This is a genomic window from Isoptericola halotolerans (assembly GCF_013149785.1).
In the GTDB taxonomy this organism is placed as follows: Bacteria; Actinomycetota; Actinomycetes; order Actinomycetales; family Cellulomonadaceae; genus Isoptericola; species Isoptericola halotolerans.
Map to the genome: position 1 here is coordinate 565,175 of NZ_JABEZU010000002.1, position 56,315 is coordinate 621,489.

Sequence of the window (56,315 nt, forward strand, 5' to 3'; positions counted from 1 at the left end):
ATCCCGCTCTACGACGAGCTGCCCGTCGTGGTGGTCTCGCGCGACCACCTGCTCGCCGCGACGGAGGAGTCCGAGCGGGTCACGACCGACGACCTGGCCGACGACGTGCTGTGGGTGCCCCGGGACGACGTGCTGTTCGGGGCTGGTGCGGAGCGTCCGGGGCGTCCTCCCGAGCCCTATGACGACGGCTCCGGGACGCTGGTGGCCCCGGAGCCCTTGACCACCGAGGAGGCGATCGCCTGGGCTGCCGCCGGGTCCGGCGTCGTGGTGGTCCCGATGTCCCTCGCCCGGCTGCACCACCGCAAGGACACGGTCTTCCGGGTCGTCGAGGGGCTGCCGGAGGCCTCCGTCGGTCTCGTCTGGCTGCGCGACCGCAGCGAGGACGAGATGACCGAGCTCGTCGACGAGCTCGTGGGCATCGTCCGAGGTCGGACGGCGAACAGCTCGCGCGGCCGGGGTGCTCCGGCCGAGCCCGCGCCCCAGAAGGTCAAGGCAGCGGACAAGGCGGCCGCCAGGGCGGGGAAGGGCCGGTCGGCCGCGGGCAAGGACGCCGGTGCCGGTCGGGGCCGGGGCCGGGCCGCGGGCGGTCGAGGTGGCGGGACGAAGGGCAAGGGCCGCCCGAGCAACGGTCGCCGCGGGCGATGATTTGGGGGTGAAAAGCGACAGGCGCGCTCTTTCCCCCTTCCCCTGGTAAGTCCGATTCGCTAGCATCGCGTGCGCACCTTGCGGCGACCTCCTCGGACCACCGATAGTCACGACCGCGTGGGCATCCCGACCTGACTCACCTAGGAGCGCCATGCGCACGCCCCTTGCCCTCGGAGCTGCTGTGCTCCTCGCTCTCGGCCTCGGTGCCGGACCTGCTGCCGCGACCGGCGGCGACAAGGCCCCGTGGCAGGGGCCCTCGGACACTCGCACCGGTGCCTCCTGGTCGGGCGGCACCGCCACCGAGGCTGGCGTGACCTACGGCTGGCCCACGGACACGCGCTCGTGGAACAACAACGTCTGCCCGGACATGGACGAGCTGAAGAAGGACGTCAGCGGCGACCAGAAGGCGATCACGCTGACGGCGCCCGAGGGCAAGCTCATCTCCGCCTACTGCGTCAAGGCGGGTTCCGCGAAGAAGGGCGAGGGACCGAAGATCGTCGTCCTCGACGAGCCGCAGGCCGAGGTGACGATCTCGTACGTGACCGGGAACAAGTGCAAGGGCATCAGCCACTACTCCGTGGCCTACGTCGACGCCCCCGGGTCCGAGGAGCCCGGTGAGCCCGAGCCCACCGCGACCCCGACGCCGGGCCCGTCCGAGGAGCCCGGTGAGCCCGAGCCCACCGCGACCCCGACGCCGGACCCGTCCGGTGAGCCCGAGCCCACCGCGACCCCGACGCCGAGCGGCGAGCCGGTCGTCGAGCCCGAGACCGACCCGTCCCCCGAGGTCTCCGAGGAGCCTGCCGAGAACGAGACCCCCGGCGAGCGCCCCCAGACGGTCGTCCCCGTGGAGGTCGACGGTGAGGAGTCTGCCGAGCCCCGCCCCTCGGAGGTCGTCGTCGACGTGGAGTCCGGCGCCGACTCGGCCGAGACGGTGAACGCCCAGTCGCAGGCCGAGCTGCCGCAGACCGGCCCGGGCCGCGCCATCGGCATCGCGCTGGGAGCGATCGCCCTGCTCGGCACCGGCACCGGGGCCGTGCTCTACGCCCGGTCGCGCCGCGCCACCGCCTGAAGACCTCGCCGGCCCATCCGCCGGCACTGACGGCCCGGTGGCCGGGAGCGGCTGCTCCTGGCCACCGGGCCGCGGTGTCTCCGGGATGGTCCTTGTCATGCCGCCGACAGGAGTCCTGGGCAGCCGTGACATGATCGGCGCATGCTCAGGCGTGTCAGTGATCCGGGCCTCCGGGACTTCGACCGGGGATGCTTCGTGCTGCAGCGCGACGGCGAGGTGGCCGGCCACGCCGCGACGCTGGTGGGGGAGTTCTGGTCACCGGGCCGGCCGCTGACCATCCAGCAGAACGTGTGGATCGTGGTGGTGTGGGCCGACGGCGGGGGCAGGGAGCACAGCTTCGAGGACTACCCGCCGTGGACCGTCGTCTCGGAGATCCGGGGCGGCTCGTTCAGCTGGGACGACGGTCCCCGCAGTGGTACCTACACCGCGACACGGTTGCCTGACGCCGAGGCTGACGCCCGCTGGGCCGAGCTCGAGATCACGCCGGACGACTTCTGACGTCGAGCAGAGACCGGACCGTGTCGATGGTGTCCGCCTCGTCGGCCGTCTTGTCGTCGCGGTAGCGGAGCACCCGCGCGAAGCGCAGCGCCACGCCGCCGGGGTAGCGGGTGGAGCGCTGGACGCCGTCGAAGGCGATCTCGACCACCTGCTCCGGGCGCACCGTGACCACCCAGCCGTCGTCGTCGACCTGCAGCTCGCGGAACCGCTCGGTCTGCCAGGCGAGGATCTCGTCGGTCATGCCCTTGAACGTCTTGCCGAGCATGACGAAGCCACCGTCGGGGTCGCGGGCACCCAGGTGGATGTTGGACAGCCAGCCTTCGCGGCGTCCGGAGCCGCGCTCGACGCCGAGCACCACCAGGTCGAGCGTGTGGCGCGGCTTGACCTTGACCCAGGCCCCGCCCCGACGTCCCGCGTCGTAGGGGGCGTCGAGCGCCTTGACGACGAGCCCTTCGTGGCCCCCGGCCACCGTCTCCGCGAAGAACTCCTGGACGGTGGTGGCGTCGGCGCTGACGATGCGGGGGACGACGGCGGAGGGTGGCGCGACGCGGTCGAGCGCGGCGAAGCGCTCGTGGGCCGTGCTGTCCAGGAGGTCGTTGCCGTCCAGGTGCAGGAGGTCGAAGAACCGCACGCTCAGCGGGATCGACGGGTCGCCGGAGCCGATGTCGTGGGTCCCGGTGCGTGCGGCGGTCTCCTGGAACGGGCGCGGCCGTCCGTCCTCGTCCAGCGCCAGGGCCTCGCCGTCGAGGACCGCCGCCTGGACGTCGAGGGCCCGGGCGAGCGCCACGACCTCCGGCAGCCGGTCGGTGATGTCGTCGAGCGACCGCGTGAACACGACGACGTCGTCGCCGGCGACGTGGACCTGGACGCGGATGCCGTCGAGCTTGACGTCCGCGGCCACCTCGGTGCCGGCGAACTTCTCGAGCGCGGCGGTGACGTCGGGCGCCGAGGACGCCAGCATGGGCCGTACGGGGCGGCCCACCTGGAGCCGGAACGACGCCAGCGCCTCGCTCCCGCCGGTGAGCGCGGCCTGCGCGATCGGGCCGGACAGGGCGCTGAACATCGCGGCTCGGCGGACCGCCTTCACGGGGACGTCCGCGGCGGCGGCGATGGCGTCCAGCAGCAGCGAGTCGAGCGCGCCCTGCCGGAGCTCGCCGAGCACGAGACCACGCAGGAAGCCCTGCTCGTCGGCCGTGGCGCGGGAGAGCAGCTCCGTGAGCGTCCCGGTGCGCGCGGCGTGGGAGCCCGACCCGCTGAGCGCGGACATGGCCTCGAAGGATCGGTCGACCTCCACGGGCGTCAGGGAGGGGTCGGGCGCCGGTGGCGGCAGGTCGGTCAGGGACCGCCACCCGACGCCGGTGCGGCGCTGCCGCAGGCGGCCCGAGAGGTAGGAGGCGACGATCTCGATCCCGTCGGCCTCGGCGACTTGGTCGCCGTCGTCGGTCGAGGACGCCGACACCGGGGCCGCTGCGGCACGCAACGCGTCCGCTAGCAGCTCGCGCTTGCGCAGCCGGGAGCGCGTCGCGGCGACCGCGGCGTGCGTCCTGACGAGCTCGGTGAGCAGCACCGTCCCATCGTGGCAGCAGGCGCCGACGGCCGCGAGGTGCTACCTCGCGGAGGGTGTCGGGTGCTCGGCGTCGTAGACGGCGCGCGCCGTCAGCACCTCCCCGGCGTGGTCGAGCGTCCAGCGCTCGATCGCCCGGATCGGTTCGAGCGCGGCCTCTCCGGCAGCGGTGAGCGAGTACTCCACGCGAGGAGGCACCTCGGCGTGGACGGCGCGGTGGACGAGGCCGTCGCGCTCGAGGCCGCGCAGGGTCTGCGTCAGCATTTTCTGGGACACGCCGTCGACGCGGTGGGCGATCGCGGTGAAGCGCAGCGGGCCGGCCTCGAGCGCGCCGAGGACGAGCACCGTCCACCGGTCGGCGATGCGGTCCAGGACGCTCCGGCTGGGGCAGGCGCGCTGGTACGGGTCGAACGGGAGCTGGTTCACGGTTCCTCCTTGCGCACCGACAGTCTACGACCTATTGTCTCCGATGGAGAGTGACTCTCCACAAGTAACTATCAGAGGAGAAGCCAGATGGTTCGCATCACCGTCGTCGGGGGCACCGGCTATGCCGGCGCCCACATCGCCCGCGAGGCCGCCGCACGCGGTCACCAGGTCAGGTCGGTCAGCCGGTCGCTCCCGGCGGAGCAGATCCCCGGTGTCGAGCACGCCCAGGGCTCTGTGCTCGACGACGACACGATCACCGCAGCGCTCGACGGCGCCGAGGTCGTCGTGGCCGCCGTGTCTCCCCGCGAGGACATGGCAGGCCAGGTCCGCCCCGCCTACGCCCGGCTCGCCGCCGCGGCCCAGGAGCGGGGCGTCCGTCTCGCCGTCGTCGGCGGGGCGTCCTCGCTGCAGGTCACCGAGGGCGGACCGCGGCTGCTCGACACCCCGGAGTTCCCCGACGCCTTCCGGGACGAGGCGAGCGAGTTCGCCGACATCCTCGACGACCTGCGCGGGGCTCCCGCCGGGCTCGACTGGTTCTACCTCAGCCCGGCCGCCACCTTCGGGGCGTACGCGCCCGGTGAGGACACCGGCAGCTACCGGGTCGGCGGCGACGTGCTGCTGACCGACGGGGCGGGCGGGTCGGAGATCTCCGGTCCCGACCTCGCGCGCGCGATGCTCGACGAGATCGAGACGCCGGCCCACCGGCGCACCCGGTTCACCGTCGCCCACTGACGCCGAGCGGAGCGCCCGCTCAGGCTCGCATGCGCTGCAGGACCCGCACGCCGGCGGCGGTCCCGACGAGGGCGAGCGCCGTCGGGACCGCCGCTCCGAGCAGGATCTCGGCGCTGGCGAGCTCTCCGGCGAACAGTGCCCGCTGGGCGTCGACGGCGTGGGCGAGCGGGTTGAGCCGGGACAGGGCGTAGAGCCAGTCGGGGGCCACCTCCATGGGGAGCAGCGCGCCCGAGGTGACGATCAGCGGGGTGTACACCAGGGTCACGGCGCCCCAGAAGGCGTAGGCGTTCTGCACCGCGATGCCGACGGCCAACGAGCAGACTCCCAGGGCGGCCGCGAGCAGGCCGAGCTCCAGCACGGCGAGAGTCGCTGCCGGCGCCGAGGGGAGGCGCAGGCCGAACGGCACGGTGGCCGCCGTGATGACGGCGGCCTGGACCAGCGAGGTCACGACGACCCGCCCCACGCGTCCGGTGAGGATCGCCGAGCGAGGGGCCGGGGTGACCAGGATCCGCTCCAGGGCGCCGGAGGCCCGCTCCTCCTGCAGCCCCGACCCGATGAAGGCGCTGGTGCTGAAGGTCATCACGACCAGCATGCCGGGGACGAACCACTGCAGCGTGTCGCCGGGCGGGATGCCGGGCATCGCGCCCACGGCGCCGACGAGAGGGGCGAACAGGACGAGCAGGAGGACGGGGTCGGCGAGGGACTCGACGTAGGGCCACGGCGTACGGAGCTTGGCGCGGACGTCGCGTTCGAGGATGGCGGCGGTGGCAGACATGAGCACTCCAGAGGTCGGTACGGCGGTCAGGCGGCGCTCTCGCGCAGGGAACGGCCGGTCAGCGTGAGGAAGACGTCGTCGAGCGAGGGGCGGTTGACCTGCGTCCCGCGCAGGGACACCCCGGCCTCGTCGAGCAGGCGGACCACCTGGGGCGTGACGGTGTCCCCGCCGGGGACGCGGAACCGCAGGGTGCCGGCGTCGGTCTCGATCTCGTGGGCCCCGGGGAGCGCGGCCGCGACCCGGCGGGCCTGGTCGGCCTGGGCGGCGTCGGCGAGCTCGACCGTGACGAGGTCGCCCGACACCTTGCTCTTGAGCTGTTCCGGGGTGCCGTCCGCGATGATCTCGCCGTGGTCGATGACGACCACCCGGTCGGCGACGCCGTCCGCCTCGTCGAGGTAGTGAGTGGTCAGGACGACCGTGGTGCCGAGGTCGTCGCGCAGGCGCCGGATGTGACCCCACAGGTTCGCCCGGCTCTGGGGGTCGAGCCCGGTCGAGGGCTCGTCGAGGAACACCACCGGCGGGCGGTGCACGAGCCCCATGGCCACGTCGAGGCGACGGAGCTGGCCACCGGACAGCGTGCCGGTGTCCCGGTCGCCCAGGCCGTCCAGGTCGAGCATCCGCGCGGTCTCGGCGGCGCGGGACCGGGCGTCACGTCGCCCGAGCCCGTGCAGTCGTGCCTGAGCGGTGAGCTCCTCGTGGACACGTAGCCCGGGTGAGGAGCCGTGGCCCTGACCGACGAGACCGATCCGCCGTCGGACGGCGACGGCGTCGTGCCCGACGTCGTGCCCGGCGACCTGCGCCGAGCCGGAGGTGGGTGGCAGCAGGGTGGTGAGCATGCGCAGGGTGGTGCTCTTGCCGGCACCGTTGGGGCCCAGGACGGCGACGACCTCGCCGTCCGCGACGTCGAGGTCGATGCCGCGGACGGCCTCGACCGTGCCGGAGCGGGTGCGGAAGTGGCGCGTCAGTGCCCGGGTGCGGATCATGGCGTCTCCTTCGATTGCATTACGACACGTAACGAAACTAAAGGCTACGATGGCGCCATGTCAACGGCTCCCTCGGATCGAGCTCGTGCCCGGGTCGGACGGCCCCGGGACGACGCGATCGACGACGCCGTCCTCGCGGCGACGATCGTCGTGCTCGACGAGGTCGGGTACGCGCGGCTGTCTCTGGGCGACGTCGCCCGGCGGGCCGGGACCTCCAAGCCGGCCCTCTACCGGCGCTGGCCCAGCCGGCAGCACCTGGTGCTCGCCGCCCTGGAGCGGCGGATCGGCAGCGTCCGTCCGCCCGACACGTCCTGCACGATGTGCGACCTCGCCGAGTGCCTCGGCCTCTTCGTCGAGGCCTTCGAGCAGCTCCCTCCGGGCGTGCTCGCACCTCTCCTGGCGGACTCCGCGGACGACGCGGCGCTGCGCGCGGAGCTCATGGCGCGACTCTTCGACCCGCCGCGCGAGGCGGTCCGTCGCACCCTGTCACGGGCTCGGGAGCGCGGTGACCTCCGTGCCGAGCTCGGCCTCGACCTCGCCGTCGACCTCCTGGGCTCCTTCGTGCACTACCGGGCGCTGTTCGGCCACGCGCCCACCACGCCGGAGGAGATCGAGACGGCCGTCGAGACCCTGCTGCAGGGCCTCGCGACCGACTACGACTCCTTGCTGGCCCATGCCCAGGGGGTCGAGGTCGTCGCGCAGCCGCACGAGCTCCACGCCTACGGGGGGCCGTCTCAGGCGGCGTCGGGGTAAGGGACGCCCGTCGTGGCGTGGCAGCGGTACCCGTGCGGGTTCTTCGCGTCCGAGAGGTACTGCTGGTGGTAGTCCTCGGCGTAGAAGAACGGTCCTGCCTCGACGGCGGGCCGCATGTCGGTGGTGATCGGGTCGTAGCCCTTGGTGGTCAGCACCTGCCCGTACCGCTCGGCCGTGGCGCGCACGGCCTCGGCCTGCTCCGGCGTCGTCCAGTACACGGCCGAGCGGTACTGGGTGCCGACGTCGTTGCCCTGCCGGAAGCCCTGGGTCGGGTCGTGCCGCTCCCAGAAGATCTTGAGCAGCTCGGCCTCGCTCACCCGGGAGGGGTCGTACGCGACCATCGCGGTCTCGGTGTGCCCGGTGCGGGCCGAGCAGACCTCGTCGTAGGTGGGGTTCGGCGTCGTGCCGCCCATGTAGCCGACGGCGGTGCTCACCACGCCGGGTACCTGCCAGTAGATCTCCTCGGCGCCCCAGAAGCACCCCATCGCGAGGTAGAGGACCCGCGTGCCTGGCTCCCACGGCCCGGTCAGCGACGTGCCCAGCACGGTGTGCGTCCGCGGGGCGGGCAGGACGGGGGACTCGCGGCCGGGGAGGGCGTCCTCGGGGGCGACCATCGTCGTCTTCGCCGAGTGGCCGAACAGGTTCTCGAACATCGCGTGCCTCCTTGGTGGGTCACGGGGGCGGTCTGCCGACCCCGCACCTGCGCAACGACCCAGCGTCCCAGGGTGTTCCGCCGTCGTCCCCGCCTCCGCCTCAGTCGAGGTCGCGGACGGCGCGGGCCTCGACCTCGGCGAGCACCTCGTCGGCCACGTGCGGGCTGGCCAGCCCCTCGCTGCGCGCCCGGATCACGACCGTGCGCTCGACCTCGACGGCGTCGCGCAGCAGCGAGTCGACCAGGTCGCCGAGCCTCTCCTGCTCCTCGCCCTCGGCCCGGGCGCGCGCCAAGGCCACCTGGGCGTCGAGGTAGCCCTCGTACTGCAGGGCGACGGCGTCGCGCACCGGCGCCGGCACGTCGGCGCGGCCCCGGATCGCCTCCAACGCCGCCCGGGTCGCCTCCTGACGCAGGCGGGCGACCTCGGCGGCCTCGTCCACCGTGCTGCCGACCCCGAGCCGGCGCACCACCGGGGCGAGGGTGAGCCCCTGCAGCACGAGGGTCACGAGCACGACGACGAGCCCCACGAAGACCACCGTGTCGCGGTGGGGGAAAGCACCCCCGGCCGCGACCAGGTGGGGGAGCGCCAGCGCGGAGGCGACCGAGACCACGCCCCGCATGCCGGCCCAGGACATCACCGTGGTCTCGCGCGAGGTGAACGCCCCGATGCCGGCCACCTCGGCGGGCACCCCTTGACGCACCGCTCGCGCCGCGAGGCTGCGCTCGAGCAGCCAGACCGCCGGGAACAGCCAGGCGAACCGCAGGGCCACGAGGGCCGCCACCACGACCAGGGCGAGAGGCAGGGCCCCACCGACCGGCGTCTCCTCCAGGACCGAGGTGAGCTCGAACCCGATGAGGACGAACACCACGCCCGTGATGAGGTAGTCGGCGTACTCCCACACCGACCGGCCGAGAAGCCAGCCGCCCGAGGACACCGAGGTGTGGCTCACGTCGCGCAGCAGCAGGCCGAGGGTCAGCACGGCCAGCACCCCGGAACCGTGCAGCTCCTCGGCGAGCAGGTAGACCGCGAACGGCAGCGCCAGGGTGATGGTGGTCTCCGCGGCGGGCACCCTGATCCGGCCGAGCAGCAGGTGCCCCAGCCACCCGACGGCGAGGCCGACGCCGATGCCGACGACGACGGCGAGCAGCAGGTCCAGACCGACCTCCCCGGCGGTGACCGAGCCGGCGACGACCGCGGCCACCGCCACGTGGTACATCACCAGCGCCGTGGCGTCGTTGAACATGCCCTCGCCCTCGAGGACCGTCACCACCCGCCCCGGCAGGCGCAGCCGGCGTGCGACGGCGGTCGCGGCCACGGGGTCGGGCGGCGCCACGATGGCGCCGAGCACCCAGGCGACGGCCCACGGCACCCCGGCGGCGTGGGCGATCACGGCGACCACCGCCGCCGAGGCGACGGTCAGGCCGACCGCGGTGAGCAGGATCGGCCGGGCCTGCCCCTTGAACTCGCGCGAGGTCGAGCGCTGCGTCGCGGCGAACAGCAGCGGCGGCAGCACGATCGGCAGGACGTGCTCGGGCTCGATCGACAGGTGCGGGGTGCCGGGGACGAGCGGCAGAGCGAGACCGAACAGGGTCAGCAGCACCGGCAGGGGGACCCGGACCCGGTCCGCCAAGGGGGTGAGCACGACCAGGCCGGCGATCACCACGCCCCACAGTGCGAGCGACGACATGGGTGGGCTCCTCGCAGCGGGCGGCAGCGGTCGCGCACAGTCTGCCCGCGCCGGAGCGGGGCTGCACCCTGTCGGGGGCGGGTCGTAGCGTCGGACCATGGCCGACCCGGTGAGCGCTCCCCTCGTCCCTGGTCCACCCGACCTCGAGCCCCTCGTCCTGCCCGATGCGGCGGCGTGGCGCTCGTGGCTCGACGAGCACGAGGACTCCGCCCCCGAGGGCGTGTGGCTGGTGCTGGCCCGCAAGGGGCGGCCGGCTCCGACCACGCTCACACGCGCCTCGGCGCTCGAGGAGGCGCTGTGCAGCGGCTGGATCGACGCGCAGGCACGCAGCCGTGACGAGGACACCAGCCTGCAGCGCTACTGCCCGCGCCGGGCACGCAGCACGTGGTCCGTCCGCAACCGGGAGATCGTCGCCCGGCTGACCGACGCCGGACGGATGCGGCCCCGCGGGCAGGCCGAGGTCGACCGGGCGAAGGCCGACGGGCGGTGGGAGGCGGCGTACGCCGGGCCGGCGACCATCGAGGTGCCGCCGGCGCTGGCCGCGGCGCTGGCGCGGAGCCCCCGGGCGGCCGCCACCTGGGAGACGCTCACCTCGCAGAACCGCTACGCGATCCTGCACCGGCTGGCGACGCTCACGACGGCGGCGGCTCGCGAGCGGAACGTCGCGAAGTTCGTCGCGATGCTGGAACGTGGCGAGACGGTCCACCCGCAGCGGAGGCGGTGAGCTCTCCAGGGCCGGATCGCCAGACGGCGATGTCTACATCTTCCCCACATTCCCGGCGGTCCCGTCGCCGAGCGCCGTCGAGGGTCGGGTCCTATCGTGGGGCCGTGGCGACCCCCGGTGAGACGACTGTCAGCGGCCGTGACATGGTGCCCGCGAGCGTGCGGGGGGCCGCGGCATGGTCGTGGCGGCTGCTCATCATCGCCGCCGGCGTCGCCGGCCTGCTGTGGGTCCTGGCGGAGCTGAAGACGATCGTCGTCCCGGTCGCGGTCGCCCTGCTGATCACGATCCTGCTGCGTCCGGTGCGGATCACCCTGGAGAAGTGGGGCGTCCCCCGCGGGCTCGCGACGACGCTGTCCATCCTCGGGCTGATCGCCTTCGTCACGGGCCTGGTCGTCATCGCCGGTCAGTCGATCGTCAACGGGTTCCAGGACCTGTGGGACCAGGCGGTGGCGGGGTACGAGGAGTTCCTCTCGTGGCTGTCAGAGGGTCCGCTGGGACTGGACACCGCCACGCTCGCGGACCTCGGCAGCCAGGCCCAGGACCTCGTCGCGGACCAGAGCTCCACCCTGATCACGGGGGCGCTGGGCGCCGCCACGACGGTCGGACACGTCCTGGTCGGGGTCATCATCGCGCTGTTCTGCATCATCTTCTTCCTGCAGGACGGGCGGACCATCTGGACCTGGACCGTCAACCTCCTGCCGATCTCCGCCCGGGAGACCGTCCACCAGGCCGGCCGCCGCGGCATGGTGACGCTGTCGGCCTACGTGCGGACCCAGATCCTGGTGGCCCTGGTCGATGCGATCGGCATCGGGGTGGGGTCGGCGTTCTTCGTCCCGGCGCTCGCGATCCCCATCGGCATCCTGGTGTTCGTGGGGTCGTTCGTCCCGATCCTCGGTGCGATCTTCACCGGTGCGATCGCCTGCGCCGTCGTGCTCGTCGCCGAGGGGTGGATCGCGGCCCTCATCATGCTCGGCATCGTCCTGCTGGTGCAGCAGGCCGAGAGCCACATCCTGCAGCCGTTCCTCATGGGTCACGCGGTCTCGCTGCACCCGGTGGGCGTGGTGCTCGTCGTGGCGGCCGGGACACTCGTCGCCGGGCTCATCGGCGCCCTGTTCGCGGTGCCGCTGGCCGCGGTGCTCAACACGGTCATCCAGTACCTGCACGGGCACGACAAGTTCCCCGAGCTCGGCACCGACGATCACCTGCCGCTCCTGCGTCGCCGTCCGACGCTCGCCGACCTACCGGGTACGCTCCTGTGGCCGAGCCGGTCCGGCACGTCCGACGACGACGGCGCGCAACCCACCACCTCGGGTGACGCTCCTGCTGCACCGGCTCCCGACGCCGGACCGGCAGGAGAGAGCAGGTCGTGACAGCACCGCACCCGATCCATCGTGTGACCCTCGACGACGTCCGCGCGGCTGCCGCGCTGCTGGAGCCGGTGGTGACGCGCACCCCGGTCCACCCCTTCCGGGCGCTGTCCCAGCTGGCCGGGGCCGACGTCGTCCTCAAGTGCGAGAACCTGCAGCGCGCCGGGTCGTTCAAGATCCGTGGCGCGTACACGCGGCTCGCCGGCCTCACACCGGAGCAGCAGGAGCGGGGCGTCGTCGCGGCCTCCGCCGGCAACCACGCGCAGGGCGTCGCGCTGGCGGCGGAGCAGCTCGGGATCCCGGCCGTCGTCTACATGCCGCAGGGCGCCTCCGTGCCCAAGCTGGAGGCGACGCGCAGCTACGGCGCCGAGGTGCGCCAGCTCGGCGCGACCGTGGACGAGGCGCTGGGCGCCGCGCGGGCCGAGGCGGCCCGCACGGGCAAGGTGCTCATCCACCCGTTCGACCACGTCGACGTCGTGGCGGGGCAGGGGACGGTCGCGCTGGAGATCCTCGAGCAGGTGCCCGACGTCGGGACGGTCGTGGTTCCCCTGGGCGGTGGTGGCCTGGTGGCCGGCATCGCGACGGTGCTGGCGGAGCTCGCGCCGCACGTGCGGGTGGTCGGTGTGCAGGCGGCGTCGGCGGCGGCGTACCCGGCGTCGATCGCCGCCGGGCACCCGGTGCCCGGCGATCTCGGTCCGACGATGGCGGACGGCATCGCGGTGGGAACGCCGGGCGACGTGCCGTTCGAGGTGCTGACGCGGCTCGGGGTCGAGGTCCGCACGGTCACCGAGGACCAGATGTCCAGGGCCCTGCTGCTGGTGGCCGAGCGCGGCAAGCTGGTCGTGGAACCGTCGGCCGCGGCCGCGGTGGCCGCGGTGATGGTCTCGCCGAACGCCTACACCGGGACCGTGGTGCCGGTCCTGACCGGTGGCAACATCGACCCGTTGCTGCTCCAGCGCGTCGTCCAGCACGGTCTGGTGGCCGCGGGACGGTACCTGCAGCTCTCGGTACGGCTCGACGACAAGCCGGGCGCGCTGGCGGCGCTGCTGGAGACGATCGCCGCGGCCGAGGGCAACATCGTGCGGGTGGACCACCGGCGCACCGACACCACGCTCGAGGTGTCCGAGGTGCTGGTGACGCTGCAGCTCGAGACGAAGGGCTACGAGCACCGCGCGGCGGTCCTGGACCGCTTGCGCACCGACGGCTACCGCATCGGCTAAGCCGCAGGGTCGGCCGACCTCGTCCGAGAGGCGCGGGCGGAGACGGGGAGCACCTAGAGGCGCGAGAAAGGCCCCGCGCACGGTCGTCAAACGCGAAGTGCAGGGCGCGCAGCGCCCGTGAACGCGACCGTGCGCGGGGCCTCTTCTCGCGTCGCCCCGCGCGGTGAGAGCTCAGACGGTGGTGGTCTCCGGCTCGGTGATGAGCGGGTAGACACCGTTCTCGTCGTGGACCTCGCGGCCGGTGACCGGCGGGTTGAACACGCACACGCACGTGATGTCGGTGCGCGGGCGCACCTTGTGCTTGTCGTGCTCGTTGAGCAGGTACAGCGAGCCGGGCTTGAGCTGGTGCACCTCACCGGTGGCCAGGTCCTCGATCTCGCCCTCGCCCGAGGTGATGAAGACGGCCTCGATGTGGTTGGCGTACCAGAAGAAGCTCTCGGTGCCGGCGTACAGCGTGGTCTCGTGCACGGAGAAGCCGACGCCCTCCTTGGCGAGGATGATGCGCTTGGAGCGCCAGTTCTCGCTCTTGATGTCGGCCTCGGTGTCGGTGATCTCGTCGAGAGTGCGGACGATCATGGTTCTCCTCGGTCGTGAGAGGTGGGGTGGGCAGGCGTCCGTCAGCCGAGGACGGTGTCGAAGGCCTCGTCGAGGATGGCCAGGCCGCGACGCAGCTCGTCCTCGGTGATCGTCAGCGGAGGCAGCAGCTTGACGACCTCGCCGTCGGGGCCGGAGGTCTCGACGAGCAGGCCGTGCTCGAACGCGTACTGGGTGACCCGGCCGGCCAGCTCACCGTCGGGCAGCTGCAGCCCGCGCGCCAGGCCACGGCCCTTGGCGAGCAGCTCGTGGTCGGGGTAGCGCGAGACGACCGAGTTGAAGTGGCTCTCGACCAGCAGGCCCTTGGCCTTGACGTCCTTCTCGAGGGTGTCGTCGGCCCAGTAGGTCCGGATCGCCTCGGACGCCGTGGCGAAGGCCGGGGCGAACCCGCGGAAGGTGCCGTTGTGCTCGCCGGGCTCCCACACGTCGAGCTCGGGGCGCACCAGGGTGATCGCCATGGGCATGCCGTAGCCGGAGATGGACTTCGACAGGCAGATGATGTCCGGGACGATGCCGGCCTCCTCGAAGGAGAAGAACCCGCCGGTGCGACCGCAGCCCATCTGGATGTCGTCGAGGATGAGCAGGATGCCGTGCACCTTGCACAGGTCCGCCAGGCCGCGCAGCCACTCGGCGCGGGCGGCGTTGATGCCGCCCTCGCCCTGGACGGTCTCGACGATGACGGCGGCGGGCTCGTTGAGACCGGAACCGGCGTCCTCGAGCATGCGCTGGAAGTACTGGAAGTCGTCCACGTCGCCGTTGAAGTAGTCGTCGTACGGCATGGGGGTGGCGTGCACCAGCGGGATGCCGGCGCCACCGCGCTTCATGGAGTTGCCGGTCACGGACAGGGCGCCGAGCGTCATGCCGTGGAAGGCGTTCGTGAAGTTGATGACGGACTCGCGGCCGGTCACCTTGCGGGCGAGCTTCAGCGCCGCCTCGACGGAGTTGGCCCCGCCCGGGCCGGGGAAGACGACCTTGTGGTCGAGGCCGCGCGGCTCGAGGATGTGCGAGCGGAAGGTCTGCAGGAACTCGCGACGCGCGGTGGTCAGCATGTCGAGCGAGTGGACCATGCGGTCGCTCGTGAGGTAGTCGACGAGGATCTTCTTCAGGCGTGGGTTGTTGTGCCCGTAGTTGAGTGATCCCGCTCCCGCGAAGAAGTCGAGGTACTCGGTGCCGTCCTCGGCGAACACCGTGGCGCCGACCGCACGGTCGAACACCACGGGCCAGGCGCGGGAGTAGCTGCGGACCTCGGACTCGAGGGCGGTGAAGCCTGTCGGGTCGTCGGTGGTCGACGCGTCGGTCTGGGGGGTCAGGGTCGTCACGGAGGACACTCCTCTGAGGTGGTGCGCGCAGGTGCTTCGAGTGGTGCGGGGGCTGTGTCGTCACCTGCGCGCGGGACCGGCGCAGCCCGGGGGACCTGTCAGTGGCGGAAACCGTCGATCACGAGCAGTGGTTCGGCCTCGTGGCCGTCGGGGAAGTGGTGGGCCTCGAAGCCGGGCGCCTCGTGGAGCGTGGCACCGCGGGCTGCCGACCAGCGCTGGAACACGCGCCGGGAGGACTGGTTGTCCTCGGTGACCGTGGTCACCATCGAGGTGATCTCCGGCTGGTCGTCGATCACGGCGTCGATGAGCCGTCCGGCGACACGTCGGCCGCGAGCGCGCTCGTCGACGGCGACCTGCCAGAGGAAGTAGCGGCTCGGGTCCCGGGGGAGGCGGTAGCCGCTGACGAATCCGACGACGTCGTCGCCCAGGAGGGCGATCCGGCACGTGTCGGAGAAGTGGTCGGCGAGCAGCAGGTAGCTGTACGACGAGTTGAGATCCAGCGAACCGGAGTCCCGGGCGACCCGCCACATGCCCCCGCCGTCGTCGACGGTGGGTCGGCGGATCGTGAGTGGTGCGTCGTCGTTCGAGGCGTCGTTCGGAAGGGTCGGATCGGTCGATTGCTCGTCAGAGATTGTCATACCGAGAACAACCATAGACACGATCGAGGCATAATCCCACCCCTGGCCGGTGAAGCCGAGGTGCGACGTTGACCACAGCCGCACGATGCCGGGACGTTCGTCCTCCTCCGTCCCGGCACCGTGACGTCAGCCGGAGAAGGGCTTGGCGCTGCGGATGAGCACCGGGATGTCGCGCCCGTTCGGAGCGGTGTAGCTGGTGGAGTCGCCGACGTTCTTGCCGTCGATGGCGGCGCCGAGCGGGGACGTGGGGGAGTAGACGTCGAGGTCCGTGGTGCCGGCGATCTCCCGCGAGCCCAGCAGGAACGTCATCTCGTCGCCCGCCACCTCGGCGACGACGACCATGCCGGCCTCGACCTTGCCGTCGTCCGCGGGCTGCGCCACCGCGACGTTGCGCAGCTTGTCGGTCAGCTCGCGGATGCGTGCCTCGTTCTTGCCCTGCTCCTCGCGGGCGGCGTGGTAGCCACCGTTCTCCTTGAGGTCACCCTCGTCGCGTGCGGCAGCGATGCGCTCGGCGATCTCGGTGCGGTACGGGCCGGAGAGGTGCTCCAGCTCGGACTTCAACCGGTCGTGAGCCTCCTGGGTGAGCCAGGTGACGTTGCTCTCGGTCACGAGGGCTCTCCTTTCATGGTGCTCGTGGCCTGCGCCGGGCGGCACGCGTCGGCGCGCCCGGCGGGGCGTCGGCACGCGCGCCGGACGGCGCAGGACTGCGTGTGAATCCCTCAGGATAACCGACGTGCCGCGCTGCGGTGCCCGCCGCGCTGCTCGCGGTCGTGCCGGGCCGCTGCGTGTCAGCCGGTGGTCTCGCACCCGACGACGTCGGCGGACGTCGCGAGCTCCGAGGTGCCGACCGAGACCTGGTACGCCGAGGTGCGGCTCTCCGCGGGGCCGACGGCGACGTCGAGGGTGCCGACCTGCGCATAGCTCGGGGACAGGACGTCGACGGTGCAGACCGCTGTCGTGCCGGCCGGCATGTGCACCTGGAACGTGACGTCGACCTGCTCGGCGTCGACGATGTCGAACCCGACCATCTCGGCCGTGACCGGGTCGGCGGCGCTCTGGGAGAACGAGAACCAGGCGACCAGGCCGACGGCGGCCGTCAGGGCCGCGGCGATCGCCAGGGCCCGGCGTCGAGGGCGGGTCCGCGCCGTCGGCCGCACCGTCGCTCGCGCCCCGCCGTAGCGACCGGCGGGGACGGTGGGGGGCTGCTCGGAGGTCATGACACCATTGTCCCCGACGAACGCTTGCGTCCCGCACCCTATCCACCCTGGGAGGACCTTTGTCCGGCGAACCACTGCGGCTCATGGCGGTGCACGCGCACCCGGACGACGAGTCGAGCAAGGGCGCGGCCACGACCGCCCGCTACGCGGCCGAGGGGGTCGAGGTGCTGGTCGTGACGTGCACGGGTGGGGAGCGCGGCGACGTGCTCAACTCGTCGTTCGTCCCGCCGTCGGGCCATGGCTTCGACACGCTCGAGGCCAAGCGTGCCGTGCGCCGTCTGGAGATGGCGGCCGCGGCCGAGGCGCTGGGGGTGCGTCAGCACTGGCTCGGGTTCGTCGACTCCGGGCTCCCGGAGGGCGACCCGCTGCCGCCGCTGCCCGAGGGGTGCTTCGCGCTGCTCCCGCTCGAGGAGGCGTCCGCGCCGCTCGTCGAGCTCGTGCGCGAGTTCCGGCCGCACGTCATGACGACCTACGACCCGTCCGGCGGCTACCCGCACCCGGACCACGTCCGGTGCCACGAGGTGGCTTTCGAGGCCTACCACGCGGCGGGCGACGGTGACCGTTACGTCGTGGACGGCGGCGCCGCGCCGTGGGAGCCGCTCAAGCTCTACTACAACCACGGCTTCTCCATGGACCGGCTCCGTGCCGTGCACGAGGCGATGGAGGGCGCGGGGCTCGAGTCGCCGTTCGGCGACTGGATCGAGTCGCGCACCGCGCGCGAGATCCCGGAGCGCATCGCCACCACCCGCATCGAGGTCGCCGAGTTCTTCGCGCAGCGCGACGCCGCCCTGGTCGCCCACGCGTCGCAGATCGACCCGGACGGCTTCTTCTTCGCCGTCCCGCGCGACATCGAGGTGGACGTGTGGCCCACCGAGGAGTTCGAGCTCGCGGAGTCCCGTATCGAGGTCACGACGCCCGAGGACGACCTGTTCGCCGGCGTGCGGAAGGAGTCCTGATGTCCCTCGCCCTGCTGGTCGGTCTGGCCGCCGACGTCGAGCCGTCGCCGTCACCGACGTCGACCACGCCTCCGCTCGAGGACTGGGAGGTGACACCGGGTCTGACGGGCTTCCTCGCGACCTTCGCCGTCGCGGCGGCCGCGGTGGTCCTGTTCCTGTCGCTGAGCCGCCACATGCGCAAGGCGAACGCCTACGCCCGGGCGCACGGCATCGAGGTCGCCGAGCGCCGGACTATCGGGTTCCGCCGTGACGAGCCCGCACCGGTCTCGGCGGGCAGCCCGGACACGCCGGTCTCCCCGGACGCCGCCGTCGACGACGGCGGCCCGGACGGGACGGGCGACGGGCGGGGCCCGTCGTCATGACGCGGGTCACCGTCGCGCAGGTGGCGGTCGCGGACGACCACGAGGCGAACCGCTACCTGGTCGCGGACGCCTTCGGGGCGGCGGCCAAGGTGGGGGCGGACCTGCTCGTCCTGCCGGAGTACGCCTCGGGCTACCACCGGCACGGGGTCGGCATCGAGCACGCCGAACCCCTCGACGGCCCGTTCGTGACGGCCCTGCGCGCGCTCGCCGAGCGGCACGGCGTGGCGGTCGTCGCCGGGACGACGCTGCCGGGCGGCGGGAGCGGTGCTGACCACGGGCCGCACCGCGCGGTGAACGCCGTCGTCGCGGTGGGCGCGGACGGCGGGCTCGTCGGGGTCTACCGCAAGGTCCACCTGTACGACGCGTTCGGGACGCGGGAGTCCGACCGCCTCGAGCCCGGTCCGGCGGACGCGGAGCCCCTGACGATCCGGGTCGGCGACCTCACGTTCGGCGTCATCACCTGCTACGACCTGCGGTTCCCCGAGTCCGCCCGGCGGGTCGTCGACGCCGGTGCGGACGTGCTGCTCGTCCCGGCGGCATGGGTCGCCGGCCCGCTCAAGGCCGAGCACTGGCGTGCGCTGCTGGTCGCACGGGCGATCGAGAACACCGCGGTGGTCATGGGTGTGGGGATGGCGGGCAAGGGGGTCACGGGGCGGTCGTTGCTGGCCGGGCCCGACGGCGTCGTCGGGCTGGAGCTGGACGAACGGCCGCAGTACCGCACCGTGGACCTGGACGCCGCAGAGCTCGCGGCCGTGCGCCGCGCGAACCCCTCGCTGGCGAACCGCCGATACACCGTCGTGCCCCGCTGACCCGTCGCGCAGGCCGTCAGACGGCGGCGAGGTAGATGGCGACGGTGTGGCAGGTGAAGCCCACCACCGTCAGCGCGTGGAAGATCTCGTGGAACCCGAACCAGCGGGGGGAGGGGTCGGGGAACTTGGTCCCGTAGACCACGGCACCCACCGTGTAGGCGAGGCCGCCGCCCGCGACGAGCCAGACGACCGCGGGGCCGCCGGCGGCGCCGAACTGGCCGAGGTACGCGACGGCCACCCAGCCGAGCGCCACGTAGACCGGCACGTACAGCCAGCGCGGGGCGTTCATCCACAGCACGCGGGCGAGGAGCCCGGCGACGGCGCCGGACCAGACGATCGTGAGCAGCACGGTCGCGGTGCGGGTGTCCAGCAGCATCACGGCGAGCGGCGTGTAGGTTCCCGCGATGATGAGGAAGATGTTGGCGTGGTCCATGCGGCGCAGGACGGCCGCGACGCGGGGTGACCAGTTGCCGCGGTGGTACACGGCGCTGGTGCCGAAGAGCATGAAGGCGCTGAGGCCGAAGACGGCGGCAGCCACCTTGCCGGCCACGGGCTCGGCCAGGACGACGAGGACGATGCCCGCCGCCAGTGCCAGGGGCGTGGCGACGGCGTGGATCCACCCGCGCAACCGGGGCTTGAGGCGCCGGGCGACCTCGACCGCGCCCTCGGCGAGTTCCTTCGCCCCCTCGGCGACGCCCGTCGTGCCCTGGGCGACGTCCTTCGCGCTCCGGGCCACGTCCTGGGCGGCGGCGGTGACGTCCGTTCCGGTCTCCGGTGCCTCGGCCCGGTGCGACCGGTGCTCGGTTCCTCCTGCCACTGCTTCTCCTTCTCCGGGGTGGTCGCCCCAGGGGGCGACGGTTCAACCTACGGTACCGTAGGTTACGCCGACGTAGGCGAGCTTGGTGGGCGACGACGCACCGTCCTGTGAAGATCGTGCGAGGACCCGGCGCGGTCCGCCCGGCAGGACGGAGCCAGGGGCCCGGGGCCCGGCACGGGAGCGGTACCGTTGTCCCGATTCGTCACCCGCCTCCCCCTTGCGAAGGACCAGCGTGCGCCTGCCTCACCCGCTGTACAGCCTGTACGAGCGTCGGCTCGCCGGCTCGCTGGACCGCGAGCAGATGCCACGGCACGTCGGCGTCATCCTCGACGGCAACCGGCGGTGGGCGAAGTCGTTCGGTGAGACCGCCGACACCGGGCACCGCAAGGGGGCCGACAAGATCACCGAGTTCCTCGGGTGGGCCGAGGAGCTGGGCATCGAGGTCGTCACCCTGTGGATGCTCTCCACGGACAACCTGGCACGCCCCAAGGACGAGCTGGCCAACCTGCTCGACATCATCGAGGACGCGGTGAGCGACCTCGCCGGGTCGCGGCGGTGGCGGCTGCGCGTCATGGGCCGCCTGGACCTCCTGCCCGAACGCCTCGCCGGCACCCTGAGAGCCGCGGTCCGCGAGACCGCGGACGTCGTCGGGCTGCACGTGAACGTGGCCGTGGGCTACGGCGGACGCCACGAGATCGCGGACGCGGTGCGTTCCTACCTCAAGGCCGCCCAGGCGGACGGCACCACCCTCGCGGAGCTCGCCGAGAGCCTGGACGTCGAGGACATCGCCGCGCACCTCTACACCAAGGGCCAGCCCGACCCGGAGCTGGTGATCCGCACCTCCGGCGAGCTGCGGGTCGGTGGCTTCCTGATGTGGCAGAGCGCGCACTCCGAGCTGTCCTTCGTCGAGGCGTTCTGGCCCGACTTCCGGCGCGTCGACTTCCTGCGCGCCCTGCGTGACTTCTCCCGGCGTGAGCGCCGGCTGGGACGATAGACCCTCGACCCGCGGCGACGACGCCCGAACAGGAGCTCCCATGACACCGCCCGACGACCACCTGCCCGGGACCGCCCGCGACGCCGCGCGGACCTGGGAGGCGCTCTTCCGCACGCAGGTCACGCTGATGCGGCGCTTCCAGGCCGACGCCGTCTGGCAGGAGATCTCCATCCGCGAGTACGACGTGCTGTTCACGCTGTCCCGCGCCGAGGGCGGCACCATGCGCCTGCGCGATCTCAACGAGAGCGTGCTCATGGCGCAGTCGTCCCTCTCCCGGCTCGTCGAACGGCTCGAGGACCGCGAGCTCGTCCTGCGCACCGTGCCGCCGGACGACGCCCGGGGCACCCTCGTGGCGCTCACGGAGACCGGTCGGCGCATGCAGCGCACCGTCGGACGACGGCACGTGCGCGCGATGGAGCAGTACGTCGGCGGCGCGCTCGACACGGCCGAGCAGGCCGAGCTGACCCGCCTGCTCGACCAGCTCAGGAGCGCTCAGCCCTCCATCCCGGACTGGCGCCCGCAGGACTGACCCGTCCGGATATCCTCGGCGCGTGACCTCGCCGATGTCTCCTGAGCCCACACCGCCCCACGTCGTCGTCGTGCCCGACTCGTTCAAGGGCAGCCTCACGGCCGCCGACGTCGCCGAGGCGCTGCGCAGCGGGGTGCTCGCCGCGGCGCCGCACGCACGGGTGACCTGCCTGGCCATGGCCGACGGCGGCGAGGGCACCCTCGACGCCCTGCTCACGGCCTGGCGAACCCCCGTCCATCACGTCGAGACCGTCGACGCCGTCGGCCGTCCCACCACCGCTCGGTACGCCGTCTCGCCCGACGGCCGGACCGGCGTCGTCGAGCTCGCGGAGGCCAGCGGGCTCCCCGCCGTGAGCGACGCGCCCCTGCAGCCCCTGCACGCCGGCACCCACGGGACCGGTGCGGTGGCAGCCGCCGTGCTCGACGCAGGGGTCGAGGAGGTGCTGGTCTGCCTGGGCGGCTCCGCGTCCACCGACGGCGGGGCCGGGGTGCTGACCGGACTGGGCGCACGCCTGCTGGACGCCGAGGGTCGCCCCGTCCCCGACGGCGGAGAAGGGCTCGCCCAGGTCGCGTCCCTCGACCTGTCCGAGCTGCACCCGCGTGCTCGCTCGGTGCGGTGGCGGCTGGCGGTCGACGTCACCAACCCGCTGGTGGGGGAGCTCGGCGCCGCTGCGGTCTTCGGCCCGCAGAAGGGAGCCGGCCCCGGGGAGGTGGCGTTCCTCGACGAGGCGTTGACCCGGTGGGCCGACCTCCTCGAGCGGGAGACGGGCGTGCGGACCCACGACCTGCCCGGCGCCGGGGCGGCCGGGGGTGTCCCCTCCGCTCTCGTCGCGCTGCTCGGCGCCGAGCCGGAGCCCGGGGCCACGCTGGTCGCGGAGTCCGTCGGGCTGCCGGCGGCGCTCGAGGACGCCACGCTGGTGCTCACCGGCGAGGGCTCGTTCGACTCCCAGTCGGTGCGCGGCAAGGTGGCCGACGGCGTCGCGCGGGTCGCTGCGGCGTCCCCCGCCCGGCCGCCGGTCGTCGTCGTCGCCGGGCAGGTCCTGCTGCCTGCCGAGCAGGCGCGAGCGGCCGGGATCGCCGCGGCGTTCTCGATCGCGCCCGGTCCGATCGGTCTCGACGACCTCATGTCGCGGACGGCGGTGCGCCTGGCCGACGTCGCGGCGTCGGTCACCAGCCTGGTCCTCGCCGGGCGCTGAGCCCGGCGCCGCCGAGCCCGAGGTTCAGGGGTCGATGTCGTCGTGCAGGACCACGCGCGACAGCTCGACCTCGCCGCCGGGCAGCACCCAGTAGTGCAGGCGACGGGCCTGCGGAGAGCTCACCTGCAGCGACAGGCGCATCGCGTGGGCGCCGTCGTGCTCCCGCACGAGGTGCGGGCTGCCGCCGCCGTCGCCGCGGCGCAGCCGGTGCAGCTCGAACCCGGGGACGTCGGGAGCCCGTCCGGTGAGGACGAGGACCACCGCGCGGTGCACCCGGTCCTCCAGGCCCCGCCCGACGTCGGCGAGCGAGTCGCAGAAGCGGGGCCCGACCGCGAAGTCGGGCAGCGGGTACCGGGCCTTCTCGTCGGGGCCGATGATCTCCACCCAGGTGCGGAGCACGTCGAACCGAAGCTGGTCCTCCGGGTCGACGAAGCACCGCTCCGGCGCCGCCGACGACGGGCGTGCGGTGCGGTGGCGCTCCTTGCGGGCGCTGCGGATCGTGGCCTTGTACCGCTCGACGGTGTCGTGCAGCCGGTCGAGCCGGTCGCGCTGCTCGCGGGCCAGGTCGCGCAGCCCGGTGACCTCGAGCTCCAGGGCGTGCGCGGTGGCGCGCAGCTCCGTCACCTCGCACTCGGCGCGGTCGGCCCGTGACCGGTGCTCGTGGACGGAGAGCTCGAGCTGGTTGACCAGCGTCTTCTTGGCCGGGTACTTCGGTGACGACGGCGCGGCACCGTGCTGCGGGCGGGCGTCGTCGGGCGAGGTGGCAGCCGGCGTCGGTGCGACCGGCACGGCAGGAGGCGGACCGGAGCCGCGCGGTGGGACCGCACGGCGGGGACCCGGGCCGGGCAGCGGCCGGGACGGGTCCGTGGCCCGGTCCTGCGTGCCGGACGGTCCGCGGTCGTCGGGTGTCGCGGCCGAACCCTCCGGGTCGGCGGAGACCAGGGGCTCGTGCGCGGGTTCCGGGAGCCAGGAAGGCCCGCCGTCGAGCAGGCTGAGCGCGGGGAGCACCGGGTCGGTGTCGGCCACGTCGTCGAGGCGCAGGTCGGGGCGCAGCGTCCCCCCTGCGGGCCCGGGGACGGGGTGGCCGGGCAGCACCCGGGCCGCGACCGTCTCCCCGACGGAGAACAGGTCACGCAGGTCGTCGTCGCCGCGCGACGCACGGTCCCCCGCCACCCGGACGGTGACGGCCGGGGCGAGAGCCAGCAGCACGCTGTCGGCGGTGACGTGGTGCACCTGGGCGGGGACGACCGCACCCGGGGGACAGGCGTCGTGGACCTGGGCGAGCTGGGCGGTGGCGTCGGGCAGCATGTCGCGCACGTCGAACCGGCGGGTACCCGGGTCGAGGCGTCCGCGCACACGCATCCCCGGTGCCAGCAGCCGGTCGATCGGCACGACCGGCCAGGTGAGCTCCTGGGCGACCTGTGCCGTCGCGCCGGCGGCCGTGCGGACGAGGGCGCGGGTGCCGATGACCCCGAGGACCACCGCCCCGACGGAGCCGGCCCCCGCCGGGGCGGTGGTCCCGCCGGCGAGCCCCGCGGTGGCTGCGGCGGTGAGGGCGCCCTGGACGAGGCGTTCGTGCACGCGGGTGCTCCCGGCGTCGTCGTCCGCGAACCACACGGGGGAGCGTGACAGGTCGTGCACCCATCCGACCCCGACGGGGTAGACGCGGGACGCCCCGCCGTACACCTGCGTGCCGGGCGGCATGCCGTGGGAGAACGCCCAGGACGGTTCCCCGGTGTGCACCACGACGACCTCGGCCAGCCCGCGGACCTCGTCCAGCACCCGGTGCGGGTCGACGGAGGGTCCCCGGTCGCGCGGGGTGGAGACGACCACGACCGGCCAGGCGCGATCGGTGCGCTGCAGGCGGGCTGCCAGCGCCTCGGCGTCGGCGGTGGTGCGCGCGTGGCCCACGACGGTCGGGACGGGTGGCCGGGCGGTGTCCGTGGCGCCGTGCCCTCCGGCGTCGCCCGTGCCGCGCCGGGCCGAGGTGCGGACTGGGGTCACGTCGCCTCCTTCGGCTCACGGGCGTACCGGGTCCTCCGAGCCTACCGGCCGTCGTGACCTGATCGTGACATTTGAGGATGCGGTCCGCGCGAGATGACGCGACGTCGGTTCAATGTCACGTCCGACGGGACGTCCTCCGGGCGCCCGTCGGGCCGGACCGGTGCAAGGATGAGCCTCATGCCGATGACCCCCCGCTCGGCCGACGCCGGCCCGTACGACGCCCTGTTCCTGTACTCCTTCGGTGGTCCGAACAAGGCGGAGGACGTCGTGCCGTTCCTCCGCAACGTGACCGCGGGCAAGGGGATCCCCGACTCCCGCCTCGAGGAGGTCGGCGAGCACTACTACGGCTTCGGCGGCAAGAGCCCCATCAACGAGCAGAACCTCGCGCTGAAGGCGGCGCTCGAGGCCGAGCTCGCCGACCGGGGTGTCGACCTGCCGGTCGTGTGGGGCAACCGCAACTGGGAGCCGTACACCGACGACGCGGTCGACGAGCTCGAACGGCTGGGCGCGCAGCGTGCCGTCGCTCTGGTGACCTCCGCGTACTCGTCCTACTCGGGGTGCCGCCAGTACCGCGAGGACCTGGCCGTGACGCTGCAGAAGCGTGGCCAGCTCGGCTCCGCGGGCTCCACCGGCGTGCAGTTCGACAAGATCCGCTCGTACTTCAACCACCCGGGGTTCGTGCAGGCCAACGTCGAGGCCGTCCTCGAGGGCTATGCCCGGCTCGAGGCACAGGGCGGTGCGCCCGCCGCGGCGAAGCTCGTGTTCGTCACGCACTCGATCCCCGACACCATGGAGGCGGCCTCACGGGTCTCCGGTGCCACCTACGCGGCACAGCACCTCGACGTGGCCGAGGTCATCGCCGGTCAGGTCGCCGCCGAGCGGGGCCACGCCGTCGAGTGGGAGCTCGCGTACTGCTCGCGCTCGGGGCCGCCGACGCAGCCGTGGCTCGAGCCGGACATCAACGACCTGCTCACGGAACGTGCGGGCGAGGGCCTGCGCGACGTCGTGATGTCGCCCATCGGGTTCGTCTCGGACCACATGGAGGTCGCCTACGACCTCGACACCGAGGCGATGCAGACCGCCACCGAGCTCGGCATGAACGCCGTGCGCGCGGGCACCGTCGGCACCCGTCCCGCGTTCGTCGCCGGCCTCGTCGACCTCCTGCTCGAGCGTGCGGCCATCGCGCGCGGCGAGGACGTCGAGCAGGCCACGGTCGGCGACCTGCCCGCCTTCCGCTCCGTGTGCGAGGTCGACTGCTGCCTGCGGCGCGACGGCGAGCCGAGCGGCGTGCCCGCCCTGTGCTCGCGCGACCTGACCCGCTGAGCAGACCCGCCGTACCGGACCAGAAGGAGCGCACGTGACCGACCACCACATCCACGCAGACACCGGCGAGGCCGTCGACGCCCAGGCCATCAACGAGTCCGTCCGCTACGCGATGATCTCGGTGTTCTCCGTGGCAGAGCCCCTGCCGGCCGAGGACGGCGCCCGCGCCGAGGCGGTCGAGGAGGCCGTCACGGCGCTGTGGGGCGACGGCGCCCACGACGGCACCGACCGCGACGCGTCCCGGACGCACGGCGACGTGGTGGTGCGCGGTGTCTACGACGTGGCGGGCCTGCGCGCCGACGCCGACCTCATGATCTGGGTGCACGGACCCACCGTGGAGTCCGTGCAGCACGCCTACCAGCGGCTGCGCGCCTCCCGGCTCGGGGCCGCTCTCGCGCCCGAGTGGTCCGTCGTGGCGCTGCACCGCGCCGCCGAGTTCAACAAGGGTCACGTGCCGGCCTTTCTCGCCGGCGAGCAGCCGCGGGACTACCTCTGCGTGTACCCGTTCGTCCGGTCCTACGACTGGTACCTGCTGCCCGACGCGGAGCGCCGGACGATGCTGCGCGACCACGGCATCGCCGCCGCGGGCTACGCCGACGTGCGGGCGAACACGATGAGCACGTTCGCCCTGAGCGACTACGAGTGGCTCCTGGCCTTCGAGGCGGACGAGCTGCACCGCATCGTGGACCTCATGCGCGACCTGCGGGCCACCGAGGCCCGCCGGCACGTGCGCGAGGAGGTGCCGTTCTTCACCGGCCCGCGGGTCTCGCTGGGTGACTGGGCGGACCGGCAGCCCCTCGCCTGACCTGCTCGGTTCCAGGTGCTCAGGGGCCTGATCTTCGCCATGCTGGACCCATGAGCACCTCCGAGGCCGCCACGACGCCCCCCACCGCCGCCGACCGCGTCCGCCAGGCCGTCGTCCTGGTCGGCTCCCTGGTCGCCGTCGCCGTCGCCGCCCTCGGCGCGGGGGCGGGCGGCGACCAGCCGGTCTCCGAGGCGGCGGGCGGTGCGCTGTCCGCCGACGCCACCGTGGTCGCGCCCGGCTCGCCGGCGTTCTCCATCTGGTCGGTGATCTACGCCGGGCTGCTGCTGTTCGCGGTCGTGCAGGCGCTGCCCGGACGAGCCACCGACCCCCGCCTGCGGGCGATCGGCTGGTGGGTGCTCGGCACCATGCTGCTCAACGCCGTCTGGATCGGCGTGGTCCAGGCCGGCTGGCTGTGGGGCAGCGTGCTGGTGATCGTCGCGCTGCTGGCCGTGCTGTGCGTCACCTTCGTGCGGGTGCTGCGGATCCCCTCGACCAGGCCGCTGGACACGGTGGCGACCGACGTCACGCTCGGCCTCTACCTCGGCTGGGTGAGCGTCGCCACGCTGGCCAACGTCGCGGCCACGCTCGCCGCGGACGACGTGGGGGAGCTCGGGCTCGGCGAGAGCGTGTGGGGTGCGATCCTGGTCGCCGCGGGAGCACTCGTGTCCGTGGCGGTGGCGGTCTACGGTCGTTCGCTGCCGAGCCTGACGATCCCCGTCGGCCTCGCTGCCGGGTGGGGGCTCGCCTGGATCGCGGTGGCGCGGACGCAGGGTCCCCTCACGGACGTCGTCGTCGCCGTGGCTGCCACGGTCGCCGCGGTCCTCGCCGTCGTGGCACCGATCCTCGTCACCCTGGCCCGACGCCCCCGGTAGACGCCGTCGCCACGATCACGATCCCGCCGGCGCCGTCCTCGTCGTGCACGACGCGACCGGAGAGTCCTGCGGCGCCGACGAGCGCCAGCGCACCGGCGACCTGATCGGTGCCCACCTCGAACAGCAGGGTGCCGCCCGGCCGCAGCCAGCCGGGCGCCTCCGCGGCCACCCGGCGCAGCACGTCGAGCCCGTCAGGGCCGCCGTCCAGCGCCACCACCGGTTCGTGGTCACGGGCCTCGGCGGGCATGGTGGCGATCGCCTCGGTGGGCACGTACGGCGCGTGGCACAGCAGCACGTCGACGGTCCCGCGCAGCCCGGGCGGGAACGGGTCGAAGAGGTCGCCGTGGTGGACGAGGCCGCCCAGCGGGCCGATGTTCGCCCGGGCGTGCTGCACGGCGGTCCGGTCGACGTCGCCCGCGTGCAGGACCACGCCTCGCCTCGACACCCCGGCGGCACCCGGCGGACCGGCCTGCACGGCGCGGACCACCGCACCGCCCACCGCACCGCTCCCGCAGCACAGGTCGAGGACGACCGCCGGCTGCGAGCCCACGCGACGCCCGAGCACCGCGACGGCGCCGGCGACCATGAGCTCGGAGCGGCGGCGGGGGACGAAGACGCCCCGGCCCACGGACCACCGGTGCCCGGCGAGCTCCGCCCACCCCAGCAGGTGCTCCAGCGGCTCGCCGGCCACCCGGCGCGCGACCAGCCCGGTGAGCTCGTCCCCCGACTGCTCGGCGAGCAGCAGCCGTGCCTCGTCCTCGGCGAACACGCAGCCGGCCGCGCGCAGGCGCGCCGCGATTTCCTCCACGGCGGGTCTCAGGGGTAGAGCCCTCGGATCTCGTGCGCCTCGGCCGTGCGCCGCACGCCGATGACCAGTGCCGCCTCGCGCAACGAGATGCCGTCACGTCGAGCCAGGGCCGAGACGTCGGCGTAGGCCGACGACATCCGGCGCGCGAGCTTCTCCGCGATCTCCTGCTCCGACCACCAGTACGTCTGGTTGGCCTGCACCCACTCGAAGTAGGAGACGACGACGCCGCCCGCGTTGGCCAGCACGTCCGGCACCACGGTCACCCCGTTGGCCGCGAGGAGACGGTCGCCCTTCGCCGTGGTCGGGCCGTTCGCCCCTTCCACGACCCAGCGGGCACGGACGGTCCCGGCCGTCGACTCGTCGAGGACACCTTCCACGGCGGCCGGGACGAGGACGTCGACGTCGAGGGCCAGGAGCTCGTCGTTCGAGACGGGGTCGCCGCCGTCGAACCCCTGGACCGACCCGGTCGCCTCGACGTGCTGCTGCAGCCGCGCCACGTCCAGCCCGTCGTCCGCCCGGACGCCCCCGTACTGGTCGCTCACCGCGACGACCCGCGCGCCCCGGTCGGCGAAGATCGACGCCGCATGCCCACCGACCTTGCCGAAGCCCTGGATGGCCACGGTGACCTCGGTCAGCGGCACCTCCGCCTCCTTGAGGGCCGCGGCGGTGACGTGCACGATCCCGGCGCTGGTGGCCGTCTCACGGCCGAGGGAACCACCCACCGCCAGCGGCTTGCCGGTCACCACGGCCGGGATCGTGTAGCCGCGGTTGACCGAGTACGTGTCCATCACCCACGCCATCGTCTGGGCGTCGGTGCCCATGTCGGGAGCCATGACGTCGGTGTCCGGGCCGATCATCGGCATGATCTCGGAGGTGTAGCGACGCGTCACCCGCTCGAGCTCGGCCTGCGAGTACTCACGCGGGTCGATGTCGATGCCACCCTTGGCGCCGCCGTAGGGCAGGTCCACGATGCCGCACTTCCAGGTCATCCACATCGCGAGCGCCCGGACCTCGTCGACGTCCACGGCGGGGTGGTAGCGCAGCCCGCCCTTGCCCGGGCCCCGCGAGACGTTGTGCTGCACCCGGAAGCCGTGGAACAGCACCGTCTCGCCGCTGTCCCGGCGCAGCGGCACGGCGACGTGTGTCTCCCGCCGGGGCGTCGCCAGCATCTGGTGCATGCCGTCGTCGTACCCCAGGTGGGTGACGGCCGTCGTCAGCTGGCCCTGAGCCGTCGCCAGGGGTGAGGCGTCAGCCGTCACGGATGCGGTGGTCGCCGTCGTCATCGTCAACGGATCCTCCAGAGAGCAGGGGCAGCCGACCCTCGTGGGGTGCTGCCAGGGGTGGCGCGGCCCTGGTCGTGGGCCTCGGTGGAACGGTAGCGCGTCCGGGTCGGTCAGTGCCCGAACTCGTCGGAGTCGGTGACGTGCGCCTCGCCCCGGTCGAGAGCGCTGATCGTGGCCAGCTCGTCGGCCGTCAGCTCGAGGTCGAGGGCAGCGAGGTTCTCCCGCTGGCGCTCGGGCGAGGACGACTTGGGGACCGTCACCAGACCACGCTGGGTGACCCAGCGCAGCACGACCTGGGCGGGCGTCGCGCCGTGCGTGGTCGCGATCTGCGTGATGGCCGGGTCGTCGAGCATGGTGGCGGGCTTCAGAGGGCTCCACGCCTCGGTGACGATGCCGTGGTCGGTGCCGAAGGCGACCGTCGCGTCCCGGGTGGCGTACGGGTTGAGGTTGATCTGGTTGACGTCCGGTGCCACGCCGGTCGCATCGAGGAGACGCTGCAGGTGCGCCGGCTTGAAGTTCGACGTGCCGACGGCCCGTACGACGCCGTCCTCGAGCAGGCGGACCAACCCCTGCCACGCCTCGACGTAGCGGTCCTGGCCGGGGTTCGGCCAGTGGATCAGCAGCAGGTCGAGGTAGTCGACGCCGAGGCGCTCCAGGCTGGCCTCGCACGCCTGGCGGGCACCCTCGACGCTGTGCCAGCGCTTGTTGAACTTGGTCGTGAGGAACAGCTCGGACCGGTCGATCCCGGCGTCGCGCACGCCTCGACCGACGCCGCGCTCGTTGCCGTAGTTCTCCGCGGTGTCGATCGAGCGGTACCCGGACTCGATCGCGGTGCGTACCGCGACGGCGGACTCGGCGTCGTCCATCGGCCAGGTGCCCAGGCCGAGGAGGGGCATCCGCGCTCCGTGGGACAGGGTGATCGTGGGTGCTGTGGTGCTCATGGCACGCAACCTACGCCCCGGCGGCGGCGCGTGCGAAGGGGATCAGCCGCGTCGGGCGCGACGGCGGAACGAGGACGGCGTCTCGCCGGTCAGCCGGGCGAAGGTCCGGGTGAACGCGGCCTGGTCGTAGAACCCGGTGGCTGCCGCGACCTCGGCGAGCGGTGTGCCCGTCGAGGTGAGCAGGTCTGCCGCCCGGTCCACGCGGGTGCGCAGCACGAGCTGGAGGGGGGACAGGCCGAACACCTGGCGGACCCGTCGGTCCAGGACGGCGGGGGTGCACCCGGCCATCGCGGCGAGGTCGCCGGACCGCAACGGCACCTCGGGCGTGCGGTCAAGGTGCCGGACCACCGCGGACCGCAACCGTGCCATGGCGTCCATCGTGGCGTCGTCGGCCCGGCCGGAGCGCAGGTCGCTCGAGACGGAGACGAACCCGAGCACGCGGCCGCCCCCCGAGGCGTCCTCGCCGGAGCCCCGGGGTGCGTGCACCGGGAGCTTGGACGTGAGGTACCAGCCAGGGGTGCCGCCCACGCGCCGGATGAGCTCCAGCTCACCGCGCAACGGGCGGCCGGTGCGCAGCACCTCGGTGTCCTGGGCCTCGTACCGTTCGGCGAGCTCGGGGACGAACAGGTCGCGGGCACGTCGACCGACGACCTGCCGGCGCGAACGCTCGTTGGTGCGCCGCACGAACGTCTGGTTGACCAGCACGTACCGGCCGCCGGCGTCCTTCGCGCAGAACATCACGTCCACCAGCTCGTCCATGAGCTGGACGAGGGTCGGTGCCATCGCCTCGAGCAGGGCGGCGCCGTCGGGCCACAGATCGCCGGTGGGCCGTTCGGCGGCACGGGGACCCGGCGGGGAGGGGGGAGACACGATGCCGGTCTACCGGCCGCGGGCCGTTGTCGCAAACCCGCTGGCCCGCAGCACGTTCCGTACAAGACGTGCAGCGGTGATCGGGCGCATCCTGGACGGATGAGCACCCACCTGAACGAGCGAGGCGCCACCACCGCCGGCGACGCTCCCTGCGCCCCGTCCGCGGCGGCGCTGGTCGAGGACGCCGTCGCCCTCGCGCACTCCTGGATCGCGGCCGCCGAGGGAGCCGGGGGCGCCACCCGCGCCGACCGCCGCACCCGGGCCACCGCCGAGCGGCTCGGGGACCTGGTCGCCGACCCCGCAGGCCTGGACCTCGCCGTCGGGTTCGTTGACGACGTCGCCCGGCCCCAGGACGTGCGGGTGGCGGCGAAGGCGCTCTCACGGCTCGGACGCGACGCCGGCTCCGCCAGCTTCCTGTCGCCCGTGGACCGGACGCTCTTCCGGGTCGGCGCGGCCGTCGCGCCGATGCTGCCCGCCGTCGTCGTGCCGGCGGCCCGCATCCGGCTGCGCCAGCTCGTGGGACATCTCGTGGCCGACGCCGGCCGCGGCCTCGGCAAGCACCTGGCCCGCACCCGCGACGAGGGCTACACCCTCAACGTCAACCTGCTCGGGGAGGCCGTGCTCGGGGCCGACGAGGCCCAGGCGCGGTTGCAGCGCACCCTGGACCTGGTGCGCCGCGACGACGTCGACTACGTCTCGATCAAGGTCTCCTCGGTGGCGGCCCAGCTCGTCACCTGGGACCTCGACGGCTCCCGCGAGCGCGTCGTCGCCCAGCTCCTGCCGCTGTACCGCGCCGCTCGCGACCACGGGGTGTTCCTCAACCTCGACATGGAGGAGTACAAGGACCTCGCGCTGACCACCGCCGTCTTCCGCGACGTGCTGGACCGCGAGGAGTTCCGCGACCTCGAGGCCGGGATCGTGCTGCAGGCCTACCTGCCCGACGCGCTGGGTGCGCTGGACGAGCTCACCGAGTGGGCGCAGGGTCGCGTGCGAGCCGGCGGAGCGCGGATCAAGGTCCGACTCGTCAAGGGCGCCAACCTCGCGATGGAGCACGTCGAGGCCGAGCTGCACGACTGGGAGGCCGCGACCTACCCCACCAAGCCGGACGTCGACGCGAACTACGTGCGAATCCTCGACCGCCACCTCACCCCCGAGCGGACGGCCGCCGTCCGCCTCGGCGCCGCGTCGCACAACCTCTTCCACGTGGCGCTGGCCGTGCTCCTCGCGCGCGGACGCGGCGTCGCCGACGGCCTCGACGTCGAGATGCTGCAGGGCATGGCGCCGATCGAGGCCCGGCTCGTGCGTGCCGAGCTGGCCTCCCACGGGGGTCCCGGTGAGCACGGCGAGGTCGTGCTGTACACCCCGGTGGTCCGCGACGAGGACTTCGACGTCGCGATCTCCTACCTGGTGCGCCGGCTCGAGGAGAACGCCGCCGAGCAGAACTTCCTGCACGCCTCGTTCGCGCCGTCGGACGCGGTGCCCGGGGTGTCCGAGACACCGATGGAGCGGCAGGAGGTCGCGTTCCGCGCGTCGGTGTCGCACGCGACGCCGTACACGCCCGACGCCGTCGCCCCCCGTCGGCGCTCCCGCTTCGCGACCGGCGCCCCGGACGCAGCCTCGGCGGACCACGTCGGGACGGGCGCCGCCGCCCCGCGCTTCCGCAACGCCATGGACACCGACCCGTCGGTGGCCGAGCACCGTCGGTGGGCGGCTCGCATCGTCGGTCCGGACAGCGGGTTCGTCCCGGTGCAGGCGCCCGAGGTCGCCGACGTCGCCACGATCGACGCGGCGGTCGCCCGGGCCGCCGAGGTCCGCGAGCAGTGGGCGGCTGTCCCTGCCGCCGGGCGTGCCCGGGTGCTGCGCGAGGCGGCCCGCCGCCTCGAGGCGCGCCGTGGCGACCTCGTGGCGGCCGCCGTCCACGAGGCCGGCAAGACCGTCGCCGAGACCGACCCCGAGGTCACCGAGGCGATCGACTTCGCCACCTACTACGCCGACGCCGCCGAGGCACTCGCCGACGTCGGCGGCGCCGACTTCACACCCGACGGCGTCACGCTGGTCACCCCGCCGTGGAACTTCCCCGTGGCCATCCCCATCGGTGGGGCGCTCGCCGCGCTCGCGGCCGGGTCGACCGTGATCGCCAAGCCGGCGCCGCCGACCCCGCGCTGCTACGAGCTCGCCGTCGAGGCGGTCCATGACGCGCTCGAGGCGGTGGCCCCCGAGATCGGGCTGGCCGCCGACGTGGCGCGGGACGCCGTGCAGTACCTGCGGGTGCCCGACGGCGACCTGGGCAAGCACCTGGTCACCCACCCGGGTGTCGCCCGGGTGGTGCTCACCGGTTCCATCGAGACCGCCGAGCTGTTCGCCCGGTGGCGTCCGGAGCGGCCCGTGCTCGCGGAGACCTCGGGCAAGAACGCCCTGGTCGTCACCCCGTCGGCTGACCTCGACCTCGCGGTCGCCGACGTGGTACGAAGCGCCTTCGGGCACGCGGGGCAGAAGTGCTCCGCGGCGTCGCTGGTGATCCTCGTCGGCTCGGTCGGTGACGCGACGACGGCGACGGGCGAGCGGTTCCTGCGTCAGCTCGTCGACGCGGTGCGCTCCTTGGCGGTCGGTCTGCCGACGTCGTTGTCGACGGTCATGGGACCACTGACCGAGCCGGCCGCGGGCAAGCTGGCACGGGCGCTGACCACCCTGGAGCCGGGGGAGACGTGGCTCGTCGAGCCTCGTCGTCTCGACGCCGAGGCCGTGGACGCCGGGATCGACCCCGACCGGCTGTGGACGCCGGGGCTGCGCGACGGCGTCGTCCCGGGCTCCTTCTTCCACCTCACCGAGGTGTTCGGGCCGGTCCTGGGCATCATGCACGCCGAGACCCTGGACGAGGCGATCGCGACCCAGAACCAGGTGTCCTTCGGGCTCACCGGTGGCATCCACTCGCTGGACGCCGACGAGGTCGCCACCTGGCTCGACCGCGTCGAGGTCGGCAACGCCTACGTCAACCGGCACATCACCGGGGCGATCGTGCAGCGGCAGTCGTTCGGCGGGTGGAAGGCCTCCGCCGTGGGACCGGGTGCCAAGGCCGGTGGGCCCAACTATGTGGCCCAGCTCGGTGCGTGGAGCGACTCGGCGACGCAGGACGGGGGCCCGCCGTCGCGCGGCAGCGACCCCGAGGGGTGGCTCGCGTGGGCCGAGGCGTCGGACGACGCCGCCTGGGCCGACGAGTTCGGCGTCGACCACGACAAGACCGGCCTGAGCGTCGAGGAGAACACGTTCCGGTACCGGCCCGTGGACCAGGTGACCGTCCGAGTCGGGGACGACGCGCTGCCGGTCGAGGTGCGCCGGGTCCTCGCCGGCGCCCGGCGCGCCGGGGTGCGTGCCGTCGTCGTCCCCGAGGCCGACGCCGGCTGGGGCGTCCCGCACGAGGAGCCGGTCTCCCACGCCCGGTTCGCCGAGGCGGTCGCCGCCGGACGCGTGACCGGCAGGATCCGGGTGCTCGGCTCGGCGCCCGGTCTACGGGAGGCCGCTGCCGGTCGTGTCGGGGACGTCACGGTGCTGGACGGCCCGGTCCTGGCCGCCGGACGGCGTGAGCTGCTGACCTTCCTGCGCGAGCAGGCCGTCAGCCGCACGAAGCACCGGTACGGCCACCTGCGCGACTGAAACCGCCCACAGCGCTGGACGCGCCTCGGCCCCCGCCCGGTGCTGCGCCTCCGCTTCAGGCGGACTCGCCCTCGACGAGGCGCGGGACGAAGATCCGCGGCTCCGGGTGCACGTCGTCGCCCGCCAGCATGTCGAGCAGCGTGGACGTCGCGGCCGCCACCATCTCCACGACCGGCTGCAGCACCGTGGTGAGCCGCGGCGTCGTGCGCTCGGCGCCGAGGGCGTCGAAGCCGACGATCGCGACGTCGTCGGGCACGCTCCTGCCGTGGGCGCGCAGGACCTGCAGGGCACCGGAGGCCATCAGGTCGGACGCGGCGAAGACCCCGTCGACGTCGGGGTGCTCGGCCAGCACCCTCTCCATGGCTGCCGCACCGCCCTCGACGGTGAAGTCCCCGGTCGCCACGGCGTCGGTGGGCAGCCCGGCGCGGCTCAGGGTCCGGCGCCACCCTTCGTAGCGGTCGAGCGCCGCCGTCATGTCCTGCGGGCCCGTGAGAGCTGCGACGCGGCGGCATCCGCGATCGACCAGTCGCTGGGTCGCGACCCGTGCGCCCGCCGCGTTGTCGACGTCCACGTAGTGCAGTCCGGCGCTGTCGAACGGCCGGCCCACGAAGACGCCGGGCAGCGTCCCCGAGCGCAGCTCCGGCTCGAGGCGGTCGTCCTTGTGGTGCGACGCGATGATGACGCCGTCGACGTGGCCGCTGTTGAGATAGCGCGCGATGTGCCCCGGGCGCTCGCCCTGGCGTGCCAGCAGCAGCACGAGCTGCAGGTCGGTGCCGCCCAGACCTTCGCTGACGCCGCGCACCACGCCGGCGAGGAACGGGTCGGTGAGGATCCGCGCGTCCGGTTCGGGCACCACCAGCGCGATGGAGTCCGTCCGGCGTGTCACGAGGGAGCGAGCTGCCCGGTTGGGGGCATAGCCCAGGCGCAGGATGGCGGCGTCGACGGCCTGCTGCGCCTCGGGAGAGACACGGTCGCCCCCGTTGATGGCGCGCGACGCGGTGGAACGGGAGACGCCGGCAGCGCGCGCGACGTCGTCGAGCGTCGGGACGATGTGCTTCGTGACCACGTTCGGAGACTACCTTTCGCTCAACCGCGGGCCGGGACGACGTTGTCCCGGGCGACGTCCGCGTACCAGCGACCCGACGACTTGACGGTGCGCTCCTGGGTCTCGTAGTCCACACGCGTGAGGCCGAAGCGCTTGGAGTAGCCGAGAGCCCACTCGAAATTGTCCATCAGCGACCAGGCGAAGTAGCCGCGCACGTCCGCACCGGCATCGATCGCGTCCTTGAGCGCACGCAGGTGCGCGTCGAGGAACTCCAGCCTGTCCTGGTCGTCCACCGTGCCGTCCTGCTCGACGACGTCGGGGTACGCGGCACCGTTCTCCGTGACGAACATCGCGCTGCCACGGGGCCCGGTGTAGTCCTCCTGGAGACGCAGGAGCAGCCGGGTCAGACCCTCGGGCTGCACCTCCCAGCCCATGTCGGTGGTCGGCAGGCCGCGTGCGTGCGGGTGGATCCCCTCCGGCACGGGGTTGGGCGAACGCGTCACCCAGAGAGGGCTGCCGGCGTCCTGGTCGCGAGCGCCGTCGGGACCGGCGGTCGCGAGGGGGGCGTCACCACGGGGTTCGGGCGTGGCCGCCACGGCGCCGCCGTTGTAGTAGTTGACACCCAGCACGTCGATCGGCGTCGAGATGATCTCCAGGTCACCGGGCCGGATGAGCTCGGCGAGACCGAGGTGCGCGACGTCGACCAGCAGGTCCTGCGGGTAGGCGCCTCGCAGGATCGGGTCGAGGAAGATGCGGTTGAACATGCCGTCGTCGCGTCGGGCGGCGTCGACGTCGGCCGGGTTCGTGGGGTCCACGGGGTCGGAGACGGTGAAGTTGAGGGTGATGCCGAGCGACGCCTGCGGGACCCGGTCGCGCAGTGCTTCGACGGCTAGCCCGTGGCCGAGCATGAGGTGGTGCGCCGCGGCCAGCCCGAGCTCCGGTGACTTCTTGCCCGGTGCGTGGGACCCGGAGGTGTAGCCGAGGAAGGCCGAGCACCAGGGCTCGTTGAGCGTGGTCCACACCGGGACGCGGTCGCCGAGGGCGTCCGCCATCACCGCGGCGTAGTCGGCGAACCGGGAGGCGGTGTCGCGTGCCGGCCAGCCGCCCAGGTCCTCGAGCGCCTGGGGCAGGTCCCAGTGGTACAGCGTGAGCCACGGCATGATGTCGGCTGTGAGCAGCTCGTCGACGAGCCGGGAGTAGAAGTCGAGGCCCTTCCGGTTGACCGTGCGGCCGTCCGGCACGACCCGGGCCCACGACGTCGAGAAGCGGTACGTGTCGAGGTTGAGGCTCTTCATGAGGGCCACGTCCTCGCGGTACCGGTGGTAGTGGTCGCAGGCCACCATGCCGTCGTCACCGTGGTGCACGGCACCGGGGATGCGGCAGAAGACGTCCCAGACGGAGTCCTGTCGGCCGTCCTCGTGGCCCGCCCCCTCGACCTGATAGGCGGCCGTGGCGGTGCCCCACAGGAAGCCCGGAGGGAACTCGACGCTCCCGGAGCTGTTCGGGGTCGCGTGCGTCAGCGGGGCCGACGGGGTGAACGGGACGGTCGTGCCCGGTGCTGTGGTGCGGGCTCCGGTCGCCGGCATGCTCAGAGTCATCTCAGCTGTACTTCCCTGTGGGTGGGAGGGCTGTCCGGACGGTCGGAGCCGTCCGGACAGCCCTGCGGTCGAGTGTGCGGGTCAGCCCTTGACCGCGCCAGCCATGATCCCGGCGACGAGCTGGCGGCCCACGAAGAAGAAGAGCACCAGCAGCGGGAGCGTGACCAGGAAGATGCCACCCATGACCAGCGAGTAGTCCACGAAGTAGTTGGCCTGCAGCGATCGGACGACCAGTGGCAGGGTGGGGTTCTCGTTGGTGAGGATGATCGAGGGCCAGAAGTAGTTGGTCCACTGCTGGACGAACTGGAAGAGCCCGAGCATCGCCGCCGCCGGCAAGGCGGCCGGCATCGCGATCGACCAGAACGTGCGGATCATGGACGCCCCGTCGACCCGCGCCGCCTCGATGAGCTCGTAGGGCAGCGCCTCGGAGAGGTACTGGGTCATCCAGAAGACGCCGAACGCCGTGACCAGACCCGGCAGGATGACCGCTTGGACCTTGCCGTACCAGCCGATCTCGCTCATGAGGATGTACAGCGGGATGATGCCGAGCTGCACGGGGACGGCCATGGTGGCGATGACGAAGACGAGCAGCGGCCCCCGGCCACGGAAGTTCAGCTTGGCGAACGAGTACCCGGCCAGCGTCGAGAAGAGCACCACCGACGCCGAGGAGATCACGGCGATGAGGGTGGAGTTCCACAGCGCCAGCCAGAAGTTGATGTTGGAGTCGGTGATGACCGTGGCGAACTGCGTGAAGAGGCTCGCGTCCGGCAGCCACTGCGGGATCGGGTTCTGCGCGATGGACGTGGGGTCGGACGAGCCCAGCAGCAGCGTGTAGTACAGCGGGAACATCGAGATCAGCAGGACGGCGCCGAGCAGGATGTAGGTGACCTTGCCGGCGCGACGGGCGGAACCGCCGACCGGTGCTCTGCCGCGGGAGCGACGCTTGGCGGCGGCTCGGGCGGCGCTGGCGCCGGCGGTCTGCGCGGTGACGGCGACGGAGCTCATCGGACGTCCTCCCCGGGGTTCGGGCTCTGCGGGCCGGCAGGCGGCCGCACGGGCGGGATCGACGGTGGGGGTGGTGGTGAGCCTTGTCCTGCTCCCGGTGTTCCGCCGGGTGCGGCGGACGGGACCGGCCCGTCGTGGCTCGCGGCCGCGGCCCTGGCCTCGGCCAGGAGCCTCTTGGTGTGCCGGCGGCTCACCTTCGGCCCGCGCCCGCCGCCGGTGGCGATGCGCTGCGTCAGGAGGAAGTTGATCATGCCGATCAGGACGATGAGGAGGAACAACAGCCAGGCGACGGCAGCCGCGCGGCCGAAGCTCTTCTGGTTGCCCCACGCGACGTCGTACAGGTAGACGACGGTGGTCATCCAGTCGCGGTTCGGGCCACCGAGGCCCTGGGAGTCGTACATGCGGACCTCGTCGAAGATCTGCATCCCGCCGACGGTCGAGGTGATGACCACGAAGATGACGGTGGCGCGGATCTGGGGGACCGTCACCGAGAAGAACTGGCGGACGCGCCCGGCACCGTCGATGACCGCGGCCTCGTAGAGCTCACGCGGCACGGCCTGCATCGCGGCGAGGAAGATCAGCGTGTTGTAGCCGGTCCACCGGTAGTTGACCATCGTGGAGATCGCGAAGTGGCTGGCCAGGCGGTCACCGTGCCAGGCGACCGGGTCGACGCCGACCAGGCCGAGCACCTCGTTGATGAAGCCGTACTGGTCGGCGTACAGGCGGCCGAAGATCATCGAGATGGCGACGGGCGCGACGACGAACGGGACCAGGACGCCCATGCGCCAGAAGGTGGCCGCCCGGAGGTTCTGGTCGAGGATCGCGGCGATGGTGATCGCCATGATCACCTGGGGCACCGACGAGAACAGGAAGATGGAGAAGGTGTTGACGACCGACTTCCAGAACAGCGGCTGCTGCAGCACCGCGACGTAGTTCGCCATGCCGACGAAGTCGCCCTGACCGCCGAGCAGGTTCCAGTCGTACAGGCTCACGATCGCCGTGTAGACGAGCGGGAAGAGCCCGACGACGGCGAAGAGCAGGAAGAAGGGGGAGATGTACAGGTAGGGCGAGATCTTGACGTCCAGCCGGCCGAGCCGCTGGGAGAGGCCGAGCCGTCGTGGTGGACGGTCGGGTCCGCCGCGCGCGTGCGCGGGCTTGGTGGGGGACAAGAGGGCCATGAGCAGTTCCTGTACGTCTCTCCGTGGGGTGGGGCTGGGCACGTGTCGGGCCGGCCGCCGGGGTGGCGACCGGCCCGACACGGTGTCTCACTGGAGGGTGCGGGGCGGCTGACGCCTCACACCCGGGTGACCGACGTCGTCACTGGATGACGTTCTGGGCGTCCGTGACGGCCGTCTCCCAGGACTTCTCCGGGTCCTCGCCGTTGAGGTCGACACGGTTGATGCCGTTCTGGACCTCGGCGTGGATCGCGAAGTAGTTCGCACCCTTGAACGGGGCGCCGTCGATCGACTGGGCGCGGGTGGCGAAGATCTCGCCAGCCGGAGCGCCGCTCATGAAGTCGTTGACGTAGGCCAGAACCTCGTCGGACTGCTGGACCTCGATCTGCGAGGGGAAGGTGCCGGAGTTCTCGAACGCCTGGGTCTGGATCTCCGGGGAGGTCAGCCAGTCGGCGAGCTCAGTGGCCGCCTCGGTGTTCGCACCGGACGCCGGGACGGTCAGGAACGACCCGCCCCAGTTGCCGCCGCCACCGGGGAAGACGTCGGCGATGTCCCAGCCCTCGATGCTGCCGGCGCGCTCCTCGATCGGACCGGTCATCCACGACGGGCAGAGCATCGTGGCGAAGGCGTCGTTCTGGAAGCCGGCGGACCAGTCGTCGCCCCACTGCTCGAGACCGGCGGACAGGTCGTCCTCGACCGCGGCGGTGAGCACCTGGTCGTACAGGTCCTTGACCTGGGTGTTGGTGGCCAGGTCGAGGGGCTCACCGGTGGCCGGGTCCTCGTAGGCGGCGTCGAGCTGGTTGACCATGCCCTGGAACGTGGCCTGGGCCGAGTCGAACCAGGCGTCGCCGCTGGCCTCGGTGTACTCCTTGCCGGCCTCGAAGTAGGACTCCCAGGTGGCGCCCTCGCCGCCGATCCACTCCGCGACCTCCTCACGCTCGGACGGCATGCCGGCCGCCTCGAGCAGGTCGGAGCGGTAGCAGATGGCCTCGGGGCCGATGTCGGTGCCGTAGCCGATGAGCTGGCCCTCCGGAGTGGTGGCCTGCTCGACCTTCCAGTCCACCCAGCGGCCGTCGATCGTGGGGAGGTCGGCAAAGAGGCTCGGGTACTGCATGAGCTCGGGCAGCCAGTCGACCTCGATGGCCTCGATGTCGGCCAGCCCTTCGCCGCCGGCGGCGAGCTTGGTCGTCAGGTTGGTGCGGGCGTCGCCCGACTCTGCGGCCGTGACGTGCTCGATGGTGACGTTCGGGTGCTCGTCGGCGTACTGGGCCAGGAGCTCCTCGGTGTACCCGAAGTCGTTGAAGGTGGCGACGGTGAGAGTGATCTCTTCGTCCATCGCCTCGCCGTCGCCGTCGCCCGTGGTTCCGGGGTCCTCGGAGTCGCCTGAACAGGCGCCGAGGATCAGGGCGAGGGACGCGATGCCGGCAGTGGCCGCTGCGACGCGACGGCTCCGGCGGGGGCGGGTGCTGCTGAGCACGGTGACTCCCTTGTCTGGTTGGTTCATGCGTGGTGCGTTTCTGGAAGCGCGTCCACCTCTGACGTGGTAGCGCTTCCACGACCAACCACGATGCTCCCGTCGCGAGGCTGCCACGTCAAGCCCTGCCGGTGATCGATGCGGGACGGTGATCTCGCTGACCTGCGTCTTCGCAGGTCACAAGGCTGGTGGGAGCGCTCCCGTGATCAAACCGTGATGCGACCGCCCGCCCCGGTCCGGTCGTCGAGGGCCATGACGAGGTCGCCGGGCGCGGGTCAGTTCCGCGCCAACCACTCCCGCCCGGCCCGTTCCTCGGCCTCCAGGGTGCGCCGGACGGCGCCACCGGCGGCCTCCTCCACGGTCCCGGAGAAGACGGGGACGGTAGCGCGGACCTCCCCGTCGTACACCTGGCGGGTGCCGCCGTCGGGCAACGGTTCGAGCAGCAGCGACCCGGTCATCCGCACGGGCGCCCCGGCGATCTCCACGGCGACCGTCCCGACCTGCCGGCCCTCGCGCTCCGGTTCCCACGCCTCGGCCTGACGCACCTCGAGGTGCTCGCCCACGAGCTGGCGGAGCTGGACCGGGATGAGGTCCGTCGGCAGGGTGCGTCGCAGCGACACGGTGAACCCGGAGGCCGGGTCCCCGGTCACGTCCACCTGGGAGGCCGCACCGGCGTCGGGACGCGCCGCCCGCCACCGCACGAACTCCGCGTCGGCGAGCATGGCGGCCACGGCGGCGACGTCCGCCGGGTAGGTCTGCTCCACGGTCAGGTGCACGGTGCACAGCCTACCGGCGTGCCCTGGACGAGCACGCGCCCCGTACGCTGGTGGGCGTGTCCGCCATGAGTGATCTGATCGCCGAGCACGCCGAGCTGGCCGGGGGAGACCTCGAGTGGCTCCACCTCCTGGTCGGCGACTGGCAGATCGTCTCCGACCTCGCCTTCGCCGACCTCGTGCTGTGGCTCCCCACCGCCGACGGCCGCTTCGTCGCCGTCGCGCAGTGCCGACCCAGCACCGGAGCCACCGTCCACTACGACGACGTCGTGGGTTCCTTCGCTCCCGAGGGGCAGCGTCCGCAGCTCGCCGCCGCGATGCACGAGGCGCGCGCCCAGCGCTCGCGCGAGCCGCGCTGGTTCGGCGCCTACGCCGTGCGGGAGGAGGCGGTGCCCGTCGTGCACGACGGGCGTGCGATCGCCGTCGTCGCCCGGCAGACGAACCTCGGCTCGGGGCGCACGCCCAGCCGTCTCGAGCTCAACTACGTGGAGTCCGCGGACGACCTGCTCGCGATGATCGGTCGCGGCGAGTACCCGTCGCCCAACGCGGCGACGGGCCCCCGACGAGGCGCCCCGCGCGTCGGGGACGGCCTGATCCGGCTGAACTCCGAGGGGGAGGTGCTCTACGCCAGCCCGAACGCGCTGTCCTGCTTCCACCGGCTCGGGGTCATCGGGCCGCTCGTGGGGCAGTCGCTCGTCGAGGTCACCGCGGGGATCGCCGAGCAGCAGGACACCGTCGACGAGTCGCTGCCGCTCGTGGTCATGGGCCGTGCGCCGTGGCGCACCGACATCGAGGCAGGTCGCGTGGCGCTGTCGCTGCGCGCCCTGCCCCTGACGGACCGCGGGCAGCGCATCGGCGCCGTCCTGCTGTGCCGCGACGTGTCCGAGCTGCGTCGCCGCGAGCGCGAGCTGATGACCAAGGACGCGACGATCCGCGAGATCCACCACCGCGTCAAGAACAACCTCGCCACCGTCGCGGCGCTCCTGCGCCTGCAGGCCCGGCGCATGGAGGTCCCTGAGGCGCGGGCCGCCCTCGAGGAGGCCATGCGTCGCGTCGCGACCATCTCGCTCGTGCACGAGTCGCTGTCCCAGACCCTCGACGAGAGCGTCGAGCTGGACGACATGCTCAAGCGGGCGCTGCGGCTGGCCGCGGACGTGGCCTCCACCCGCGCCCAGATCAGCACCCGGCAGAGCGGCTCGTTCGGGCTCGTGCCCGCCCAGGACGCGACCCCGCTCGCGCTGATCCTCACCGAGCTCGTGACCAACGCCGTCGAGCACGGCTTCCCGGGACAGGAGACCGGCACGGTGTCCATCGACGTCGAGCGCGAGGACGCGTCGCTGAGGGTCGTCGTGGCGGACGACGGCGTCGGGATGCGGGACGGCATCGACGAGCTCGGCCGTGCCTCCCGCAGCGGACTGGGGTCCCAGATCGTCAAGACGCTGGTCGTCAACGAGCTGCGCGGGACGATCGACTGGCAACCACGCGAGGGCGGTGGCACCGAGGTCGTCCTGCAGGTGTACCTGCGGGGCGAGGCGCAGCGCTGACGCCCACGACGCGCAGGGCGGACGACGCGCGGGGCGGACGACGCGCGGGGCGGACGACGCAGAAGGGCTCCCCGCTCTCAGGAGCGGGGAGCCCTTCGTGGTGCTCGGGGTGCCTCAGCCGGCGCGGCGGGCGCGAGCGGTGCGCCGCTTCAGGGCGCGGCGCTCGTCCTCGCTCATGCCACCCCAGACGCCGGCGTCCTGGCCGGACTCCATGGCCCACTTGAGGCAGTTGTCGACGACGTCGCAGCGGCGGCAGACGGCCTTGGCCTCCTCGATCTGCATGAGGGCCGGGCCGGTGTTGCCGATCGGGAAGAAGAGCTCCGGGTCCTCGTCGAGGCAGGCTGCCTTGTGGCGCCAGTCCATGTCATCTCCTCAAGTGGTCTGTGATCGGCCCGGGCGGCGCGCGGTCGGGGCATGCCGAGAGGCAGCCGTCTCCGGGCTGATCGTTCAGGGGGGTTCGGAATCTCCATCCAGAATCACACCTCGTGAAGGTGGGCACAAGGGGTTACGACAAGATTTCTACGCCGTGAACCCTGAGGGTTTCATCACACTGCACAAACTTTCGCCGTCGCCGTATCCTGGCGTGTCATGCCCGCACCCGCCGCACCTTCGCCCGACACCGGCCCGGTCCACCCGCGAGGTCCCGTCCCCCGGATGCTCGTCGCCGTGCTCGGGATCGTCGGCCTCGAGGCCCTGGCCATGATCGTCTTCGCCGGCGCCGTGCTGGTCGAGCTGGTGGGCGGCGGCTCGACGAGCCTCGGGGTCAGCGTGTTCATCGTCCTGTTCTTCCTCGGGCTGGCGTGGCTGCTCCTCGGCTGCGGGCTGGCCGTCCGGCGAGGACGGCGGCGTGGACGGACCCCGCTCGCCGGGTGGCAGGTCTTCCAGGGCATCATCGGCCTCTCGCTGCTGACCGCCGGGACGAGCGCCGCCGTCGTCGGCGGCCTCGCCCTCGTGCTGCTCGCCGCGGTCGCCCTGTGCGGGCTCATGACGCGGTCGGTCGTGGAGCACACCGCCGCCTGACCGGCCGCGCGGGCAGTGCCGTCCGCTCCTGTCACGCCCTGTCGGTCACGGTCCGGCCGCCTGCAGAGCGCGTGCCCGGCCCGCATCGACCAGGACGCCCCGCCCGGCCCGGCCCGGCCCGCCCTCGGCGAACTCGTCCAGCGGAGTGCCGAGGACCTCGTCGGCGTCCCGGCCGCCGGCCCCGAGCACGACACCGTGCCGCCGGGCCCGCAGCTCGGCCAGGGGCCCGCGGTGCGCCATGAGGGCGCCCTGGGTCGTGGCCGAGGCGACCAGGACGACGCCACCGTCCTCGGCCAGCATCGCGAGGCGCTCGGCCTCGACGGGGCACGCCTGGGCGACCATGTCGAGGTCGTCCACGACGACGTGGGACCTGGAGCGCCGGTCGCCGCCGTCGTGCGCCGCCGACAGACCCTCGACCAGCCGTCGGACGGAGGACGGCGAGGCGCTCGAGACGACATGGTCACCGGGCTCGGCACGCAGCGCGGGGTCCCGGGACACGACGGCGGCGAGGGCGCAGGCGCTCACCAGGGAACGCACGACCGTCCGCAGCACGGTCGTGCGTCCCGAGCCCCGTGGGCCGACCACCAGCGCACCCTGCGCCACGTCCAGGGCGACGGGCACCGCGGCGTCGTCCCCCACGCCGACGACCACCGGTCGCGAGCCGTGCCCGAGCTGCTCGCCGGCAGCGCCGGTGCCGGCCCGCTCTCGCACCTCGGCCAGGTCCGCCCACGGGACCCGTGCCGGCAGCGGCTCGACGCGGACCGGACCCGCGAGAGGAGGCGCTCCGCCCCCGGCCGGGGGCACCGACGGCAGGAGCACCTGGCAGCCGAGCGGGGTTCCCGTCGTGAGCCAGGCGGCGCGCCCGGGCGTACCACCGGTGCCGGCGAGCCCTGCCGGTGCGCCTCGCATCACGTCGTCGTGCTGGTCCGTGCCGAGCAGCACGAGGCGTGGCCCGACCCGCGCCGCCACGCCGCCGACGGCGGCCGAGTCGGCGGACAGCGCGAAGGCCACGCGGCTCGTGGCAAGCGCCGACACGAGGGGGTCGCTCGCGTCGCGTCCGACGAGCGCCGCCCGCAGCTCCTCGACCCGGTCCACCACGACGAGCGTTGGTTCGCCGCCGTCCGACGAGCGTGGCCGGTCGAGGAGCCCGAGCAGACGACGCGCCCGACGGGGATCGTCAGGGCCGGTGACCGTCCCGAGGCCCGGGTGCCCGGACAGCCCGTCGAAGGCCGGCACGGCCGAGCCGGGAGCGAGGACGTGCACGTGCCAGCCCCGGGCCAGCGCCGCGGCGGCGAGCGACACGAGCGTCGTCGTGCGGCCCGACCGGGTGGCACCGACGACGGCGAGATGGCCGGTCCGTGGGTGCCAGCGCACCAGCAGGCGACGCTGGCTCCCGGGGTCGTCGGCGAGCGCGAGCGGCAGTGCGCCCGGTTCGTCGTCGGAGGTGGGCATCCGCGGGGGGACGTCTGCCTCGATCACCCGCACCGGTAGCGGTGGCAACCAGGGTGCCGGGCCCGGGCGGAGACCGAGGCGGTCCGCCGCTGAGCGTGCGGCCTCCACGGTGGCGGCGACCGGCTCGCGGGCGGTGGCCGACGCCGAGGCTCCGTCGGCGACGGGTCCGCCGTCGTCGGCCGCCCGGCCGCACCCCGGGCGGTCCGCCCCGGCGGGGTGCTCCGGTCGCCAGGCCGCTGCGCGTCGCACGACCGGACCGCCGCCGTCGGGCACGGTCCCGGCGTGCGCGCACTGCAGGGCGACCGGTGCGCCGGAGCCGATGCGCAGGACCGCGCGCCCCGGTGCCCCCAGGGGGACGGCGGCGGCGGCCGCCGTGCCGACCACGTCGTGGGAGTCGGCGGCGTCCACCACACGCAGCGCGATGCGGGCCGAGACGTTCGCCCGCACGTCGGTGCTGACAGCGCCGGAGGGACGCTGCGTCGCCAGGACCAGGTGGACGCCTAGAGACCTGCCCTGGGCGGCGACCCGGAGCAGCCCGGGCAGGAAGTCGGGCAGGTCGTCGGCGAGCGCGCGGAACTCGTCGATGACCACCACGAGACGAGGCAGGGTGCCAGGTGGAGCGTCGTCCAGCGACGCAGCCCGGTGCTCGGCGAGCACCCGCTCGCGGCGGCCCAGCTCCGCGCGCAGGCCCGCGAGCGCACGGCCGGCCAGACCGGGCTCGAGGTCGGTGACCTGCCCGACCACGTGCGGCAGGTCCGCGCACCGGCCGAACGACGCCCCGCCCTTGAAGTCGACCAGGGCGAGCGCCAGGTCGGCGGGAGACCGCGTCAGGGCCAGGCCCAGCACGAGGGACTGCAGCAGCTCGGACTTGCCCGAGCCCGTGGTCCCGGCGACCAGCAGGTGCGGCCCGTCGCCGACCAGGTCGAGCTCGACCACGTCGCCCGTCGCGTCGACGCCGAGCGGCACCCGCCAGCCGGTGGCGTCCGCCCAGCGCTGCGCGGGGTCCGCGCCGTCGAGCAGGTCGCCGAGGGCCACGACGGCGGGCAGGCCGGCCGCCGTGACGTCGGACCCGTCGCGCTCGGCGCCCGAGGGGACGCCCTGCCCGGAGCTCTCGGCGTCGTCGAGGTCGGTGAGCGACCGCCGCAGCGCCCCCAGTCCCGCGAGCCGTCGCGCGGCACGCCCTGCCCAGGACGGCGTGACGCCCACGCCGGGCTCCGTGCTGTCGGTGCCGTCCGGTGCGGTGCGGTGGACCAGACCGTCAGGGGCGACCCGCACGACGGCACGGCACCAGGACGGGGCGGGCACCTCTCGCCCGCCGGGCTCGTGGGGCAGGCACAGCACGACGGCGTGCCCACGGCGGACCGCGTCGTCCGCGACGGCGAGCGCCTCCGGGTCGGGGTCGTCGACCACGAGCAGGTGGCTCGACGGTTCGGGTGCGGCCCCGTCGTGACCCGGCGTGAGCCAGCGGCACCAGTCCCAGGCACCGTGCCCGCCGCCGACGACCTGCACCGACGCGCCGGTCGCGGCGAGGTCGACGACGACGGCGCGGGCGACGGCGCGGGCGGCCCCCGTGGGGCCGCGCACCGCGAGAGCACCGTCGGGCAGCAGGTCCCGCGGGGACCGGGCGGGCGCGGGGACGGCTCGCTGCGCACCTGACCGGCCCCGGCCCGCCAGCGTCTCGAGGGCGCGGTGCCACGCGACGTCGGAGGCCTGGTGAGCCGCGACGACGCGGGCAGCGGTCACCCACGGGGCGGCGCCCGCCGGACGAGCCCCCGGCGTCCGGACGTCCGGCGCCTCCGCGGTCGACGCGCGGCGCCGACGGACGACCGCCACGACCTGGGGTACCAGGGCGACGACCGCGACCAGCGAGAACAGGGCGTACAACGGCTGGCGCAGCATGACGGCCAGCCCGATCGCGCCGAGCACGGGGACCGTCCCGGTGAGCAGCATCGCCGTGCTGACCGCCGGGGTGGTCGAGGGGCCGTCGGACGACGGGGCGAGCCAGGTCGCGACGTCTCCGGAACGGTGCAACGCGTAGCGGCGTCCGGTCACCTCCAGGAGGGTGCCGGGGCGCCACCGGCGTCGCAGCGGCCCCAGGCGACGCCGGCGCTCGCGGCCGCGGTCGACCCGGACCGTCGCGGCCTCCGGACGGGTGCGCGCACGTCGGTCGCCGACCGGGAACCAGGACGGGGACACGCGGTGGGAGCGCAGACGGACCCGGCCGCGGGCGTCCGTTCGGACGGTCACCCCTCGGGCGGACCCGCCGACGACGACGGGACGGCCCGGCGCGAGGGGGAGCGTCTCCCCGGCGTCCGGACCGGTGGTGGACGCGACGAGCCACGGGCTGCGCAGCGCGGCGACGTCCGGATCCTCCCGGTGACGCCGGTCCGCACCGACCACCCGCAGGGTGGCCCCGGGCAGCAGCGGTCGCCGGCCGACGACCGCGTCGTCGCCGACGGCGGCGCCGTCGGCCTCGAGCCGGGCGTGCCAGAGCTCGGGGCGACGGACGAGATCGGCCAGGGGTGCGCGCAGGTCGCCGAGCCGGGCGCCCTCGGGCAGCTCGACGTCCTCGCCGGGGTGCAGCGTGAGGCGGACGGGCATGGGGCCAGCGTGCCGCCGTCGTCTCCCGTCCCGCACACACCGTCCACACCCTGTGGAAACCGCGAGGTCGACCCTGCCGTCCCGAGATTGACCCTCCACGGGTCGGTCTCGGGACGGCAGGGTCGACCTCGCGCCCGCGCCGGGTTCAGTCCGCGGCGAGCGCCTCCACCGGGGAGGCCTTGAGCGCCGTGCGGGCCGGGGCCACCGAGGCGACCAGACCCGCGACCAGCGCGACCAGCAGCACCAGGGCCACGTCACGCCACGGCACCGAGAGCGTGACGTCGCCCATCACCCCGAGGGCGGCGGCCGCGCCCGACCAGCCGTACACCAGGCCCAGGGCGACACCGAGCACCGCGCCGACCCCGGCGATGAGCAGGCCCTCGATCGCGAGCATGCCGCGCAGCTGCGCCTTGGACAGTCCGATGGCGCGCAGCGTCGCCGACTCCTTGCGCCGCTCGATCACCGACAGCGACAGGGTGTTCGCCACCCCGATGAGGGCGATGACCACGGCCACGGCCAGGAGCCCGACCACGATGCCGAGCAACGTGTCGATGAGCTGGTCGAACATCGCACGCTCCACGACCGCGCCGGTGACCTGCGCCGGTTCGTCCGCGTCCGCCACCGCGAACTGGATCGCGCCGACCGCCGCGTTCGGGTCTGCGGCGTCGGACAGGGAGACGTACATCCCGTTCGCGACGAGACCGGGTTCCGCCGCCGCCGCGTCCTCCCACGCGAGGTAGCTCGCGTAGGGGTCGTCCACCACCGCGACGGTGAACGACTCCGTGCCGCCCGGTCCGCTCAGCGCCATCGTGTCGCCGGCCGACAGCTCGAGCCCGTCCGCGAACCAGGAGCCGAGCACCACGGTGCCGGCCTCCAGGCCGGCGAGGTCGCCGGGAGCGTTCATCACCGCACGAGCAGCGGCAGGGTCGACGGCCAGGATGTCGAGCGTCCAGGGGGAGACGGCGTCCGCGCTGTCGGCAGGCACCCACGCCCCGTCCTCGTCGAGGGCGAAGTCCGGCGACTCCAGGGTGACGTTCGCGAGGTCGGCGACCGACGAGACGCCCTCGGCCGTGGCGACCTCCGCGCGGAGCTCGTCCGGCAGCGCGGTCGGGACGCCGGCGTCGTCGTAGAACGTGCTGGAGACGACGACGTCGACGGGGTACTGCTCGTCCAGCGCCTCGGTGAGCGAGGCACGGGCGCTCGCCGCGCCCGTCGACATCATCGCGACGAGCGTGACGCCGATGAGCAGCGCGGTGCTCGTGGTGGCGGTGCGGCGCGGGTTGCGCAGCGTGTTCGCCGCGGCCAGGCGCGCCGTCGGGCCGGAGGTGCCCACCAGCCGGCCGGCCAGGGAGGTGACCTTCGGCAGCCAGAACACCGCACCGACCGCGACACCGATGAACGACGACGCTCCGCCGGCGATACCGGCCAGCAGGCCGACGGTGGGCTCCTGGGCGATCGTGCCGAGGAGCGCGCCGCCCGCCAGCAGGGCGAACCCGAACACGGTGGCCAGGAGCGAGAGCACCAGGCGCACCCTGCCGGCACGTCGGGAGACCGACGGTCCGTCGGCGGGTCGCAGCGCCGCCAGGGGGGCCACGCGGGTCGCCACGCGAGCCGGCACGAGTGCCGCGCCCACGGTCACGAGGACGCCCACGACCATCGGGATCACGATGACCTGCCAGGTCAGCGCGATGGTGTCCGGCAGCGGGACGGCGACGTCCATGGCGTGCGCGATCCAGAGGGCCGACTGCCCCAGGAGCACCCCGAGCAGCACACCGGCGGCCGAGGCGATGGCACCCAGGATGGCCGCCTCCGTGAGCACACCCCGTCCGACCTGTGCCTTGTCGGCACCGACGCACCGCAGCAGCGCCAGGGTGCGGGTCCGCTGGGCGACGAGGACCTGGAAGGTGTTGGCGATGACCAGGCCTGCCACCACCAGGGCGATGGCGGCGAAGGTGAGCACGAAGACGAGGAACATCAGGTCCTGGTCACCGGTGAACGAGGCCGCCACCTCGGAGGCCCGTACGTCCGTCTCGACCACCCAGCGCGCGTCGTCGGTGGAGGTCGTCCCGCCGATCTCCGCGGCCAGGGCGGCCTGCACCGCGGCGACGTCGGCACCCGGGTCGAGCGCGACCGAGACCTCGGTGGCGCCACGCTCCGTCCCCCAGGACGCCGCCTCCCAGTCGAGGAACGTGTCGGCGTCGAGCACGGCGGCGCCCTGGCTCTGCGCGTAGGCGCCGTAGGGGTCGTCCAGGAGGCCGACGACGACCGGCTGCTCGGTGATCTGCTGCCAGCCGCCGTCGGTCATCTCGTCCCGGGTGACGGCCACGGTGTCCCCGACCGCGACGTCGAGCCGCTCGGCGACGTCGGCGGGCAGCGCGACCTGGTCCCTGCCGTCGGGCATGGCGCCGTCCGTCACGTCCAACGGCATCAGCCGCGGGTCGGTGGTGGGGATCGTGAGCTGGTACACGGTGCGGTTGCCCACCGTCAGACCGAGGCTCGTGCCGTTCACGGGAGCAGCCGCCGTGACCCCGTCGATCGCCTCCAGCGCGCCGACGTCGGTGATCGGCGTGTCCGTCGTGGCGCCGATCACGAGGTCGGCGTCGGCGTACCGGGCGGCGATGGAGTCGTTGACGGTGCGGGTGATGACGGCGCCGGCCAGCAGGGTCGCGGCGACGAACGCCGTGCCGATGACGATGGCGATGCCGGCCGCCGTGAGCCGCCCCGCGCTGCGGCGCATCTGCGCCAGGGTGATCTGCAGCATCACGCACCCGCCTGCGTGCCGTCGTCGGCGACCGGGCCCTCGAGGGAGCGCAGCGCGTCGAGGCCGGCGAGGACGGCCTCGGGCGTGGGGTCGCTGATCTCGCCGGCGATCCGGCCGTCGGCGATGAGGATCACACGGTCGGCGTACGCGGCGGCTGCCGGGTCGTGGGTGACCATGATGATGGTCCGGCCGAGCTCGCGCACCGAGCGTCGCAGGAAGCTGAGCACCTCCGCGCCGGAGCGGGAGTCCAGGTTGCCCGTCGGCTCGTCGGCGAAGACCACCTCCGGCTGGGCGATGAGCGCGCGGGCGATCGCGACCCGCTGCTGCTGGCCGCCGGACAGCTCGCTCGGGCGGTGCTCGAGGCGCTGCTCGAGCCCGAGCGTGCGCACCAGGGTGTCGAACCACACGTGGTCGACCTTCGCCCCGGCGAGCTCCAGCGGCAGGGTGATGTTGTCGCGGGCGCTGAACATCGGCAGCAGGTTGAACTGCTGGAACACGAAGCCCACCCGGTCGCGGCGCAGGCGGGTCAGCGCCTTGTCACCGAGCCCGGTGATCTCCGTGGTCCCGAGGAACGCCTGACCCGACGTCGCGGTGTCGAGCCCGGCCAGCAGGTGCATGAGGGTGGACTTGCCCGAGCCCGACGGGCCCATGATGGCGGTGAAGCGACCCTCGGCGAAGTCGACGTCCACACCGTCCAGGGCGCGCACCTGCGCCTCTCCGGTGCCGTAGGTCTTGGTCAGACCGCGCGCCCGGACGGCGAGCCGTCCGTCGGCGGGGGTGTCGGTGTCGTTGACGGGGACGAACACGGTGGTGTCCACGGGATGTCTCCACGGGTCTTGCTCCGGCGGCTCCCGGACGGGAGCTCGATGACACCACCGACGCTACGGAGCCGGCGGCCCGCCGTCGTCGGCCCCCGGGTGGGTCGTGCGGGCCGCTCAGGTCATACCCAGGGATGACCCGACCCTGAGTGCTCCCTGAGGGCCGACCCTCAGTCCGTGCCGTCCGCGCGGCCCCGGAGCAGCACCAGCACGGCACCTCCGAGGAGCAGGCCGGCCACGACCACGGCCCCCACGTAGCCGGAACCACCCAGCATCCCCTCGAGCAGCACCCGGCTGCGGGAGGTCGGGTCGGCGAGCACCATCGCGACGAAGGCCGCGACGACAGCGACCACCACGCCGGTCAGGACCCGCTCCCACCGTCTGTCCAGCGTGGCGTAGCCCATCACCCGTCGTCCGGCGCGCACGATGTGGCGGGCCCGCAGCACCCGGAGCGCACCGACGGCGCGCACGAGCCGCAGCAGCTGTGTCGGACCGATCGCCAGCACCGCCGAGACCACGATCGCGACGGTCACGACGACCAGCCACCGGTGCTGACGGACCCAGCGGCGCTTGTCGCGCGAGACCGCGAACAGCACGACGGTCTCGCCCAGCAGCACGGCGCCGGTCAGCAGGCTGGCGACGGTCCCCACGGACCGGTACGGCTCGTCGAGCAGCGTCAGCCAGACCGCCGGCACCGACACCAGTGCCGCGACGACCACCGGCCAGGCGAGGCGCCGCGCCCACCGTGCCTCGGGCCCTTCGGGGGGCTCGGTCGCTTCCGCCACGGCCCGGTGGTCGCGCGCGGGCGGGTCGGGGACGGGGCGCACCGGACCAGGGTAGAGGCGCTCAGGAGCCGGGTCGCACGAGCCCGATCTCGTAGGCGGTGACCACGGCCTGGACGCGGTCGCGGGCACCGAGCTTGGCCAGCACCCGGCCCACGTGCGTCTTGACGGTCGCCTCGGCGACGAACAGCTCCGTGGCGATCTCGGTGTTCGACCGGCCACGCGCCATGAGCACGAGCACCTCGCGCTCACGGTCCGTGAGCCCGGCGAGCGCCTCCTGCGCCGGACCGGTGGACGTGGCCGGCAGGGCCGTGACGAGATGCTCGAGCAGGCGGCGGGTCGAGGACGGCGCGATGACGGCGTCGCCGCGGTGCACGGTGCGGATGGCCGCCAGCATCTCCTCGGGAGGTGCGTCCTTGAGCAGGAACCCGGAGGCGCCGGCCCGGATCGCCTCCAGGACGTACTCGTCCAGGTCGAACGTCGTCAGGACGACGACGCGGGGCGCCTCGGGCCTGGAGGTCAGGCGGGACGTCGCCGTGAGCCCGTCCATGGTCGGCATGCGCACGTCCATGAGCACGACGTCCACGGGGTGGTCGGCGAGCAGCCGGAGCGCCTGGGCGCCGTCGGAGGCCTCGACGGCCACCGTGAGGTCCGGCTGGGAGTCGATGACCATCCGGAACCCGGCCCGGACGAGCTGCTGGTCGTCGACGAGCGCGACGCGCACGGGGTCGTCGGACGGTGCGACGGTCATGCGGGCTCCTGGGTCTCGTTGTCGAGCGGCTCGGGCGGTGCGGTGGCGGGCACCGGCATCGTGAACCGTACCCGCCAGCCGCCGCCGGGCCGTGGGCCGGCCGTGAGGGTGCCGCCGAACATCGCGGCCCGCTCACGCATCCCGACCAGGCCGTAGCCGGCGTCACCGCTGCCGGCCGAGGCGCCGCGGCCGTCGTCGGCGATCTCGAGCACGACGTTCGCGGACTCCCAGCGCTGCACGACGGTGACGCGCGGGTCCGGTCCGGCGTGCTTGCGCACGTTGCTCAGAGCCTCCTGCACGACCCGGTGGAGCGTGAGCCCGGCGCCGGGCGGCAGGCGTCGCGCCCGCCCGACGCGCACCAGGGACACCCGCGTCCCGGCGTCGCGGGCCTGGGCCACGAGCGCGGCGAGGTCGGCGTCGTCGGGTTGCGGCGTCAGGGGTGCGGCGCCCGACGACGGCACGCGGCCAGGGCGCGCCCCGCCGCCCGTGGTGCTCGGCCGGTCCGGGCCGCCCGCCGTCGGACCCGTGCCGCCCTCCGCGGGACCGCCTTCCTGCCGTGGCTCGTCCTCGCGCAGGACCCCGAGCAGCCGACGCATGTCGGACAGGGCGGCGCGGCCCGTCTCGGAGATGACGTCGAGCGAGCGCACGGCGGCCGCCGGGTCCTGCGAGGCGGCGTACCGGCCGCCGTCGGCCTGGGCGACGACGATGGACAGCGAGTGGGCGACGATGTCGTGCATCTCGCGGGCGATGCGCGCGCGCTCCGCGGCGGTGGCGATGCGGGTCTGCTGGTCCCGCTCGATCTCGAGGCGTTCGGCCCGGTCGCGCAGGGCGTCCAGGGTGACCCGGCGCTGCCGGCGGACGACCGCGAGGGCCCAGACGGCCAGGCCGATCACCGCGGAGAACATGCTGACGGCGGCGAGCTCGTTGAGCGCGCTCGTGCTCTGCTGCTGCACGGCCACGACCGGCCCGATGAGGAACGACCCGACGACCGTCGAGGCGATCGCGGTGACGTGCGCCCACGTGGGGCCGTAGACGGTGACGGCCCACAGGGCGGCGAGGACCGCGAGGTCGGAGGGGAAGAGCAGGGGGTAGCCGGCCAGCAGGTGGGCGAGCGCCACCGCGTAGACCGCCACGGCCGACGCCACCGGCCGGGTGCGTCGCCACGCGAGGGGTGCGACGGTGAGCACGGACCACACCGTCCCGGCGACGTCGATGGCCCACGGGGCGAGGACGGGGGTGGTGGTGGAGAGCACGAAGAGGCCGAACGCGAGGGTGCCCGTCGCGTCGACGACGAACCGGTGGCGCTCGAACCATCCGGCGACCTGTGCGGACCATCCCATGGTCGTCAGGGTAGGCAGGTGGGACGGCTCGCGCGTCCGTCCCAGGTCGGACCCGAGGGATCACGACATGCCACCTCAGACTGACGAGGTCGTCGTGTCCCGACGTGCCGGGACCAGGCACATTGCCGCTAGCATGAGGGAATGACCCACGTACTGCTGGCCGAGGACGACCCGGCGATTGCCGAGCCTTTGGCGCGGGCTCTCACACGTGAGGGTTACGACGTCGTCGTGCAAGGAACCGGTCAAGGAGCGATCGACAACGCCGGGGACGCGGACATCGTCGTCCTGGACCTCGGCCTGCCGGACATCGACGGCCTGGACGTCGCACGCGAGATCCGTGGCCGGGGCCTGACCACGCCGATCCTCGTGCTGACCGCGCGCGCCGACGAGGTCGACCTCGTGGTCGGCCTGGACGCCGGTGCCGACGACTACGTCACCAAGCCGTTCCGGCTCGCCGAGCTGCTCGCCCGGGTCCGGGCGCTGCTGCGGCGCACCCACGGCGAGGCGGCGGAGGACGAGGAGCTGCGCGCCCAGGACGTCCGCGTCGACGTCGCCGCCCACCGGGCGTTCCAGGGGGAGCGCGAGCTGCACCTGACCACCAAGGAGTTCGACCTCCTCAGGGTGCTCGTGGGCAACGCGGGCTCCGTCGTCGTGCGTGACACGCTCATGCGTGACGTGTGGGGATCCGACCCCGTCGGCTCGACCAAGACCCTCGACATGCACGTCTCCTGGTTGCGCCGCAAGCTCGGTGACGACGCGAACTCGCCGCGCTACGTCTCCACTGTCCGGGGCCTCGGCTTCCGGTTCGAGCTCGGCCAGCAGGCCTGACCTCCGGTGCGCCGTCGCGTCCTGCTGGCGACGATCTCGGCGGTCGCCGTCGCCGTGGTGCTGCTGGGTGTGCCGCTGGGGATCTTCGGCGCGCAGTACGTCGTCGCGACCGAGGAGCGGCGGCTCTCGGACCGGCTGGACACGTTCTCGCGCACGGTCGACCGCGCGGTCGAGCTGGGCGAGAGCCCCACGGAGTCCCAGCTCGAGCGGGCGGCCGCGGGGCGGGACGGTGACCTGCCGGCCCGGATCACGGTGAGCCTGCCCG

General features: G+C 73.4%; 52 protein-coding genes (2 of these 52 running past the window's edge). 22 read left to right on the plus strand and 30 right to left on the minus strand.

What is annotated here, in order from left to right:
- The 3 genes from HDG69_RS10315 to HDG69_RS10325 all read left to right on the plus strand — a co-directional run.
- On the plus strand, positions 1-645 hold the 3' portion of the coding sequence (locus HDG69_RS10315; RefSeq protein ID WP_343036372.1) for a LysR substrate-binding domain-containing protein. It extends 258 nt beyond the left edge of the window; the window shows 645 of its 903 coding nt (coding positions 259-903); its start codon lies beyond the left edge, outside the window; its stop codon occupies positions 643-645.
- Positions 646-796: 151 nt separating this feature from the next.
- Complete coding sequence (locus HDG69_RS10320; protein WP_171783691.1) at positions 797-1,714, plus strand: hypothetical protein; 918 nt, start codon at positions 797-799, stop codon at positions 1,712-1,714.
- Between the two features lie 141 nt (positions 1,715-1,855).
- Positions 1,856-2,212 carry a hypothetical protein gene (locus HDG69_RS10325; RefSeq protein ID WP_171783692.1) on the plus strand — a complete coding sequence of 119 codons (357 nt, stop codon included), beginning with the start codon at positions 1,856-1,858 and terminating at the stop codon, positions 2,210-2,212.
- Here the strand turns inward: HDG69_RS10325 and HDG69_RS10330 are convergent.
- Both HDG69_RS10330 and HDG69_RS10335 read right to left on the minus strand, forming a co-directional pair.
- Positions 2,193-3,779, minus strand: coding sequence for an ATP-dependent DNA ligase (locus tag HDG69_RS10330; protein WP_171783693.1), 1,587 nt, complete (start codon positions 3,777-3,779; stop codon positions 2,193-2,195). The genes HDG69_RS10325 and HDG69_RS10330 overlap by 20 nt on opposite strands.
- Before the next feature lie 39 nt (positions 3,780-3,818).
- Positions 3,819-4,202 carry a winged helix-turn-helix transcriptional regulator gene (locus HDG69_RS10335; protein WP_171783694.1) on the minus strand — a complete coding sequence of 128 codons (384 nt, stop codon included), beginning with the start codon at positions 4,200-4,202 and terminating at the stop codon, positions 3,819-3,821.
- 87 nt (positions 4,203-4,289) lie between these two features.
- Between HDG69_RS10335 and HDG69_RS10340 the strand changes: the two genes are divergently transcribed.
- On the plus strand, positions 4,290-4,934 hold the full coding sequence (locus tag HDG69_RS10340; RefSeq protein ID WP_171783695.1) for an NAD(P)-dependent oxidoreductase: 645 nt from the start codon (positions 4,290-4,292) through the stop codon (positions 4,932-4,934).
- 19 nt (positions 4,935-4,953) lie between these two features.
- On the opposite strand, the gene HDG69_RS10345 is transcribed toward HDG69_RS10340, so the two are convergent.
- Both HDG69_RS10345 and HDG69_RS10350 read right to left on the minus strand, forming a co-directional pair.
- Positions 4,954-5,709 carry an ABC transporter permease gene (locus HDG69_RS10345; RefSeq protein WP_171783696.1) on the minus strand — a complete coding sequence of 252 codons (756 nt, stop codon included), beginning with the start codon at positions 5,707-5,709 and terminating at the stop codon, positions 4,954-4,956.
- A gap of 26 nt (positions 5,710-5,735) precedes the next feature.
- Positions 5,736-6,692, minus strand: a complete 957-nt coding sequence (locus HDG69_RS10350) for an ATP-binding cassette domain-containing protein (protein WP_171783697.1) — start codon at positions 6,690-6,692, stop codon at positions 5,736-5,738.
- Positions 6,693-6,749: 57 nt separating this feature from the next.
- On the opposite strand from HDG69_RS10350, the gene HDG69_RS10355 reads away from it, so the two are divergent.
- Complete coding sequence (locus tag HDG69_RS10355) at positions 6,750-7,445, plus strand: TetR/AcrR family transcriptional regulator (protein WP_171783698.1); 696 nt, start codon at positions 6,750-6,752, stop codon at positions 7,443-7,445.
- Here the strand turns inward: HDG69_RS10355 and msrA are convergent.
- Complete coding sequence (msrA, locus tag HDG69_RS10360) at positions 7,427-8,098, minus strand: peptide-methionine (S)-S-oxide reductase MsrA (RefSeq protein WP_171783699.1); 672 nt, start codon at positions 8,096-8,098, stop codon at positions 7,427-7,429. The genes HDG69_RS10355 and msrA overlap by 19 nt on opposite strands.
- Positions 8,099-8,198: 100 nt before the next feature.
- Positions 8,199-9,785 (minus strand): Na+/H+ antiporter, encoded by a 1,587-nt coding sequence (locus HDG69_RS10365; protein ID WP_171783700.1) that lies wholly within the window; start codon positions 9,783-9,785, stop codon positions 8,199-8,201.
- A gap of 97 nt (positions 9,786-9,882) precedes the next feature.
- Between HDG69_RS10365 and HDG69_RS10370 the strand changes: the two genes are divergently transcribed.
- From HDG69_RS10370 to ilvA, 3 genes are all read left to right on the plus strand, one after another.
- Complete coding sequence (locus HDG69_RS10370) at positions 9,883-10,509, plus strand: YdeI/OmpD-associated family protein (protein ID WP_171783701.1); 627 nt, start codon at positions 9,883-9,885, stop codon at positions 10,507-10,509.
- A gap of 104 nt (positions 10,510-10,613) precedes the next feature.
- Positions 10,614-11,879 (plus strand): AI-2E family transporter, encoded by a 1,266-nt coding sequence (locus HDG69_RS10375; protein WP_343036373.1) that lies wholly within the window; start codon positions 10,614-10,616, stop codon positions 11,877-11,879.
- Entirely contained in the window at positions 11,876-13,096 is a 1,221-nt protein-coding gene (gene ilvA / locus HDG69_RS10380) for a threonine ammonia-lyase (RefSeq protein ID WP_171783702.1), read from the plus strand. Before HDG69_RS10375 ends, ilvA begins: the two co-directional genes overlap by 4 nt.
- Before the next feature lie 171 nt (positions 13,097-13,267).
- Here ilvA and HDG69_RS10385 read toward each other — a convergent pair whose 3' ends face one another.
- The 5 genes from HDG69_RS10385 to HDG69_RS10405 all read right to left on the minus strand — a co-directional run bounded on the left by HDG69_RS10385 (position 13,268) and on the right by HDG69_RS10405 (position 16,864).
- Positions 13,268-13,672, minus strand: coding sequence for an ectoine synthase (locus HDG69_RS10385; protein WP_171783703.1), 405 nt, complete (start codon positions 13,670-13,672; stop codon positions 13,268-13,270).
- A gap of 41 nt (positions 13,673-13,713) precedes the next feature.
- A complete protein-coding gene (gene ectB, locus HDG69_RS10390; RefSeq protein WP_425484020.1) occupies positions 13,714-15,009 on the minus strand; it encodes a diaminobutyrate--2-oxoglutarate transaminase in 1,296 nt (431 codons plus the stop codon).
- A 98-nt stretch (positions 15,010-15,107) separates the two neighbouring features.
- Positions 15,108-15,647, minus strand: coding sequence for a diaminobutyrate acetyltransferase (gene ectA, locus HDG69_RS10395; protein ID WP_171783704.1), 540 nt, complete (start codon positions 15,645-15,647; stop codon positions 15,108-15,110).
- Between the two features lie 126 nt (positions 15,648-15,773).
- The gene (greA, locus tag HDG69_RS10400; RefSeq protein WP_171783705.1) at positions 15,774-16,256 is read right to left on the minus strand and encodes a transcription elongation factor GreA; all 483 of its coding nucleotides are present in this window, start codon (positions 16,254-16,256) and stop codon (positions 15,774-15,776) included.
- Positions 16,257-16,435: 179 nt separating this feature from the next.
- Positions 16,436-16,864, minus strand: coding sequence for a DUF4307 domain-containing protein (locus HDG69_RS10405; RefSeq protein WP_171783706.1), 429 nt, complete (start codon positions 16,862-16,864; stop codon positions 16,436-16,438).
- 59 nt (positions 16,865-16,923) lie between these two features.
- Between HDG69_RS10405 and mca the strand changes: the two genes are divergently transcribed.
- Genes mca through HDG69_RS10420 form a run of 3 tightly spaced genes read left to right on the plus strand, consistent with a single transcriptional unit; the run spans position 16,924 to position 18,991 of the window.
- On the plus strand, positions 16,924-17,820 hold the full coding sequence (gene mca, locus HDG69_RS10410; RefSeq protein ID WP_246256413.1) for a mycothiol conjugate amidase Mca: 897 nt from the start codon (positions 16,924-16,926) through the stop codon (positions 17,818-17,820).
- Positions 17,820-18,182 carry a hypothetical protein gene (locus tag HDG69_RS10415; protein WP_171783707.1) on the plus strand — a complete coding sequence of 121 codons (363 nt, stop codon included), beginning with the start codon at positions 17,820-17,822 and terminating at the stop codon, positions 18,180-18,182. Before mca ends, HDG69_RS10415 begins: the two co-directional genes overlap by 1 nt.
- Entirely contained in the window at positions 18,179-18,991 is an 813-nt protein-coding gene (locus HDG69_RS10420) for a carbon-nitrogen hydrolase family protein (protein WP_171783708.1), read from the plus strand. Before HDG69_RS10415 ends, HDG69_RS10420 begins: the two co-directional genes overlap by 4 nt.
- Before the next feature lie 16 nt (positions 18,992-19,007).
- Here HDG69_RS10420 and trhA read toward each other — a convergent pair whose 3' ends face one another.
- The gene (gene trhA / locus HDG69_RS10425; RefSeq protein ID WP_425484021.1) at positions 19,008-19,808 is read right to left on the minus strand and encodes a PAQR family membrane homeostasis protein TrhA; all 801 of its coding nucleotides are present in this window, start codon (positions 19,806-19,808) and stop codon (positions 19,008-19,010) included.
- Between the two features lie 232 nt (positions 19,809-20,040).
- Between trhA and HDG69_RS10430 the strand changes: the two genes are divergently transcribed.
- The 3 genes from HDG69_RS10430 to HDG69_RS10440 are packed head-to-tail and all read left to right on the plus strand — an operon-like array spanning position 20,041 to position 22,526.
- Positions 20,041-20,802 (plus strand): isoprenyl transferase, encoded by a 762-nt coding sequence (locus HDG69_RS10430; protein ID WP_171783709.1) that lies wholly within the window; start codon positions 20,041-20,043, stop codon positions 20,800-20,802.
- Between the two features lie 40 nt (positions 20,803-20,842).
- The gene (locus tag HDG69_RS10435) at positions 20,843-21,331 is read left to right on the plus strand and encodes a MarR family winged helix-turn-helix transcriptional regulator (RefSeq protein WP_171783710.1); all 489 of its coding nucleotides are present in this window, start codon (positions 20,843-20,845) and stop codon (positions 21,329-21,331) included.
- Positions 21,332-21,365: 34 nt separating this feature from the next.
- Positions 21,366-22,526 carry a glycerate kinase gene (locus tag HDG69_RS10440; protein WP_171784028.1) on the plus strand — a complete coding sequence of 387 codons (1,161 nt, stop codon included), beginning with the start codon at positions 21,366-21,368 and terminating at the stop codon, positions 22,524-22,526.
- A 24-nt stretch (positions 22,527-22,550) separates the two neighbouring features.
- Here the strand turns inward: HDG69_RS10440 and HDG69_RS10445 are convergent, their stop codons facing one another.
- Positions 22,551-24,530, minus strand: coding sequence for a S1 domain-containing protein (locus HDG69_RS10445; RefSeq protein ID WP_171783711.1), 1,980 nt, complete (start codon positions 24,528-24,530; stop codon positions 22,551-22,553).
- 177 nt (positions 24,531-24,707) lie between these two features.
- Here HDG69_RS10445 and HDG69_RS10450 point away from each other — a divergent pair, with 177 nt between their 5' ends.
- The 3 genes from HDG69_RS10450 to HDG69_RS10460 are packed head-to-tail and all read left to right on the plus strand — an operon-like array spanning position 24,708 to position 27,530.
- Positions 24,708-25,853, plus strand: coding sequence for a ferrochelatase (locus HDG69_RS10450; protein WP_171783712.1), 1,146 nt, complete (start codon positions 24,708-24,710; stop codon positions 25,851-25,853).
- Positions 25,854-25,887: 34 nt separating this feature from the next.
- Positions 25,888-26,658, plus strand: a complete 771-nt coding sequence (gene hemQ / locus HDG69_RS10455; protein ID WP_171783713.1) for a hydrogen peroxide-dependent heme synthase — start codon at positions 25,888-25,890, stop codon at positions 26,656-26,658.
- Between the two features lie 50 nt (positions 26,659-26,708).
- Positions 26,709-27,530, plus strand: a complete 822-nt coding sequence (locus tag HDG69_RS10460) for a TspO/MBR family protein (protein WP_171783714.1) — start codon at positions 26,709-26,711, stop codon at positions 27,528-27,530.
- Here HDG69_RS10460 and HDG69_RS10465 read toward each other — a convergent pair.
- The 4 genes from HDG69_RS10465 to HDG69_RS10480 all read right to left on the minus strand — a co-directional run bounded on the left by HDG69_RS10465 (position 27,505) and on the right by HDG69_RS10480 (position 31,432).
- Positions 27,505-28,338, minus strand: coding sequence for a putative protein N(5)-glutamine methyltransferase (locus tag HDG69_RS10465; RefSeq protein WP_343036375.1), 834 nt, complete (start codon positions 28,336-28,338; stop codon positions 27,505-27,507). The two genes, HDG69_RS10460 and HDG69_RS10465, sit on opposite strands and share 26 nt — an antisense overlap.
- A gap of 8 nt (positions 28,339-28,346) precedes the next feature.
- Entirely contained in the window at positions 28,347-29,621 is a 1,275-nt protein-coding gene (locus HDG69_RS10470) for a Glu/Leu/Phe/Val dehydrogenase dimerization domain-containing protein (protein ID WP_171783715.1), read from the minus strand.
- Between the two features lie 110 nt (positions 29,622-29,731).
- Positions 29,732-30,562 carry an aldo/keto reductase gene (locus HDG69_RS10475; RefSeq protein WP_171783716.1) on the minus strand — a complete coding sequence of 277 codons (831 nt, stop codon included), beginning with the start codon at positions 30,560-30,562 and terminating at the stop codon, positions 29,732-29,734.
- A 42-nt stretch (positions 30,563-30,604) separates the two neighbouring features.
- Positions 30,605-31,432 (minus strand): AraC family transcriptional regulator, encoded by an 828-nt coding sequence (locus HDG69_RS10480; RefSeq protein WP_343036378.1) that lies wholly within the window; start codon positions 31,430-31,432, stop codon positions 30,605-30,607.
- A gap of 99 nt (positions 31,433-31,531) precedes the next feature.
- Between HDG69_RS10480 and HDG69_RS10485 the strand changes: the two genes are divergently transcribed.
- Entirely contained in the window at positions 31,532-35,083 is a 3,552-nt protein-coding gene (locus tag HDG69_RS10485) for a proline dehydrogenase family protein (RefSeq protein WP_171783717.1), read from the plus strand.
- Between the two features lie 55 nt (positions 35,084-35,138).
- Here the strand turns inward: HDG69_RS10485 and HDG69_RS10490 are convergent, their stop codons facing one another.
- From HDG69_RS10490 to HDG69_RS10515, 6 genes are all read right to left on the minus strand, one after another.
- The gene (locus HDG69_RS10490) at positions 35,139-36,149 is read right to left on the minus strand and encodes a substrate-binding domain-containing protein (protein ID WP_171783718.1); all 1,011 of its coding nucleotides are present in this window, start codon (positions 36,147-36,149) and stop codon (positions 35,139-35,141) included.
- 20 nt (positions 36,150-36,169) lie between these two features.
- Complete coding sequence (locus HDG69_RS10495) at positions 36,170-37,726, minus strand: glycoside hydrolase family 1 protein (protein ID WP_171783719.1); 1,557 nt, start codon at positions 37,724-37,726, stop codon at positions 36,170-36,172.
- 81 nt (positions 37,727-37,807) lie between these two features.
- Positions 37,808-38,731 carry a carbohydrate ABC transporter permease gene (locus tag HDG69_RS10500; protein WP_171783720.1) on the minus strand — a complete coding sequence of 308 codons (924 nt, stop codon included), beginning with the start codon at positions 38,729-38,731 and terminating at the stop codon, positions 37,808-37,810.
- Complete coding sequence (locus HDG69_RS10505) at positions 38,728-39,909, minus strand: carbohydrate ABC transporter permease (protein WP_171783721.1); 1,182 nt, start codon at positions 39,907-39,909, stop codon at positions 38,728-38,730. Before HDG69_RS10505 ends, HDG69_RS10500 begins: the two co-directional genes overlap by 4 nt.
- Positions 39,910-40,048: 139 nt before the next feature.
- A complete protein-coding gene (locus tag HDG69_RS10510; protein WP_171783722.1) occupies positions 40,049-41,410 on the minus strand; it encodes an ABC transporter substrate-binding protein in 1,362 nt (453 codons plus the stop codon).
- A gap of 245 nt (positions 41,411-41,655) precedes the next feature.
- Positions 41,656-42,156 (minus strand): DUF2505 family protein, encoded by a 501-nt coding sequence (locus HDG69_RS10515; RefSeq protein ID WP_171783723.1) that lies wholly within the window; start codon positions 42,154-42,156, stop codon positions 41,656-41,658.
- 65 nt (positions 42,157-42,221) lie between these two features.
- On the opposite strand from HDG69_RS10515, the gene HDG69_RS10520 reads away from it, so the two are divergent.
- Positions 42,222-43,697, plus strand: a complete 1,476-nt coding sequence (locus HDG69_RS10520; RefSeq protein WP_171783724.1) for a sensor histidine kinase — start codon at positions 42,222-42,224, stop codon at positions 43,695-43,697.
- 114 nt (positions 43,698-43,811) lie between these two features.
- On the opposite strand, the gene HDG69_RS10525 is transcribed toward HDG69_RS10520, so the two are convergent.
- Positions 43,812-44,060: a WhiB family transcriptional regulator gene (locus HDG69_RS10525; RefSeq protein WP_106267737.1), complete on the minus strand. Its 249-nt coding sequence runs from the start codon at positions 44,058-44,060 to the stop codon at positions 43,812-43,814.
- Positions 44,061-44,285: 225 nt separating this feature from the next.
- On the opposite strand from HDG69_RS10525, the gene HDG69_RS10530 reads away from it, so the two are divergent.
- Complete coding sequence (locus HDG69_RS10530) at positions 44,286-44,717, plus strand: hypothetical protein (protein WP_171783725.1); 432 nt, start codon at positions 44,286-44,288, stop codon at positions 44,715-44,717.
- Positions 44,718-44,762: 45 nt separating this feature from the next.
- On the opposite strand, the gene HDG69_RS10535 is transcribed toward HDG69_RS10530, so the two are convergent.
- The 6 genes from HDG69_RS10535 to HDG69_RS10560 form a co-directional block, all read right to left on the minus strand.
- Positions 44,763-48,770 (minus strand): FtsK/SpoIIIE domain-containing protein, encoded by a 4,008-nt coding sequence (locus HDG69_RS10535; RefSeq protein WP_171783726.1) that lies wholly within the window; start codon positions 48,768-48,770, stop codon positions 44,763-44,765.
- Between the two features lie 145 nt (positions 48,771-48,915).
- On the minus strand, positions 48,916-51,531 hold the full coding sequence (locus tag HDG69_RS10540) for an ABC transporter permease (RefSeq protein ID WP_171783727.1): 2,616 nt from the start codon (positions 51,529-51,531) through the stop codon (positions 48,916-48,918).
- On the minus strand, positions 51,531-52,349 hold the full coding sequence (locus HDG69_RS10545; RefSeq protein ID WP_171783728.1) for an ATP-binding cassette domain-containing protein: 819 nt from the start codon (positions 52,347-52,349) through the stop codon (positions 51,531-51,533). Before HDG69_RS10545 ends, HDG69_RS10540 begins: the two co-directional genes overlap by 1 nt.
- Before the next feature lie 170 nt (positions 52,350-52,519).
- On the minus strand, positions 52,520-53,176 hold the full coding sequence (locus HDG69_RS10550) for a hypothetical protein (protein WP_216645452.1): 657 nt from the start codon (positions 53,174-53,176) through the stop codon (positions 52,520-52,522).
- 19 nt (positions 53,177-53,195) lie between these two features.
- Positions 53,196-53,882, minus strand: coding sequence for a response regulator (locus tag HDG69_RS10555; RefSeq protein ID WP_171783729.1), 687 nt, complete (start codon positions 53,880-53,882; stop codon positions 53,196-53,198).
- Positions 53,879-55,222 carry a sensor histidine kinase gene (locus HDG69_RS10560; protein WP_171783730.1) on the minus strand — a complete coding sequence of 448 codons (1,344 nt, stop codon included), beginning with the start codon at positions 55,220-55,222 and terminating at the stop codon, positions 53,879-53,881. Before HDG69_RS10560 ends, HDG69_RS10555 begins: the two co-directional genes overlap by 4 nt.
- A 141-nt stretch (positions 55,223-55,363) precedes the next feature.
- On the opposite strand from HDG69_RS10560, the gene HDG69_RS10565 reads away from it, so the two are divergent.
- Positions 55,364-56,050, plus strand: a complete 687-nt coding sequence (locus HDG69_RS10565) for a response regulator transcription factor (protein WP_171783731.1) — start codon at positions 55,364-55,366, stop codon at positions 56,048-56,050.
- A 6-nt stretch (positions 56,051-56,056) separates the two neighbouring features.
- On the plus strand, positions 56,057-56,315 hold the beginning of the coding sequence (locus HDG69_RS10570; RefSeq protein WP_171783732.1) for an ATP-binding protein. The gene runs 1,085 nt beyond the window's last position; 259 of the gene's 1,344 nt are visible here — the first part of the coding sequence; its start codon is at positions 56,057-56,059; its stop codon lies off the right edge, out of view.

Excerpts from the sequence above, each read along its gene's own strand:
- HDG69_RS10320 (WP_171783691.1), top strand. The coding sequence starts at position 797 with ATGCGCACGCCCCTTGCCCTCGGAGCTGCTGTGCTCCTCGCTCTCGGC.
- HDG69_RS10325 (WP_171783692.1), top strand. The coding sequence starts at position 1,856 with ATGCTCAGGCGTGTCAGTGATCCGGGCCTCCGGGACTTCGACCGGGGA.
- HDG69_RS10340 (WP_171783695.1), top strand. The coding sequence starts at position 4,290 with ATGGTTCGCATCACCGTCGTCGGGGGCACCGGCTATGCCGGCGCCCAC.
- HDG69_RS10345 (WP_171783696.1), bottom strand. The coding sequence starts at position 5,709 with ATGTCTGCCACCGCCGCCATCCTCGAACGCGACGTCCGCGCCAAGCTC.
- HDG69_RS10350 (WP_171783697.1), bottom strand. The coding sequence starts at position 6,692 with ATGATCCGCACCCGGGCACTGACGCGCCACTTCCGCACCCGCTCCGGC.
- HDG69_RS10355 (WP_171783698.1), top strand. The coding sequence starts at position 6,750 with ATGTCAACGGCTCCCTCGGATCGAGCTCGTGCCCGGGTCGGACGGCCC.
- msrA (WP_171783699.1), bottom strand. The coding sequence starts at position 8,098 with ATGTTCGAGAACCTGTTCGGCCACTCGGCGAAGACGACGATGGTCGCC.
- HDG69_RS10365 (WP_171783700.1), bottom strand. The coding sequence starts at position 9,785 with ATGTCGTCGCTCGCACTGTGGGGCGTGGTGATCGCCGGCCTGGTCGTG.
- HDG69_RS10370 (WP_171783701.1), top strand. The coding sequence starts at position 9,883 with ATGGCCGACCCGGTGAGCGCTCCCCTCGTCCCTGGTCCACCCGACCTC.
- HDG69_RS10385 (WP_171783703.1), bottom strand. The coding sequence starts at position 13,672 with ATGATCGTCCGCACTCTCGACGAGATCACCGACACCGAGGCCGACATC.
- ectA (WP_171783704.1), bottom strand. The coding sequence starts at position 15,647 with ATGACAATCTCTGACGAGCAATCGACCGATCCGACCCTTCCGAACGAC.
- HDG69_RS10405 (WP_171783706.1), bottom strand. The coding sequence starts at position 16,864 with ATGACCTCCGAGCAGCCCCCCACCGTCCCCGCCGGTCGCTACGGCGGG.
- HDG69_RS10415 (WP_171783707.1), top strand. The coding sequence starts at position 17,820 with ATGTCCCTCGCCCTGCTGGTCGGTCTGGCCGCCGACGTCGAGCCGTCG.
- HDG69_RS10420 (WP_171783708.1), top strand. The coding sequence starts at position 18,179 with ATGACGCGGGTCACCGTCGCGCAGGTGGCGGTCGCGGACGACCACGAG.
- HDG69_RS10435 (WP_171783710.1), top strand. The coding sequence starts at position 20,843 with ATGACACCGCCCGACGACCACCTGCCCGGGACCGCCCGCGACGCCGCG.
- HDG69_RS10440 (WP_171784028.1), top strand. The coding sequence starts at position 21,366 with ATGTCTCCTGAGCCCACACCGCCCCACGTCGTCGTCGTGCCCGACTCG.
- HDG69_RS10450 (WP_171783712.1), top strand. The coding sequence starts at position 24,708 with ATGCCGATGACCCCCCGCTCGGCCGACGCCGGCCCGTACGACGCCCTG.
- HDG69_RS10460 (WP_171783714.1), top strand. The coding sequence starts at position 26,709 with ATGAGCACCTCCGAGGCCGCCACGACGCCCCCCACCGCCGCCGACCGC.
- HDG69_RS10470 (WP_171783715.1), bottom strand. The coding sequence starts at position 29,621 with ATGACGACGGCGACCACCGCATCCGTGACGGCTGACGCCTCACCCCTG.
- HDG69_RS10475 (WP_171783716.1), bottom strand. The coding sequence starts at position 30,562 with ATGAGCACCACAGCACCCACGATCACCCTGTCCCACGGAGCGCGGATG.
- HDG69_RS10485 (WP_171783717.1), top strand. The coding sequence starts at position 31,532 with ATGAGCACCCACCTGAACGAGCGAGGCGCCACCACCGCCGGCGACGCT.
- HDG69_RS10495 (WP_171783719.1), bottom strand. The coding sequence starts at position 37,726 with ATGACTCTGAGCATGCCGGCGACCGGAGCCCGCACCACAGCACCGGGC.
- HDG69_RS10500 (WP_171783720.1), bottom strand. The coding sequence starts at position 38,731 with ATGAGCTCCGTCGCCGTCACCGCGCAGACCGCCGGCGCCAGCGCCGCC.
- HDG69_RS10505 (WP_171783721.1), bottom strand. The coding sequence starts at position 39,909 with ATGGCCCTCTTGTCCCCCACCAAGCCCGCGCACGCGCGCGGCGGACCC.
- HDG69_RS10510 (WP_171783722.1), bottom strand. The coding sequence starts at position 41,410 with ATGAACCAACCAGACAAGGGAGTCACCGTGCTCAGCAGCACCCGCCCC.
- HDG69_RS10520 (WP_171783724.1), top strand. The coding sequence starts at position 42,222 with ATGAGTGATCTGATCGCCGAGCACGCCGAGCTGGCCGGGGGAGACCTC.
- HDG69_RS10525 (WP_106267737.1), bottom strand. The coding sequence starts at position 44,060 with ATGGACTGGCGCCACAAGGCAGCCTGCCTCGACGAGGACCCGGAGCTC.
- HDG69_RS10530 (WP_171783725.1), top strand. The coding sequence starts at position 44,286 with ATGCCCGCACCCGCCGCACCTTCGCCCGACACCGGCCCGGTCCACCCG.
- HDG69_RS10535 (WP_171783726.1), bottom strand. The coding sequence starts at position 48,770 with ATGCCCGTCCGCCTCACGCTGCACCCCGGCGAGGACGTCGAGCTGCCC.
- HDG69_RS10540 (WP_171783727.1), bottom strand. The coding sequence starts at position 51,531 with ATGCTGCAGATCACCCTGGCGCAGATGCGCCGCAGCGCGGGGCGGCTC.
- HDG69_RS10555 (WP_171783729.1), bottom strand. The coding sequence starts at position 53,882 with ATGACCGTCGCACCGTCCGACGACCCCGTGCGCGTCGCGCTCGTCGAC.
- HDG69_RS10560 (WP_171783730.1), bottom strand. The coding sequence starts at position 55,222 with ATGGGATGGTCCGCACAGGTCGCCGGATGGTTCGAGCGCCACCGGTTC.
- HDG69_RS10565 (WP_171783731.1), top strand. The coding sequence starts at position 55,364 with ATGACCCACGTACTGCTGGCCGAGGACGACCCGGCGATTGCCGAGCCT.